General features: G+C 62.6%; 52 protein-coding genes (2 of these 52 cut by a window edge). 15 read left to right on the top strand and 37 right to left on the bottom strand.

Annotated elements, in window-relative coordinates:
* Nucleotides 1-1345, bottom strand: partial view of a UDP-N-acetylmuramate:L-alanyl-gamma-D-glutamyl-meso-diaminopimelate ligase gene (gene mpl, locus BLS60_RS18890; protein ID WP_092371111.1) — the 5' portion only. The gene continues 8 nt to the left of window position 1, outside the view; 1345 of the gene's 1353 nt are visible here — the first part of the coding sequence; it begins with the start codon at nucleotides 1343-1345; its stop codon lies beyond the left edge, outside the window.
* A 211-nt stretch (nucleotides 1346-1556) separates the two neighbouring features.
* On the opposite strand from mpl, the gene BLS60_RS18885 reads away from it, so the two are divergent.
* Together BLS60_RS18885 and ppa are read left to right on the top strand one after the other, a co-directional pair.
* Nucleotides 1557-2426 carry a M90 family metallopeptidase gene (locus BLS60_RS18885; RefSeq protein ID WP_092371108.1) on the top strand — a complete coding sequence of 290 codons (870 nt, stop codon included), beginning with the start codon at nucleotides 1557-1559 and terminating at the stop codon, nucleotides 2424-2426.
* 38 nt (nucleotides 2427-2464) lie between these two features.
* Entirely contained in the window at nucleotides 2465-2992 is a 528-nt protein-coding gene (ppa, locus tag BLS60_RS18880; protein WP_092371105.1) for an inorganic diphosphatase, read from the top strand.
* 55 nt (nucleotides 2993-3047) lie between these two features.
* Here the strand turns inward: ppa and BLS60_RS18875 are convergent, their stop codons facing one another.
* From BLS60_RS18875 to murJ, 8 genes are all read right to left on the bottom strand, one after another.
* Nucleotides 3048-3788 carry a dienelactone hydrolase family protein gene (locus BLS60_RS18875; RefSeq protein ID WP_092371102.1) on the bottom strand — a complete coding sequence of 247 codons (741 nt, stop codon included), beginning with the start codon at nucleotides 3786-3788 and terminating at the stop codon, nucleotides 3048-3050.
* A 222-nt stretch (nucleotides 3789-4010) separates the two neighbouring features.
* Nucleotides 4011-4889 carry a sensor domain-containing diguanylate cyclase gene (locus tag BLS60_RS18870; protein WP_092371099.1) on the bottom strand — a complete coding sequence of 293 codons (879 nt, stop codon included), beginning with the start codon at nucleotides 4887-4889 and terminating at the stop codon, nucleotides 4011-4013.
* Nucleotides 4890-5076: 187 nt separating this feature from the next.
* Nucleotides 5077-6021, bottom strand: coding sequence for a 4-hydroxy-3-methylbut-2-enyl diphosphate reductase (gene ispH, locus BLS60_RS18865; protein WP_092371096.1), 945 nt, complete (start codon nucleotides 6019-6021; stop codon nucleotides 5077-5079).
* Nucleotides 6022-6133: 112 nt separating this feature from the next.
* Nucleotides 6134-6571 (bottom strand): FKBP-type peptidyl-prolyl cis-trans isomerase, encoded by a 438-nt coding sequence (locus tag BLS60_RS18860; protein WP_070882697.1) that lies wholly within the window; start codon nucleotides 6569-6571, stop codon nucleotides 6134-6136.
* Entirely contained in the window at nucleotides 6564-7070 is a 507-nt protein-coding gene (lspA, locus tag BLS60_RS18855) for a signal peptidase II (protein ID WP_070882696.1), read from the bottom strand. Before lspA ends, BLS60_RS18860 begins: the two co-directional genes overlap by 8 nt.
* A gap of 30 nt (nucleotides 7071-7100) precedes the next feature.
* Nucleotides 7101-9935, bottom strand: coding sequence for an isoleucine--tRNA ligase (gene ileS / locus BLS60_RS18850; RefSeq protein WP_092371093.1), 2835 nt, complete (start codon nucleotides 9933-9935; stop codon nucleotides 7101-7103).
* Between the two features lie 9 nt (nucleotides 9936-9944).
* Complete coding sequence (gene ribF / locus BLS60_RS18845) at nucleotides 9945-10883, bottom strand: bifunctional riboflavin kinase/FAD synthetase (RefSeq protein WP_070882694.1); 939 nt, start codon at nucleotides 10881-10883, stop codon at nucleotides 9945-9947.
* Between the two features lie 112 nt (nucleotides 10884-10995).
* Nucleotides 10996-12540, bottom strand: a complete 1545-nt coding sequence (murJ, locus tag BLS60_RS18840) for a murein biosynthesis integral membrane protein MurJ (protein WP_092371090.1) — start codon at nucleotides 12538-12540, stop codon at nucleotides 10996-10998.
* 279 nt (nucleotides 12541-12819) lie between these two features.
* Between murJ and rpsT the strand changes: the two genes are divergently transcribed.
* A complete protein-coding gene (gene rpsT, locus BLS60_RS18830; RefSeq protein WP_070882692.1) occupies nucleotides 12820-13098 on the top strand; it encodes a 30S ribosomal protein S20 in 279 nt (92 codons plus the stop codon).
* Nucleotides 13099-13268: 170 nt separating this feature from the next.
* Nucleotides 13269-14894, top strand: a complete 1626-nt coding sequence (locus BLS60_RS18825) for a methyl-accepting chemotaxis protein (protein ID WP_092371087.1) — start codon at nucleotides 13269-13271, stop codon at nucleotides 14892-14894.
* Nucleotides 14895-14988: 94 nt separating this feature from the next.
* On the opposite strand, the gene BLS60_RS18820 is transcribed toward BLS60_RS18825, so the two are convergent.
* The 5 genes from BLS60_RS18820 to rplU form a co-directional block, all read right to left on the bottom strand.
* Nucleotides 14989-15453, bottom strand: a complete 465-nt coding sequence (locus BLS60_RS18820; protein ID WP_070882690.1) for a CreA family protein — start codon at nucleotides 15451-15453, stop codon at nucleotides 14989-14991.
* Nucleotides 15454-15470: 17 nt separating this feature from the next.
* The gene (gene proB, locus BLS60_RS18815) at nucleotides 15471-16589 is read right to left on the bottom strand and encodes a glutamate 5-kinase (RefSeq protein ID WP_070882689.1); all 1119 of its coding nucleotides are present in this window, start codon (nucleotides 16587-16589) and stop codon (nucleotides 15471-15473) included.
* Between the two features lie 101 nt (nucleotides 16590-16690).
* Nucleotides 16691-17914, bottom strand: a complete 1224-nt coding sequence (gene cgtA, locus BLS60_RS18810; RefSeq protein ID WP_092371084.1) for an Obg family GTPase CgtA — start codon at nucleotides 17912-17914, stop codon at nucleotides 16691-16693.
* A gap of 219 nt (nucleotides 17915-18133) precedes the next feature.
* Nucleotides 18134-18391: a 50S ribosomal protein L27 gene (gene rpmA, locus BLS60_RS18805; RefSeq protein ID WP_042556305.1), complete on the bottom strand. Its 258-nt coding sequence runs from the start codon at nucleotides 18389-18391 to the stop codon at nucleotides 18134-18136.
* A gap of 38 nt (nucleotides 18392-18429) precedes the next feature.
* Nucleotides 18430-18741 carry a 50S ribosomal protein L21 gene (rplU, locus tag BLS60_RS18800; protein ID WP_070882687.1) on the bottom strand — a complete coding sequence of 104 codons (312 nt, stop codon included), beginning with the start codon at nucleotides 18739-18741 and terminating at the stop codon, nucleotides 18430-18432.
* Nucleotides 18742-19052: 311 nt separating this feature from the next.
* Between rplU and BLS60_RS18795 the strand changes: the two genes are divergently transcribed.
* Nucleotides 19053-20021: a polyprenyl synthetase family protein gene (locus BLS60_RS18795; RefSeq protein ID WP_092371081.1), complete on the top strand. Its 969-nt coding sequence runs from the start codon at nucleotides 19053-19055 to the stop codon at nucleotides 20019-20021.
* A gap of 192 nt (nucleotides 20022-20213) precedes the next feature.
* Nucleotides 20214-20441: a PA4570 family protein gene (locus BLS60_RS18790; protein WP_070882825.1), complete on the top strand. Its 228-nt coding sequence runs from the start codon at nucleotides 20214-20216 to the stop codon at nucleotides 20439-20441.
* 73 nt (nucleotides 20442-20514) lie between these two features.
* Here BLS60_RS18790 and BLS60_RS18785 read toward each other — a convergent pair whose 3' ends face one another.
* The 8 genes from BLS60_RS18785 to BLS60_RS18750 form a co-directional block, all read right to left on the bottom strand.
* On the bottom strand, nucleotides 20515-21132 hold the full coding sequence (locus BLS60_RS18785) for a BamJ family beta-barrel-assembly machinery protein (protein WP_092371078.1): 618 nt from the start codon (nucleotides 21130-21132) through the stop codon (nucleotides 20515-20517).
* Nucleotides 21133-21198: 66 nt separating this feature from the next.
* On the bottom strand, nucleotides 21199-21504 hold the full coding sequence (locus tag BLS60_RS18780; protein ID WP_070882684.1) for a DUF6482 family protein: 306 nt from the start codon (nucleotides 21502-21504) through the stop codon (nucleotides 21199-21201).
* Between the two features lie 104 nt (nucleotides 21505-21608).
* Complete coding sequence (locus BLS60_RS18775; protein WP_070882683.1) at nucleotides 21609-22097, bottom strand: TIGR00645 family protein; 489 nt, start codon at nucleotides 22095-22097, stop codon at nucleotides 21609-21611.
* Between the two features lie 189 nt (nucleotides 22098-22286).
* Nucleotides 22287-22628 (bottom strand): PA4575 family protein, encoded by a 342-nt coding sequence (locus tag BLS60_RS18770; protein ID WP_092371075.1) that lies wholly within the window; start codon nucleotides 22626-22628, stop codon nucleotides 22287-22289.
* Between the two features lie 182 nt (nucleotides 22629-22810).
* The gene (locus BLS60_RS18765; protein ID WP_092371072.1) at nucleotides 22811-25282 is read right to left on the bottom strand and encodes a Lon protease family protein; all 2472 of its coding nucleotides are present in this window, start codon (nucleotides 25280-25282) and stop codon (nucleotides 22811-22813) included.
* Between the two features lie 148 nt (nucleotides 25283-25430).
* Nucleotides 25431-26594, bottom strand: coding sequence for a type III PLP-dependent enzyme (locus tag BLS60_RS18760; protein ID WP_070882680.1), 1164 nt, complete (start codon nucleotides 26592-26594; stop codon nucleotides 25431-25433).
* A gap of 621 nt (nucleotides 26595-27215) precedes the next feature.
* Entirely contained in the window at nucleotides 27216-29192 is a 1977-nt protein-coding gene (locus tag BLS60_RS22010) for a methyl-accepting chemotaxis protein (RefSeq protein ID WP_092371069.1), read from the bottom strand.
* A gap of 455 nt (nucleotides 29193-29647) precedes the next feature.
* Entirely contained in the window at nucleotides 29648-30568 is a 921-nt protein-coding gene (locus BLS60_RS18750) for a LysR substrate-binding domain-containing protein (protein WP_042553247.1), read from the bottom strand.
* Between the two features lie 139 nt (nucleotides 30569-30707).
* On the opposite strand from BLS60_RS18750, the gene BLS60_RS18745 reads away from it, so the two are divergent.
* Nucleotides 30708-32084 carry a NorM family multidrug efflux MATE transporter gene (locus BLS60_RS18745; protein WP_092371066.1) on the top strand — a complete coding sequence of 459 codons (1377 nt, stop codon included), beginning with the start codon at nucleotides 30708-30710 and terminating at the stop codon, nucleotides 32082-32084.
* Nucleotides 32085-32114: 30 nt separating this feature from the next.
* On the opposite strand, the gene BLS60_RS18740 is transcribed toward BLS60_RS18745, so the two are convergent.
* Nucleotides 32115-33782, bottom strand: a complete 1668-nt coding sequence (locus BLS60_RS18740) for a putative bifunctional diguanylate cyclase/phosphodiesterase (RefSeq protein ID WP_092371063.1) — start codon at nucleotides 33780-33782, stop codon at nucleotides 32115-32117.
* Nucleotides 33783-34066: 284 nt separating this feature from the next.
* On the opposite strand from BLS60_RS18740, the gene rep reads away from it, so the two are divergent.
* The 3 genes from rep (at nucleotide 34067) to BLS60_RS18725 (ending at nucleotide 37565) form a co-directional block, all read left to right on the top strand.
* The gene (gene rep, locus BLS60_RS18735; protein ID WP_070882675.1) at nucleotides 34067-36076 is read left to right on the top strand and encodes a DNA helicase Rep; all 2010 of its coding nucleotides are present in this window, start codon (nucleotides 34067-34069) and stop codon (nucleotides 36074-36076) included.
* A 268-nt stretch (nucleotides 36077-36344) separates the two neighbouring features.
* Nucleotides 36345-36827: a UPF0158 family protein gene (locus BLS60_RS18730; RefSeq protein ID WP_092371060.1), complete on the top strand. Its 483-nt coding sequence runs from the start codon at nucleotides 36345-36347 to the stop codon at nucleotides 36825-36827.
* Nucleotides 36828-36992: 165 nt separating this feature from the next.
* Nucleotides 36993-37565 (top strand): xanthine phosphoribosyltransferase, encoded by a 573-nt coding sequence (locus BLS60_RS18725; RefSeq protein ID WP_070882673.1) that lies wholly within the window; start codon nucleotides 36993-36995, stop codon nucleotides 37563-37565.
* Here BLS60_RS18725 and BLS60_RS18720 read toward each other — a convergent pair.
* The 6 genes from BLS60_RS18720 to dadA all read right to left on the bottom strand — a co-directional run bounded on the left by BLS60_RS18720 (nucleotide 37549) and on the right by dadA (nucleotide 43948).
* On the bottom strand, nucleotides 37549-39687 hold the full coding sequence (locus tag BLS60_RS18720; protein WP_092371058.1) for an acetyl-CoA hydrolase/transferase C-terminal domain-containing protein: 2139 nt from the start codon (nucleotides 39685-39687) through the stop codon (nucleotides 37549-37551). The two genes, BLS60_RS18725 and BLS60_RS18720, sit on opposite strands and share 17 nt — an antisense overlap.
* A 129-nt stretch (nucleotides 39688-39816) precedes the next feature.
* On the bottom strand, nucleotides 39817-40239 hold the full coding sequence (locus BLS60_RS18715) for a c-type cytochrome (protein ID WP_092371055.1): 423 nt from the start codon (nucleotides 40237-40239) through the stop codon (nucleotides 39817-39819).
* A 177-nt stretch (nucleotides 40240-40416) separates the two neighbouring features.
* Nucleotides 40417-40965, bottom strand: coding sequence for a cupin domain-containing protein (locus tag BLS60_RS18710; RefSeq protein ID WP_092371052.1), 549 nt, complete (start codon nucleotides 40963-40965; stop codon nucleotides 40417-40419).
* 96 nt (nucleotides 40966-41061) lie between these two features.
* Complete coding sequence (gene alr / locus BLS60_RS18705) at nucleotides 41062-42135, bottom strand: alanine racemase (RefSeq protein ID WP_092371049.1); 1074 nt, start codon at nucleotides 42133-42135, stop codon at nucleotides 41062-41064.
* 189 nt (nucleotides 42136-42324) lie between these two features.
* Nucleotides 42325-42675 (bottom strand): RidA family protein, encoded by a 351-nt coding sequence (locus BLS60_RS18700; protein WP_092371046.1) that lies wholly within the window; start codon nucleotides 42673-42675, stop codon nucleotides 42325-42327.
* A complete protein-coding gene (gene dadA / locus BLS60_RS18695; RefSeq protein WP_092371043.1) occupies nucleotides 42650-43948 on the bottom strand; it encodes a D-amino acid dehydrogenase in 1299 nt (432 codons plus the stop codon). Before dadA ends, BLS60_RS18700 begins: the two co-directional genes overlap by 26 nt.
* A 154-nt stretch (nucleotides 43949-44102) precedes the next feature.
* Here dadA and BLS60_RS18690 point away from each other — a divergent pair, with 154 nt between their 5' ends.
* Nucleotides 44103-44591 carry a winged helix-turn-helix transcriptional regulator gene (locus BLS60_RS18690; protein ID WP_070882667.1) on the top strand — a complete coding sequence of 163 codons (489 nt, stop codon included), beginning with the start codon at nucleotides 44103-44105 and terminating at the stop codon, nucleotides 44589-44591.
* Between the two features lie 18 nt (nucleotides 44592-44609).
* On the opposite strand, the gene BLS60_RS18685 is transcribed toward BLS60_RS18690, so the two are convergent.
* Nucleotides 44610-44963 (bottom strand): YkgJ family cysteine cluster protein, encoded by a 354-nt coding sequence (locus tag BLS60_RS18685; RefSeq protein ID WP_070882666.1) that lies wholly within the window; start codon nucleotides 44961-44963, stop codon nucleotides 44610-44612.
* 163 nt (nucleotides 44964-45126) lie between these two features.
* On the opposite strand from BLS60_RS18685, the gene BLS60_RS18680 reads away from it, so the two are divergent.
* On the top strand, nucleotides 45127-46440 hold the full coding sequence (locus BLS60_RS18680) for an NAD(P)/FAD-dependent oxidoreductase (protein WP_092371040.1): 1314 nt from the start codon (nucleotides 45127-45129) through the stop codon (nucleotides 46438-46440).
* A 72-nt stretch (nucleotides 46441-46512) separates the two neighbouring features.
* On the opposite strand, the gene BLS60_RS18675 is transcribed toward BLS60_RS18680, so the two are convergent.
* Nucleotides 46513-46755, bottom strand: coding sequence for a YjiS-like domain-containing protein (locus tag BLS60_RS18675; protein WP_092371037.1), 243 nt, complete (start codon nucleotides 46753-46755; stop codon nucleotides 46513-46515).
* Nucleotides 46756-46933: 178 nt separating this feature from the next.
* On the opposite strand from BLS60_RS18675, the gene BLS60_RS18670 reads away from it, so the two are divergent.
* Nucleotides 46934-48367 carry an aminotransferase-like domain-containing protein gene (locus BLS60_RS18670; RefSeq protein ID WP_092371034.1) on the top strand — a complete coding sequence of 478 codons (1434 nt, stop codon included), beginning with the start codon at nucleotides 46934-46936 and terminating at the stop codon, nucleotides 48365-48367.
* A gap of 47 nt (nucleotides 48368-48414) precedes the next feature.
* Nucleotides 48415-49980 (top strand): phospholipase D family protein, encoded by a 1566-nt coding sequence (locus BLS60_RS18665; RefSeq protein WP_092371031.1) that lies wholly within the window; start codon nucleotides 48415-48417, stop codon nucleotides 49978-49980.
* Between the two features lie 152 nt (nucleotides 49981-50132).
* Here BLS60_RS18665 and BLS60_RS18660 read toward each other — a convergent pair whose 3' ends face one another.
* Nucleotides 50133-51275 (bottom strand): MFS transporter, encoded by a 1143-nt coding sequence (locus BLS60_RS18660; RefSeq protein WP_092371028.1) that lies wholly within the window; start codon nucleotides 51273-51275, stop codon nucleotides 50133-50135.
* A gap of 96 nt (nucleotides 51276-51371) precedes the next feature.
* Complete coding sequence (locus BLS60_RS18655; protein ID WP_092371025.1) at nucleotides 51372-52865, bottom strand: aldehyde dehydrogenase; 1494 nt, start codon at nucleotides 52863-52865, stop codon at nucleotides 51372-51374.
* 250 nt (nucleotides 52866-53115) lie between these two features.
* On the opposite strand from BLS60_RS18655, the gene BLS60_RS18650 reads away from it, so the two are divergent.
* Complete coding sequence (locus tag BLS60_RS18650; protein ID WP_070882659.1) at nucleotides 53116-53475, top strand: cupin domain-containing protein; 360 nt, start codon at nucleotides 53116-53118, stop codon at nucleotides 53473-53475.
* A gap of 41 nt (nucleotides 53476-53516) precedes the next feature.
* On the opposite strand, the gene BLS60_RS18645 is transcribed toward BLS60_RS18650, so the two are convergent.
* The 4 genes in view from BLS60_RS18645 to BLS60_RS18630 are tightly spaced (at most 47 nt apart) and all read right to left on the bottom strand, a layout consistent with a single transcriptional unit that may run on beyond the window.
* A complete protein-coding gene (locus BLS60_RS18645) occupies nucleotides 53517-54284 on the bottom strand; it encodes an ABC transporter ATP-binding protein (protein WP_092371022.1) in 768 nt (255 codons plus the stop codon).
* The gene (locus BLS60_RS18640; RefSeq protein ID WP_083328716.1) at nucleotides 54281-55279 is read right to left on the bottom strand and encodes a FecCD family ABC transporter permease; all 999 of its coding nucleotides are present in this window, start codon (nucleotides 55277-55279) and stop codon (nucleotides 54281-54283) included. Before BLS60_RS18640 ends, BLS60_RS18645 begins: the two co-directional genes overlap by 4 nt.
* 47 nt (nucleotides 55280-55326) lie before the next feature.
* Complete coding sequence (locus BLS60_RS18635; protein WP_244153439.1) at nucleotides 55327-56457, bottom strand: ABC transporter substrate-binding protein; 1131 nt, start codon at nucleotides 56455-56457, stop codon at nucleotides 55327-55329.
* Nucleotides 56457-57063: the 3' portion of a TonB-dependent receptor domain-containing protein gene (locus tag BLS60_RS18630; protein WP_092371019.1), read on the bottom strand. The gene runs 1349 nt beyond the window's last position; 607 of the gene's 1956 nt are visible here — the last part of the coding sequence; the start codon falls outside the window, past its right edge; it ends in the stop codon at nucleotides 56457-56459. Before BLS60_RS18630 ends, BLS60_RS18635 begins: the two co-directional genes overlap by 1 nt.

Raw genomic sequence — 57063 nt, 5'->3', positions numbered from 1 at the left:
CCAACGCCACGGCCAGCTTGCCGTGCAGGCCGCCGAAGCCGCCATTGCTCATGATTACCACCTGGGTGCCAGGCCGCACCCGCGCCTTGACCCCGGCAATGATTGCCTCCAGCGAATCGCATACTTGGGTCGGGTTGGTCGCCCCGGCAACGGTGGCGGCCAGGTCCCAGCCGAGGTTCGGCGGCGCGTACCAGAAAACCGCATCCGCCTGCTGGGCGGACTCGGCCAGCCCGTCACGGTGAGCACCAAGCTTCATGGAGTTGGAGCGCGGCTCGATGACCGCGATGATCTGCTCGTCGCCAACGCGCTTGCGCAGGCCGTCGAGGGTGGTGGCGATAGCCGTTGGGTGGTGGGCGAAATCATCGTAGATGGTCACGCCGTCTACCTCGGCGACCTTTTCCATGCGCCGCTTGGCGTTGATGAATTGGCCTAGCGCCTCGATGCCGAGCGCAGGCACCACACCAACATGGCGCGCCGCCGCCAGCACCGCCAGGGCATTGGCCACGTTGTGCTGGCCGGTCAGGCCCCAGTCGACCACGCCTTCGACCTTGCCATCGAAACTCACCTCGAAACGCGAGCCATCGCCGGCGAGCAGGCGTGCCTGCCACTGGCCGCCTGCGCCGGTGGTCTGCACCGGCGTCCAGCAGCCCATCTCGATAACCCGTGCAAGCGCCGTTTCGCTGGCCGGGTGAATGACCAGACCCTCGCTGGGAATGATCCGCACCAGGTGGTGGAACTGCCGCTCGATGGCCGCCAGATCCGGGAAAATGTCCGCGTGATCGAACTCGAGGTTGTTGAGGATCGCCGTGCGCGGGCGGTAGTGGACGAACTTGCTGCGCTTGTCGAAGAACGCGCTGTCGTATTCGTCGGCCTCGACCACGAAGAACGGCGTGTCGCCGAGGCGCGCGGAAATACCAAAGTTCTGCGGCACACCGCCGATCAGGAACCCCGGCGCCATGCCGGCGTGCTCCAGCACCCAGGCGAGCATGCTCGAACTGCTGGTTTTGCCATGAGTGCCAGCCACGGCCATCACCCAGCGGCCCTGCAGCACGTGATCGGCCAGCCATTGCGGGCCGGATACATACGGCAGGCCCTTGTTGAGCATATATTCCACCGCCGGGTTGCCGCGGCTCATGGCATTGCCCACCACAACGAGATCAGGCGCGGGTTGCAGGTGAGCGGGATCGTAGCCCTGCATCAACTCGATGCCCTGCGCCTCAAGCTGCGTGCTCATCGGCGGATAGACGTTGGCATCGGAGCCGGTAACGCGGTGGCCCAGGTCCTTGGCCAACACGGCGAGCGAACCCATAAAGGTGCCGCAAATGCCGAGAATGTGGATATGCATGAAAACCTCGAAAACAGGCGCGCCGAAGGTCGGGCGGGCCGGGCGAAAACATCGCCGCAGATTAGCACAGCAACGCCCTTGCCCCGAGCGCTAGCGGCTGCGCCAGCGCCCCGGCCGCCGCAACATCACTCAACAGCGAGTAACGCCTGTGCCCTTGCGATAAGCAGATGGCCTGCTTAAGGTGACGCCACCCTGCAACCGAGCTCTTGTCATGTGGTCGTTTAACGCCTGGCGCCGCAAGCGCATCCTCTCCCGCCATCCTGTCAGCGACGACAGCTGGGCCGTGGTGCGCCAAAGACTGCCGATTCTCGACGGGCTCAGCAACGAGGAACAGCAGCGGCTGCGCGAGCGTGCCGTGCTGTTTTTGCACAACAAGCACCTGACCACCCTGCCCGGCCTGGAGCTGGATCACGATGACCGTCTCGCCCTGGCCACACTCGCCGAATTGCCGCTGCTCGGGCTGGCTGACCTGAACTGGTACCAGGGTTTCCATGAGGTGATCCTCTACCCGGACGATTTCGTCAGCCCGCAGCGGCACCGCGACTCGGGCGGCGTCGAACACGAGTGGGACGGCGAGCACAGCGGCGAAGCCTGGCAGCAAGGCCCGGTGATCCTCGCCTGGCCCGGCGTACAGGCCAGCGGTGGCTGGGAAGGCTACAACTTGGTGATCCACGAACTGGCGCACAAACTGGACATGCTCGGCGGCGACGCCAACGGCCTGCCGCCGCTGCATCGCGACATGTCCACCCCGGATTGGGCCGCCGCGATGCAGCAGGCCTTCGACGGCATGAATGCCACGCTGGATGCCGACCCGGACGCGCAGACCGCTATCGACCCGTACGCCGCGGAAAACCCCGCCGAGTTCTTTGCGGTGACCAGCGAGTATTTCTTCAACGCCCCCGACCTGCTCGACGAGGCCTTTCCGGCTGTCTATGCGCAGTTGCGCCTGTTCTATCGGCAAGACCCGTTGGCACGTTTACGCCGCCTGCAGGTCGAACACCCGGACTATCAGGACACCGGCCCCGCCGAGCCTATTACGACCAATGGCTGTAATGGCAACGACGCGGGAATCCACCTATAATCCGGCCACTTTTTTTGGCCCACATCAGGGAGTCACCCATGAGCTACAGCAAGGTTCCGGCCGGTAAAGACCTGCCGAATGACATCTACGTCGCTATCGAGATCCCGGCCAACCACGCGCCGATCAAGTACGAAATCGATCACGACACCGACTGCCTGTTCGTCGACCGCTTCATGGCGACCCCGATGTTCTACCCGGCCAACTACGGTTTCATCCCGCACACCCTGGCCGACGATGGCGACCCCCTCGACGTGCTGGTCGTGACTCCGTACCCGGTCGCGCCAGGCTCGGTGATCCGCGCCCGTCCGGTCGGCGTGCTGTTGATGAGTGACGAAGCCGGCGGCGACGCCAAGCTGGTTGCCGTACCGCACGACAAATTGAGCGTGCTGTACCAAAACGTACAGGAATACACCGACCTGCCCCCGCTGCTGATCGAGCAGATCAAGCACTTCTTCGAGAACTATAAGGATCTGGAGAAGGGCAAGTGGGTCAAGGTCGATGGTTGGGCTGGCGCCGACGAGGCTCGCAACCTGATCAACAAGGCGGTCGCTGCTTACCAAAAATAAGTAGTTACCACCCCCTAAAAGCCGGCCACAAGCCGGCTTTTTTATTGCCTGCGATTCAACCGCGCACCAAGGTGCGAGCGAAGAACGCGAGCATCTGCTGCCAGCCGTGCTCGGCAGCTTTTTCGTCATACACGGGGAAGTCCGGCTTCATCCAGCCGTGCTTGGCCGGGTAGGTTTCCGAGCGGAAGGTCACACCAGCATCGCTCATGGCCTTCTCGAAGCGCTCGGCCATTTCCGCTGGGTAGCTGCCGTCGTGCTCGGCCGCTGCGATGTAGAGTTCAGCCTCCAGCGCGCCAGCGCAGCGGTGCGGGCTGTCGTCGGCATCGGTCGCCAAGTTGCCGCCGTGGAAACTGGCAATCGCTGCGAAGCGCTCGGGCCGAGAACCGCCTGCAGCGATCGCCATGCCGCCGCCCATGCAGAAGCCTACTGCACCAATCCGCTCGCCTTGCACGTCGCTTCGCTGATCGAGGTAGGCGAGATAAGCATCGGTGTCGGCCGCCACCTTGGCATTGCCTGTCGTCGCCATCAGCGGCCCGAGGACTGCACGGAAGTCACCCTTGAACACCTCTTTGGGATTGAACGGCCCGTAGGCGCCGTAGCGGTAATACAGATCAGGCAGCAGCACCACATAGCCTGCATCGGCCAGCCGCTGCGCCATGGCGAATTCCGCAGGGCGGATGCCGCCAGCGTCCATATAGAAGATGAGCGCCGGGCCGCCCTGCCCATCAGTTGGTGTGAACACGTGGGCCGGGCACTGGCCGTCGGGTGTGGTGATGGTGGTCTGCTCGTGAGCCATGTTGATTCTCCTGTTGGATGCCTTGCACCGTCGCCTGGCAACGGCGGGGCATAAATGAACGGGACAAGGCATTGGTCAACAGCAGGGCAGCCGAGTGCCCATGGATTTCAAGCACGACCACCCGGTACGGGCCAGAGACGCGACAGATAGACGTCAGCGGGCTGACCCGCCAAGGCCAAACGAGCAGCGAGCCTTGTGCCCGCTAATTGATGGTCGCAGCAGCTAGCCGGTCAGGTTCTCGCGAAATGTTACGCGTTGCCTTTTTATCCGGTACATGTGCTCGTCTGCGTGGCCGAGTAGCGCATCGGCGTCCTCGCCATCTGCGGGATAACAGGCCACGCCAATGCTGCAGCTCGGCATGCGCAGTGCCGCGAGCTCAGTGCTTAGCGGTTCGCCCAACGCCGCGAGTATCTGTTCCACCTTCTCGGCAACAGCCTGCGGCCCGTGCAGCTCGGTCAACAACACGGTGAACTCGTCGCCGCCCATCCGGCCCACGGTATCGGTTTCGCGTACGCAGCCTTGCAGGCGTTTGGCAATCTCGCAGAGCACCTGATCGCCTGCGGTGTGCCCATGGGTATCGTTGATTTCCTTGAAGTCGTTGATATCCAGGAACAGCAAAGCGAGCGTACTGGTATGACGATGCGCGGCGCGCAGAGCCGTCTCCAGTCGATCACGGAACAGTGCGCGGTTGGTCAGCTTGGTGAGGGGGTCATGGTGGGCGAGGAAGCGCAGTTCCTCTTCGGCATGGGCCAGGGCCGTCACATCCCGGGCAACGCCGATGCGCGCGCCGACCTCTTCGGACCAGAAGGCGGCCCAGAGGATAGAGACCACGCCGCCGTCCTTGCGGATATAGCGATTGCGGAAGTCGAAGTGAGGCTGACCGTTCATCACGCGGACAATCGACGCCTTGGTGGCGACGAGGTCCTCCGGGTGCATGTAGCCGGTGATCAGGGTGCCGGTCAGTTCATCGGCGCGGTATCCAAGCAATGCCTCGCAGGCATCGCTGACGAATACGATGCGGTTGTCCGGATCGACCACAAACACCGTGTCCAGCATCAGATGAATCAGTTTGGGATAAAGCGCTTGCAGGTCGACGGGCATAGATCGGTAGTCCGGTTCTGGTGGCTGATCATAGCCTGAACCCAGTGACGGGCGGCGAGGAAATCACGTGCATACCGGTGCGTTTCGCTTGCGCCACGGCGCCCTTGCCCATCAGCGCGAATCGACGCCACCGCGCATATGAAAAAGCCAGGGCAAGGCCCTGGCTTCGTTCACACGTCGCGTCACATCACACCGCTTTGAGGCGCAGCTCCTTGGGCATGGAGAAGGTCACGTTCTCCGGGCGGCCATCGAGTTCCTGTACGTTGCTGGCGCCCCACTCGCCAAGCTGGTCGATCACGCCACGCACCAGCACCTCGGGCGCCGAAGCGCCAGCGGTGATGCCGATACCTTTGGCACCGTCGAACCACTCGCGTTTGAGGTCGTCGGCACCGTCGATCAGATACGCCGGGGTGCCCATGCGCTCAGCCAGCTCACGCAGGCGATTGGAGTTGGAACTGTTGGGGCTGCCCACCACCAGCAGCACATCGCACTCGTTGGCCAGCTGTTTGACGGCGTCCTGACGGTTCTGCGTGGCGTAGCAGATGTCGTCCTTGCGCGGCCCGCCAATGTTGGGGAAGCGCGTGCGCAGGGCATCAATGACCTTACTGGTGTCGTCCATCGACAAGGTTGTCTGGGTCACGAAGGCCAGGGACTCGGGATCACGCACCTGCAGCTTGGCGACGTCCTCTTCATCTTCGACCAGGTAGATGGCCCCGCCATTGCTGGCGTCGTACTGGCCCATGGTGCCTTCGACTTCCGGGTGACCGGCGTGGCCGATGAGGATGCATTCGCGGCCGTCGCGGCTGTAGCGCACCACTTCCAGGTGCACCTTGGTGACTAGCGGGCAGGTGGCGTCGAACACCTTCAAGCCACGGTTGGTGGCTTCGTTGCGCACGGCCTGGGATACGCCATGGGCGCTGAAGATGACGATGACGTCATCAGGCACCTGATCCAGTTCTTCGACGAAAATCGCGCCGCGGGCACGCAGGTCCTCGACCACGAACTTGTTGTGCACCACTTCGTGACGCACGTAAATCGGCGCGCCGAACACCTCGAGGGCGCGGTTGACGATTTCGATGGCGCGGTCGACACCGGCGCAGAAACCGCGGGGATTGGCGAGTTTGATATACATGGCACGCTCGGCAAAGAAACTTGAGTGATGAGTGTATCGCGTAAGCGCCGGAGAACTTACCCGATAGACAGCGCGTTCGTGCGGAATGTCCGGCGGGATCGATGGCGCCGCTTCAGATCGCCTGGACGTCGATGATTTCGACATCGAACGTTAGCGTCTTGCCCGCCAACGGGTGGTTGAAGTCGATGGTCACCTGGGCGTCATCGAAGGCTTTGACCACACCGGGCAGCTCGGTATTGGCTGCATCGTTAAAGATCACCAGCAGCCCTTCGGACAGCTCCATATCCTGGAACTGCGAGCGCGGCATGATCTGCACGTTCTGCGGGTTGGGCTGACCGAAGCCCTGCTCCGGCAGCACGGTCACACTGCGCTTGTCGCCGGCCTTGAAGCCGTACAGCGCGGACTCGAAACCCGGCAGCAGGTTGCCGTCGCCGACCTTGAAGGTGGCCGGCTGCTTGTCGAAAGTGCTGTCAACGACATCGCCGTTGTCCAGCTTCAGCGCGAAATGCAGGGTGACCTGCCGGTCCGGGCCGATACGTACGTCAGTCACGTGCCACCTCTTCTTGCGATTTGTTACTTCTGAACATATCCAGTGCCAACAGCACGGCACCGACGGTAATTGCGCTGTCGGCGATGTTGAACGCCGGGAAATACCAGCGGTTCTGCCAGTGCACCAGAATGAAGTCGACCACATGACCGAATATCACGCGATCAACTAGATTACCCAGCGCGCCGCCGAGTACCAGTGCCAGGCCAACGGCCAGCCAGGTTTCCTCGGGTTTCAGGCGTTTCAGCCAGACCACCAGCACTGCACTGACCACGGTCGCGATCAAGGCGAACAGCCAACGCTGCCAGCCGGACTCATCGGCGAGGAAGCTGAAGGCCGCGCCGGTGTTGTAGGCCAGCGTCCAGCTGAAGAAGTCCGGAATGACCGCGATGCGCTCGTACATCGACAGGTTGTTGTCGAACCAGTATTTGGTGATCTGATCGACCACGAACACCACCACGCTCAACCATACCCAGCCAAGCTTGCCGAAGCGCGCGCTCATGAGCGGCGCTCCGCACTGCACACCAGAGCGTTACGCATGGTGGCGCACCTCGCCCTGGCCATCGATGTTGCTTACGCAACGGCCGCAGATTTCCGGGTGTTCGGCATGGCTGCCGACGTCGGCGCAGAAGTGCCAGCAACGGGCGCACTTGGTCAGCCCGGACTTGACGATCTTCAGCTTCAGCCCGGCAACTTCGGTTTGCACCGCTTCGGCTGGTGCAGCGGCCAAAGGCGCCAGAGTGGCACCTGAGGTGATCAGCACGAAACGCAATTCGTCGCCCAGACGAGCCAGGTCGCCGACCAGCGTTTCCTCGCCATACAGGGTCACTTCGGCCTGTAGATTGCCACCGATCAGCTTGGCGCTGCGCTGGTTTTCCAGTTCCTTGTTGACCGCGGTCTTGACGGCCATGACGCGATCCCAGAAGACGCGGTCCAGCTCGAAACCGGCCGGCAGTTCGCTCAGCCCCTGGTACCAGGTGTTGAGCATTACCGACTCGTTGCGTTCGCCCGGCAGGTACTGCCAGATCTCGTCCGCAGTGAACGAAAGGATCGGCGCGATCCAGCGCACCAGCGCTTCACCGATGTGGTACATGGCGGTCTGGCAGGAGCGTCGCGCCACGCTGTCAGCAGCGGTGGTGTACTGACGGTCCTTGATGATGTCGAGGTAGAAGCCACCCAGTTCCTGCACGCAGAAGTTGTGCACCTTCTGGTACACGTTCCAGAAACGGTAGCTGGTGTAGGCCTCTTCGATCTCGCGCTGCAGCAGCAGGGCGCGGTCTACCGCCCAACGGTCCAGCGCCAGCATGTCTTCCGGGGCCAGCAGGTGCTGCGCTGGATCGAAACCGCTGAGGTTGGAGAGCAGGAAGCGCGCCGTGTTGCGGATACGCCGGTAGGCGTCGGCGCTGCGCTGCAGGATCTGGTCGGAAACGGCCATCTCGCCCGAGTAATCGGTGGAGGCGACCCACAGGCGCATGATGTCGGCGCCCAGGCTGTCGATGACCTTCTGCGGGGCGACCACGTTGCCCAGCGACTTGGACTGCTTGCGGCCCTGCTCATCGACAGTGAAGCCGTGGGTCAGCAGTTCCTTGTACGGCGCGTGGCCGTCGATAGCGCAGCCGGTCAGCAAGGACGAATGGAACCAGCCACGGTGCTGGTCGGAGCCTTCCAGGTACAGATCCGCAGCCGGGCCAGTCGGGTGCGCCAGCTCGGCATGGGAGCCGCGCAGCACATGCCAGTGAGTGGTACCGGAATCGAACCAGACGTCCAGGGTGTCACGGCTCTTGTCGTACTGCCCGGCTTCGTCACCCAGCAGCTCGGCGGTGTCGAGCTTGAACCAGGCTTCGATGCCTTCCTGCTCGACGCGCTGCGCCACCTGCTCCATCAGCTCGGCGGTACGCGGGTGCAGCTCGCCGCTTTCCTTGTGCGTGAAGAACGGGATCGGTACGCCCCAGTTGCGCTGACGCGAGATGCACCAGTCAGGGCGGCCGGCGATCATGCTGTGCAGGCGCGCCTGGCCCCAGGCCGGTACGAATTGGGTTTCTTCGATGGCTGCCAGCGAGCGCTCACGCAGGGTGGAACCCTCGTTCGGCTGCTTGTCCATGCCAATGAACCACTGCGCGGTGGCGCGGTAGATCAGCGGCGTCTTGTGGCGCCAGCAGTGCATGTAGCTATGGTTGATCGCTTCGTGCTTGAGCAGCGCGCCGACTTCTTCGAGCTTGGCGACGATGGCCGGGTTGGCCTTCCAGATGAACTGGCCACCGAAGAACGGCAGCGACTCGACGTAGACGCCGTTGCTCTGCACCGGGTTGAGGATGTCGTCATTGCTCATGCCGTAGCGTTTGCAGCTGTAGAAGTCGTCCTCACCGTAGGCAGGCGCCGAGTGCACGATACCGGTGCCGGCGCCGAGCTCGACGTAATCGGCCAGATAAACCGGCGACAGGCGCTCGTAGAACGGGTGACGGAAGTTGATCAGTTCCAGCTTGGCGCCCGGCGCTGTGGCGATGACTTCGCCTTGCAGGCCGTAACGCTGCAGGCTGCCCTCGACCATTTCTTCGGCCAGCAGCAGCAGGCGATCACCGACGTCCACCAGGGCGTAGTTGAACTCCGGATGCACGTTCAGCGCCTGGTTGGCCGGGATGGTCCACGGCGTGGTGGTCCAGATGACGATGCTGGTCGGCTTGCTCAGGCTGGCCAGGCCGAACGCGGCGGCCAACTTGTCGGCGTCTTCGACCGGGAAGGCGACGTCGATAGCATCGGACTTCTTGTCTTGGTACTCGACCTCGGCCTCGGCGAGTGCCGAACCGCAATCGAAGCAGAAGTTGACCGGCTTCAGGCCCTTGAACACGAAGCCCTTCTTGACGATCTCCGCCAGGGCGCGGATTTCCCCGGCCTCGTTGGCGAAGTTCATGGTCAGGTAGGGGTTGTTCCACTCGCCCAGCACGCCGAGGCGGATGAAGTTGCCCTTCTGCTCTTCGACTTGCTCGCCGGCATAGGTGCGGCAGCGTTCGCGGGTCAGGTCTGCCGGCTGGTTCTTGCCGAAGGTGGTTTCCACCTTGTGCTCGATCGGCAGGCCATGGCAATCCCAGCCCGGCACGTAAGGGGCGTCGAAGCCGGCAATGGTCTTGGAGCGGGTGATGATGTCCTTGAGGATCTTGTTCAGCGCATGACCGATGTGAATGCTGCCGTTCGCGTAGGGCGGGCCATCGTGCAGGACGAACTTCGGCCGGTCGGCGCCAATCTCACGCAGCTTCTGATACAGACCAATGTCGTCCCAGCGCTGCAGGATTTGCGGCTCGCGCTGCGGCAGGCCGGCCTTCATCGGGAACTGGGTATCAGGAAGATTCAACGTGGCTTTATAGTCGGTCATCTCGGCTCTTCACTTAAGCGGTTGGCCGTGCCAATGGGCGCGGGCGGCGGCAATATCGGCAGCAATTGCCGTCTTCAGTGCCTCGAGTGAGGCGAAACGCTGCTCATCGCGCAGCTTGTGGTGGAATGCCACCGTCAAACGCCGGCCATACAGGTCGCCGGCAAAATCCAGCAGGTGCACCTCGAGGTGGGCGCTCCCGTCACCGGCGACGCTGGGGCGAACGCCAATGTTGGCGACGCCGGGCCATGGCCGGCCATCTATCTCGGCGCTGACCAGGTAGACCCCAGTCAACGGTGCGCGCTTGCGCTTGAGTTGCACGTTGGCGGTCGGCGCATTCAGCTGACGGCCAAGCTTCTGCCCATGCAGCACCCGCCCGACGATCCGGAACGGCCGCCCGAGCATGCGCTCGGCCAGTACGAAATCGCCACTGGCCAGAGCCTGGCGAACCCGCGTACTGCTGACCCGCTCAGCGTCGATTTCAACGGTCTTGGCGGCCTCGACGGTAAAGCCTTCGCGGCGCGCAGCCTCGGCCAGAAAGGCAAAATCGCCGGCACGGTCACAGCCGAAGCGAAAATCATCGCCCACTTCCAGGTGGCGAACCTCAAGACCGTCCAGCAAGACACGTTGCACGAATTCAGCGGCGCTCAACTCCCGCAAACGCGGGTTGAAGGCCAGGCACAGTACCCGGTCGACACCTTCGGCGGCCAACAGGGCAAGCTTGTCACGCAAGCGACTCAGACGCGCGGGCGCGCCCTTGGGATCGAAGTATTCGCGCGGCTGGGGCTCGAACAGCACCACACAGCTCGGTACGCCAAGCTCCGCCGCACGCTCACGCAGACGCGCCAGAATCGCCTGGTGGCCACGATGAACGCCGTCGAAATTACCGATGGTGGCGACACAGCCCCGATGCTGGGGCCGCAGATTATGAAGGCCTCGAACCAGCTGCATAACGCGCTTCTTGCTCACAAAGTGGGCAATTATACGCACAGCGGCTGGCGCCGGGTAGGCTGATACGGCGTTCTGTTGTCGGCGCCGCCCAGCCAAGAGGCAGCTTTATTTTTCAGCCGACCGAACGGCGGGCGAAATCGCGCAGGCGAAAACCGAGTATCCCCAATACCGCGAAGTAGCTCAGCGCCCCGGCCGCGACCAGCGCGCCGAGTCGCAACAGGCGCTGCAGCATGTTGCCGTCGCTCCAGGCCGGCATCAGCCACAGCATCCCGACCAGCACCACGACCATCACCAGCAACGCCGCCAACAGCTTGCTGGCGAACATGCCCCAGCCGGGTTGCGGCTGATAGAAGCCGCGGGCGCGCAGCTTCCAGAACAGTAGCCCGGCATTCAGGCAGGCCGCCAGACCGATCGCCAACGCCAGGCCGGCATGCGCCAGCGGAATCACGAACACGAACAGTACGTTCATCACCTGCGTCATCAGCAGGGTGAACATGGCGATGCGTACCGGCGTGCGAATGTCCTGGCGGGCGTAGAACGCGGGGGCCAGCACCTTGACCAACAGCATGCCGAGCAGCCCCACCGAATAGGCGAGCAAGGCGCGCTGAGTCATGTCGGCATCGACGGCGGTGAACTTGCCGTACTGGAACAGCGCCACCACCAGCGGCTCGGCCAGCAGCGCCAGCGCCAGGGCGCACGGCAGCGCCAGCAGCACGCACAGGCGCAGACCCCAATCGAGCAGTTTCGAATAGGCGGCGGGATCTTCAGCAGCGTGGGTCTTGGCCAGTGACGGCAGAAGGATCGTGCCCAGCGCGACGCCCAGCACACCGGCCGGCAACTCCATCAGGCGGTCGGCGTAATACATCCACGACACAGAACCCGCGACCAGAAAGGAGGCAAAGATGGTGTTGATGATCAGCGAAATCTGCGCCACCGATACACCTAGGATCGCCGGCCCCATCTGCCGCAGCACCCGCCACACGCCACTGTCGCGCAGGTTAAGACGCGGCAGCACCAGCAGGCCGATCTTGCGCAGATGCGGCAGCTGATAGAGCAACTGCAACAACCCGCCGACCAGCACCGCCCAGCCCATCGCCATGATCGGCGGGTCGAAATATGGCGTCAGGAACAGGGCAAAGAAAATCATGCTGACGTTGAGCAGCGTCGGTACGAATGCCGGCACCGCAAAGCGGTTCCAGGTGTTGAGCAGCGCGCCGACGAAGGAGGACAGCGAAATCAGCAATATATAAGGAAAGGTCACCCGCAGCAGATCGCTGGTCAGCTCAAACCGCTCGGGATTGTCGCTGAAGCCCGGCGCCGACGCCCAGACGATCCACGGCGCGGCCAGCACACCAAGCAGCGTGACCAACGCCAGCACCAGGGTCAGCTGGCCGGCTACATAGGCGACGAAGGTGCGTGTCGCCTCCTCGCCCTTCTGGGTTTTGTACTCGGCCAGAATCGGCACGAAGGCTTGGGAAAAAGCCCCTTCGGCAAAAATGCGCCGCAAAAGATTGGGCAACTTGAAGGCCACCACGAAGGCATCCGAGGCAATACCGGCGCCGAAAATCCTGGCCATTATGGTGTCGCGTACAAAACCCAGCACACGAGACAGCATGGTGATCGAGCTGACTGCGGCCAGCGACTTGAGTAGATTCATTCAGCGAAGCGCCCTGATTCAGGTTCGAAGCGTTGGTTTACGTCCTGCACGCCAACCCGGGGCGGTTGCTGCATTGCGCCAGACACAGACCACAAAAATTCCTGCGCGTGCGGCATTCACCGACACGGGCCGCGAGTGTAGAATCACCACGCCGAGAAAGCACCCTTCCCGTCCGGCAGTTCATAGTGACCGCGCAGCGATCCGCCTTGACAAGCGCATGACTCGCCTGCATGATTCGCGGCCTTATTTGTTTGCAACCCATTTTCGAGGAGCTTGACGGTGGCCAATACACCTTCTGCCAAAAAACGCGCAAAACAGGCTGAGAAGCGTCGTAGCCATAACGCCAGCCTGCGCTCCATGGTTCGTACCTACATCAAGAACGTAGTCAAGGCTATCGACGCCAAAGACCACGAGAAAGCACAAGCTGCTTACGTTCTGGCTGTGCCTGTTATCGACCGTATGGCCGACAAGGGCATCATCCACAAGAACAAGGCCGCTCGTCACAAGAGCCGCCTGAACGGTCACGTTAAAGCACTCAGCCAAGCCGCTGCTGCCTAAACGACCCGCTTCATGAAAAACCGACCCCAGGGTCGGTTTTTTATTGTCTGCAGAAAAGCCCGCCTATATTTCCACCAGAGGGCAGCTAGGCTATCAAGCACTGAACTTACCTGCCGATATTGAGGGCATTGTCGAACGCATGATGCGTGGACGAAGAATGGAATCCTGCCATGAACCTGAGAAACGTCAATATTGGAAAACGCGCAGGCCTGGCCTTTGCCATTCTCGCCACACTGATTCTAGGGCTTGGCCTGTTTGCCTTGAGCCAGATGAACCGCATGGATGCGGCCTCGGCGGAGATCCGCGAGAACTGGCTGCCATCACTTGCCACCGCCGAAGGTATTTCCACCACCCTGGGCCGCATCCGAGCCCTGACGCTGCGCAGCGTATTGCTCACCGACGAGTCCGAACGCCGTAACACCATCAGCGTGATCGACGGCTTGGTACAGAGCATTCCTGGACGATTCGACGCTTATAGCAAGCTTGTCAGCTCCGCGCAGGAGCAGGAGTTGCTCGACCAACTGCGTAAAGCCTATGACCAATACATCGGCCTGCAGCAACAGGTCGTGACAGCATCTCGGAACGGTCGCATCGACGAAGCCACGCGACTGGCCAATGGGCCGCTGACGGGTTACGCCGACGGGCTGGCCAAAGCGCTGAACAATATTTCCCAGTTCAACAACGATGGTGCACGGGACTCGACGAACGCCAGCCAGGCAGCATTCATTGCTTCAGAACGGATGGTCGTCATCACCCTCGTGATCAGCCTGGTCGTGACCATCCTGCTGGCGGTGCTACTGACCCGCAGCATTGTCGCCCCACTGCGCGAGTCGCTGAGCGTCGCCGAAGTCATTGCCGGCGGCGACTTGACTCAAACCATACGCGTGACAGGCACCGATGAGCCAGCCCGCCTGATGAGCGCCCTACAGACCATGCAGAAGAACCTGCACGCTGCCATCCAGAGCATCGCGGACTCGTCCAACCAGCTGGCATCGGCGTCGGAAGAACTGCATGCAGTCACCGAGGACTCTACTCGCGGGCTGCATCAACAGAACACCGAGATCGAACAAGCCGCCACTGCCGTCAACGAGATGACCGCTGCCGTGGAAGAAGTCGCACGCAACGCGGTAAGCACGTCCGAAGCATCACAACAGTCCACCGTCACCGCGCAGCGCGGCAGCCAGCAGGTCCGCGAAACGGTTGCCTCGATCAACCAACTCACCCAGGACGTGACCACCACCTCCAGCGAAGTGGAACAGCTGGCCGAGCGCATTCGCGAGATCAGCAAGGTGCTGGATGTGATCCGCTCGATTGCCGAGCAGACCAACCTGCTGGCGCTTAACGCCGCCATCGAAGCGGCTCGCGCCGGCGATGCGGGCCGCGGCTTTGCCGTGGTGGCCGACGAGGTACGCGCCCTGGCACATCGCACGCAACAATCGACGCAGGAAATCGAGGGCATGATTGGCGGCATCCAGAGCGGGACCGAAAAAACTGTTATCGCCATGCAGAACAGCAATGATCGGGCACGCACCACGCTGGAAGTCGCCAAGGGCGCCGGAACGGCGCTGGAGCAGATCACTGAAGCCATCGCAATGATCAACGAGCGTAACCTGGTTATCGCCAGCGCCTCGGAAGAGCAGGCGCAGGTCGCCCGGGAAGTCGATCGCAACCTTGTAAACATCCGCGACCTGTCACTGCAGACATCCGCCGGTGCCAACCAGACCAGCGCCGCCAGCCAGGAGCTGTCGCGCCTGGCCGTGGACCTCAACACGCTGGTCGCACGCTTCCGGATCTGAGCACCGGTCATGATGGGAGAGGGTGCGCGGGCACACGCCCTCGCACCCGAGCGCAATGTAACGGGCACTGAAAGCCTGTCGCATGCCGGAGGATTTAGCGCGCTTGCGCCCAGGGCAGAATCGGGATGGCAGTTACCGCATTCTGCGGGCTGCCTTCGATGATGCGGTCACTGTAGACCAGATACACCAGGGTGTTGCGTTTCTCATCGAAAAAGCGCACGACCTGCATGGTCTTGAACACCAGCGACGTGCGCTCGCGGAACACCTCTTCGCCGTCCTTGAGTTCGCCCGAGAAGCTGATGGCTCCGACCTGGCGGCAGGCAATCGACGCCTCGGCGCGATCCTCGGCCAAACCGAGACCGCCCTTCACGCCGCCGGTCTTGGCGCGCGACAGGTAGCAGGTCACACCCGCCACCTTGGGGTCATCGAATGCCTCGACCACTATCTTGTCGTTCGGCCCCACCCACTTGAACACGGTGGAGACCTGCCCGATCTCTTCGGCCGCAGCACCGAGCGGCAACGCCATCATCGCCGCGGCAATCAAAAGAAGCCTACGCATCGCCACCTTCCTCACAGTCAGACCAGAATCAGATTGTCGCGATGCACCAACTCGGGCTCGTCGACGTAGCCCAGCAGCCGCTCGATTTCATCCGAAGGGCGGCCGATGATTTTCTGCGCTTCCAACGCACTGTAGTTGGCCAGGCCGCGAGCGACCTCACGACCATCCGCAGCCACGCAGACCACCATCTCACCGCGACGGAAACTGCCTTGCACGGCTTTCACACCCACCGGCAGCAGGCTCTTGCGATCCGAAGCCAGCGCATTGACCGCACCGGCGTCGAGCACCAGCGTGCCGCGGGTTTGCAAATGCCCGGCCAGCCACTGCTTGCGCGCAGCGAGCATGCCGCGCTCGGGAATCAGCAAGGTGCCCAGCAGCTCGCCCGCCTTAAGCCGGGCCAGCACCTGCTCGATGGCGCCGCCAACAATCACAGTGTGCGCGCCGGAGCGTGCTGCCAGTCGCGCAGCACGCAGCTTGGTCTGCATGCCGCCACGCCCCAGCGCACCACCCACCCCACCGGCCACGGCATCAAGCGCCGGATCATCGGCACGCGCTTCATGAATCAACTGGGCATTGGGATTGTTGCGCGGGTCGGCGTCGAACATGCCGTCGCGGTCGGTGAGGATCACCAGCAGATCGGCTTCCACCAGGTTGGCAACCAGCGCCGCCAGGGTGTCGTTGTCACCGAAACGGATGCCGTCGGTCACCACGGTGTCGTTCTCGTTGATCACTGGCACCACATCGAGATCGACCAGCGTACGCAGCGTGCTGCGTGCGTTCAGGTAGCGCTTGCGATCGGACAGGTCGTCGTGCGTCAGCAGCACCTGCGCAGTGCGCCGGCCGTGCTCGGCAAAGCTCGACTCCCAGGCCTGCACCAATCCCATCTGACCGATGGCAGCGGCCGCCTGCAATTCGTGAATGGCGCTCGGGCGGACGGTCCAGCCGAGGCGACTCATACCGGCCGCAACCGCGCCGGACGACACCAACACCAACTCCACGCCCTGCGCTCGCAGCGCAACCATCTGCTCGACCCACACCGCCATGGCGGCGCGGTCCAACCCTTTGCCATCGGCGGTCAGCAAAGCACTGCCGATCTTCACCACCCAGCGCTGCGCACCACTTACCTTGTCACGCATGTTTTCCAACCCTAGCCAGAAGCACACTATCGCCAGCCGTCGCCGGCGGCCACGCTCAGAACCTACAAAAACGCCGCTATAAAGCGGCGTCTGTCGTCCAATCAATCCCGGACGTAAATGATTTCCGGGCCGTCCTCTTCATCTTCCTGATCCCAGAAGCTGTCGTCTTCATCGACATCAGCAACAGCCCGCACGCCGGTGCGGCGCAAGGCGCGCTTGTCATCCAGCGCCTGCAACTGGGCACGCGCCTCATCTTCGATACGCGTATCGAGCTCGGCCAGCTCAGCGGCATATTCCGGGTTTTCCTGAATGCGCTCAGCGCGCGCTTCGAGGAAGTCCATGATGTCGTAGCACAGCTGCTCGGTACCTTCGCGCGCCAGCGCAGAGACTACGTACACGGGGCCCGTCCACTCGATCCGCGCGACAATCTCAGCGACCCGTGCCTGTTGCTCCTCATCGAGCATCTGGTCGGCCTTGTTGAGCACCAGCCAACGCTCGCGCTCAGCCAGCGACGGGCTGAACTTGGTCAGTTCGGCAACGATGGTAGCCGCGGCCTCAGCGGGATCGGTCAGATCCAGCGGCGCCATGTCGACGAGGTGCAGCAGCAAGCGAGTACGTGACAAATGCTTAAGGAAGCGAATACCCAGGCCCGCACCGTCGGAAGCCCCCTCGATCAGCCCTGGAATGTCGGCGACCACGAAACTCTTGTAGCGATCAACACTGACCACACCCAGGTTCGGGATCAACGTGGTAAAGGGATAGTCGGCAACCTTCGGCTTGGCAGCCGAAACCGCACGGATAAAGGTACTCTTGCCCGCATTCGGCAGGCCAAGCAGGCCGACGTCCGCCAGCACTTTCAGCTCCAGCTTGAGGTCACGCGCATCGCCTGGCTTACCTGGCGTGGTCTGCCGCGGCGCACGGTTGGTGCTGGATTTGAAGCGCGTATTGCCGAGACCATGCCAGCCACCTTGCGCGACCAACAGGCGCTGCCCGGCCCTGGTCAGGTCGCCAATCACTTCCTGGGTACCGGCATCGATCACCGTGGTACCAATCGGCACCGGCAAGATCAGGTCCTCGCCTTTCGCCCCGGTGCAATCGGTGCTGCCACCCTTATCACCATTCGGCGCCTGGAAGCGACGGGTATAACGGTAGTCCACCAACGTATTGAGGTTGGCGGCAGCCTCGATATAAATCGAGCCGCCGTCACCACCATCACCGCCGTTGGGGCCACCGTTCTCGATGAACTTCTCACGACGGAAGCTCATCATGCCGTTGCCACCATCACCAGCTTTTACAGAAATCGATACTTCATCGACGAATTTCATGGGTACGCCTCCCGCCTAAAACGCGGGTCACTGAAACAAGGAACACCGGGTGCTTGCAAAATTGCCCTGAAACCGCCCGCAATTACCCCAGGACAGTTTGGCAAGAACCCACGCACGCGCAACCTGATGCTTTTCGGATAGAAAAGCAAAAACACCACGCTAGGATACAGAAACAAAAAAGCCCCGTCGCAGGACGGGGCTTTTCCAGCAACTTCGCGATTAGGCCGCGACGACGCTCACGTAACGACGACCGAAGGCGCCTTTTACTTCAAACTTGATCACGCCTTCGATTTTCGCGAAGAGGGTGTGATCCTTACCCATGCCAACGCCATAACCGGCGTGGAACTGGGTGCCGCGCTGACGCACGATGATGTTGCCAGGAATGATTTTCTGGCCGCCATACATCTTCACGCCAAGGCGTTTGGCTTCTGAGTCGCGACCGTTGCGGGTACTACCGCCAGCTTTTTTGTGTGCCATGAGTTCAATACTCCTATAAAGGGCTCAGACGAGACGAATCAGGCCTGAATACCGGTGATTTTGATCTCAGTGAACCACTGACGGTGGCCCTGACGCTTCATGTGGTGCTTACGACGGCGGAACTTGATGATGGTGACTTTATCGTGACGACCTTGCGAAACGACTTCAGCCGACACCGTGGCGCCCTCGATGACCGGACCACCGATGGTCACGTCGTCACCGTTGCCGATCAGCAACACGCGGTCGAAAGTAACGGCTTCGCCAGTGGCGATTTCCAGTTTCTCGACCTTGAGGTATTCGCCTTCGGTGACTTTGTATTGCTTGCCACCGGTTACAATTACTGCGTACATGGTAAATCTCCGTTAATCCTGCTCACCCAGCGCTTTATAGGGATAAGTGTCGGCTGGCATGGCTGCTTGGGGCCTAAAGGACACCCTTGCAATTGCGTAAGGCAGGGAAATACCCAGGGGGAAGTTCAGGGTGCGCGATTGTACGCAAGCACCCGAAGTGGCGCAAGCGCCGCGAGCAACCGCCTCGACAGCCTGCCCCATGCGCAGCGAGCCAGTCGCATTCTGCAAAGCCCGGGGCGGCCCTTCGGCTTGCGCTGAAACGCCAACAGCCCCTAACATGCCGCGCAATCTAGAAGGAGCACGTGTCGCTGATGCAACCCCAGGCTTTTTACAGTGTGGTAGCGGATGATTTCACCGCCGTGGACGGCATTATTCGTCAACAGCTGGTTTCCCGCGTCCCGCTGGTCGAGAAGATCGGCGACTACATCATTTCCGCCGGCGGCAAGCGCCTGCGCCCGCTGCTGGTGCTGCTCAGTGGCAAGGCTCTGGGCCTGAACGATGACCGGCTGCGCCTTTTGGCCGCCACCATCGAATTCCTGCACACCGCCACCCTGCTGCATGACGACGTGGTCGACATGTCCGACATGCGCCGTGGCCGCACTACCGCCAACGCCCAATGGGGCAATGCGCCAAGCGTCCTGGTGGGCGACTTCCTGTATTCCCGCTCGTTCGAAATGATGGTCGAGCTCGGCTGCATGCCGGTGATGAAGATTCTCGCCAAGGCCACCCGAGTGATCGCCGAAGGCGAAGTGCTGCAGTTGACCAAGATCCGCGACGCCAGCACCAGCGAAGAAACCTACATGGAAGTCATCCGCGGCAAGACCGCCATGTTGTTCGAAGCGTCGACCCAGAGCGCTGCCGCACTGGCCAACGCCACCCCCGAACAGAACGAAGCGCTGCGCACCTTCGGTGATCATCTGGGCGTTGCCTTTCAACTGGTCGATGACCTGCTCGACTATAAAGGCGACGCCGCCACCCTGGGCAAGAACGTCGGCGACGACCTGGCTGAAGGCAAACCCACCCTGCCGCTGATCTACACCATGCGCGAGGGCAAGCCCGAGCAAGCCGCGCTGGTGCGCCAGGCGATTCAGAAAGGCGGCCTGGAAGACCTAGAAAGCATCCGCAACGCGGTGGAAGCCGCCGGTGCGCTGGATTACACCGCCAACCTGGCACGTGACTACGCGGAGCGTGCCATCGCCTGCCTGGAGGTCCTGCCCGCCAGCCAATACCGCGACGCTCTGGTGGAGCTCAGCCACTTCGCTGTTGCACGCACTCACTAAGCTCCGCAGGCTGCGAAAAGCCCGTCCCCGTGACGGGCTTTTTTGTGCCTGCGATTTTTTATGGGCAGACGTTCCGTCAGCTAAAGGCTGAACCGTACCTGCTGCCGGATCGACGAAAGGGACCGATTAATCCTTGCTATTAACGTAATAAGAATTATTCTCATATCAACCACTAAGCAGGGAGATATGAGCATGACTTACTTGATAGACGCCTGGCTGGATCGCCCTCACCCGTATCTGCGCATCCTCCACCGGGAAACAGGCGAAGTGTGCGCTGTGCTCGAGGAAGACGCATTGGATGAGCTGCGCAAACAGGGTGATCTGGACTTGCATGAGCTGAATTCCAGCGAGCCGCTGGTGCTCAAGGAGCTGGTCCGCAGCCTGTTCCTGTACTGCTATTCACGAGCCTTGCGCCCGTGACAGGTAACGGCCGCCTCGCCATGAAGAGCAAGGCGGCGCAGCGACCTGATAACAGGCGCTGCGCAGTTGATACTTACAGGATGTCCAGCAGCTCTACATCAAACACCAGCACGCTGTGCGGTGGGATGCTGCCAACGCCCTGAGCGCCGTAAGCCAGCTCGCTCGGTACGTACAGGCGCCATTTGCTGCCAGTGCCCATCAGCTGCAGAGCCTCGGTCCAGCCAGCGATTACGCCACCAACCGGAAACTCGGCTGGCTGGCCACGCTCGTAGGAGCTGTCGAAAACGCTGCCGTCGATCAGGGTGCCATGGTAGTGAGTGCGCACGCTGTCTTCGCGCGATGGCTTGGCGCCCTCGCCTGCGGTCAGCACTTCGTACTGCAACCCGGACGCCAGCACGGTGATGCCGTCACGTTTGGCGTTTTCCGCCAGGAAGGCCAGGCCAGCCCCGGCAGCCGCGTCGGCTTTGGCCTTGGCTTCGGCCTGCATGACATCACGGATCACCTGGAAGCTGGCCGACAGTTCGGCTTCGCCGACACGGCTTTGCTGACCGGCGAAGGCATCGGCCAGACCAGCCAGAACGGCGTCGAGGCTAACGCCGGGCGGCGGGTTGTCGCGCAGCTGGCCACCGAGTTGACGGCCGATGCCGTAGCTGACGCGTGCTTCGTCAGTAGAAAGGTTGAGTTCGGACATATCGCCGCTCCGCAAGCTGGAAAAAAGGCCGGCTAGCCTATCACGGTTCCAGCCACGGCCTGCGGCTCACCAGCGGCTGCGCAGGCCGACCGGCACTCGCAGTGCGTCACGGGAGCCCGCGGGCAGGCCGCACATTTCGTCGTAGGCCGACGCGTGCACCAGAAACAGTGGCACTTCCGGCAGCTCCTGCAGCAGATCACGGGCATGCTCGACCGAACGCAGGTGCTGGTTGCGCCCTGTGCTGTCCACCAGGTAGCTACGTTGCTCAGCACCGAGAATCTGCAGCAGGTAGATGCCGCCTTCCAGGGAAATCAGTTCGAGCTCGCTTACCGCGCCTTCACGCGCGGAGCGCAGCAATTCGGGCAACGTCATGGCATGTCCTCGGTGTTTGGAAACGTCACTATACGACCGCCACCACGCAGATAACAAAACGCCCGGCCTCTCGCGAGGGCCGGGCGTCAACAGTCCAGGGCAGATCAGTGCTTGGTCAGCTTATCCAGATAGCCCATGGCGAAGGCAGACACCACGAACGTCATGTGGATGATCACGTACCACATGAGGTGATCGGCCTCATGGTTGCGGGCATCCATGAACACCCGCAACAGATGGATCGAGGAGATCGCCACGATGGAGGCGGCGACTTTCATCTTCAGCGAGCTGGAATCCATCTTGCCCAGCCAGCTGAGCTTCTCCTTGCCCTCGTCGATGTCCAGCTGCGAGACGAAGTTCTCATAGCCGGACATCATCACCATCACCAGCAACCCGCCAACCAGGGCCATGTCGACCAGCGACAGCAACACCAGAATCAGGTCGGCCTCGGCCATGGCGAACACGTTGGGCAGGACATGGAACACTTCCTGGAAGAACTTCAGCCCCAATGCCAGCAGGCCAAGCGACAGGCCCAGGTAAATCGGCGCCAGCAACCAGCGCGATGCATACATCGCGTTTTCGATAAAGCGTTCCATGGACTCTCACAGATGATTGAACAGCAGGCGAGTATACCCAGCAGAAGAGCCACAGCAAGCCGCGCCAGCCGCTCCTATAGCGAGCATGAAGGCAAATCTCGGCGATCACGCCAATTGTGGATAAGAACTGCGGCACAGCGCCGCAGCCTGGATGGCTTCGCCGTTAAACACGCCGAGCGCGCCGGGTGTTCAACTATCGGGCAAGGACAGTTCAACACCGGCCCAATGAGCGCCGCTAGCATTGAGTCGACGTAACTCGGCCTGGGCATGCAGGCGCCAGATAGGCGGCTCGTCGCAGGCGGCATAGCCCTGGCTGGCCAGGCTTTCGGCGATTTCCTCAAGCAGCGTTTCAACGACCGAAGGCCCGTGGAATGGGCCCTGCGCCTTGACTGCAGACGGTTGCCGGGCAGACATACCGGCAACGCAGATCAATGTCCACAAGCCCCGATCACCAGCCAGCGGCAACACCGCGCATTCGATGCGGGTGGTCATGCCCAGGTAATCACGGGTCAGGCAGAGGCTACGCGACATGGCGGCGATCCTCGCGATAACAGGCATTCAGGCTACACCCGTCACCGGCAACGGCCAAGGCTGACTTATGCACAAAAGCTGTGGATAACTCTGTGCACGACAAGTGAGCAAGCGCGCTCACCTGCCTTGCTGGATGGTCGCGGTGGCCGCGCTCATGAATTGAGCAAATCCCCCGTCGTCGGTTACTCGACCGGCGGTTTCTTTTCCCGCGGTTTCTTCGGCGTTTTCGCGGGCAGCGCCGCGGTGAGGGCTTCCTTGGCCTGCTCGGGCTTATCCTCTTCGCCCATACCGATCTCGGCGATTTCGCGCAGACGCTCAACCACTCGGGCATTGATGCTGCCTTTCGGGAAGCTGCCCTTGTCATCTGGCGTACCGGCGTCTTCACCGACCAGCAGGCTCAGCGCCTCGTCGACATGGCGCACGGCGTACACGTGGAACTGCCCAGCACGCACGGCCTGCAGCACGCGCTCGTCGAGCATCAGCGTGGATACATTGGAATGCGGGATGATTGCGCCTTGCTCACCGGTCAGACCACGCGCTTCGCAAAGCCGGAAGAAGCCCTCGATCTTCTCGTTGACCCCGCCGACCGCCTGCACTTCGCCAAACTGGTTGATCGAGCCGGTGATCGCGAAACACTGCTTGAGCGGAGTGCGCGACAGGGCGGAAATCAGCGTACAAACCTCGCCCAGCGAGGCGCTGTCGCCGTCCACATACCCGTAGGACTGCTCCAGGGCGATACTCGCGGATATCTCTAGAGGGAATTCCTGAGCGTAACGGCTACCAAGGAAGCCGGTGAGGATCATCACGCCCTTGGAGTGGATCGGCTGGCCAAGGTTGACCTCGCGCTCGATATCGACGATGCCCGAGCCGCCCGGATAGACGGTCGCGGAAATACGCGCGGGAACCCCAAAGGCCGAATCGCCGACTTCCAGCACGGTCAGGCCGTTGCACTTGCCGATAGCCGCTCCAGCGGTGTCGATAAGGATGATACCGGCCAGCATGTCGTCGATGATCCGCGCCGAGACGCGCCCGGTGCGTGTGGCCTTGGCCTTGAGGGCGCGCTCGATGTGATCGGCGTCGGTAACCGCTTCACCGGCCAGGTTGCGGATGAAGTCAGCCTCGCTGACCAACTGGAACAGATCCCCGATGCGCGCCGACAAACGCCCCTGATGTTCGGCCAGGCGTGCGCTGTGGGTCGCCAGGCGTGCAACGGCGGCAGCGCTCAACGGCGCCATGCCCTCTTCGGTGGTGCGGGTTTTCATCAACTGAGCGAACTGCTCCAGGCTTTCATCGGCAAGGGGAATGTCCTCGTCGAAGTCGACCAGCACACGGAACATCTCCTGGAAGTCCGGATCGGCGTCCTGCAGGGCGTAATACAGCTGACGCGAGCCGATGATCACCACCTTGAGCTGCAGCGGGATGGTTTCCGGGTTGAGGGTAACGGTGGTAATCCGCCCGAGATCGGCCAGCGGCGATTCCATTTTCAGCTTGCGCGACTGCAGGGCGCGCTTCAGCGCCTCCCACACGAACGGCTCACTGAGGAATTTCTCCGCTTCGAGAATCAGAAAGCCGCCGTTGGCGCGGTGCAGTGCGCCGGGGCGCAACTGGCGATAGCTGGTGTACAGGGCGCCCTGGTCGGTGTTGTATTCAATACGGCCGAACAAATTGTCGTAGGTCGGGTGCGGCTCGAACACCACCGGCGCGCCGCCGTCGGCATGGTGGCCGACGATCAGGCTGGGCGCGTAAATTTCCTCGAGCATCTTGCGGGTCTGGGCATCGGCCTTTTCCACTTCGATGAGCAGATCGACCACACTTTTCAGCAGATCCACCTGCATCGCCTGCAAGTAGGCACACACCTCAGCGTTCTCGGCGTACTTCTCCGAGAGCGGCGCCAGCAGTGGCTGCAGGGCGACGGTGATGGTTTCTTCGTTGAGCTGACGCAGCTGGTTGCTGGACTCGCGCTTCCACTGCGGCAGGCTGGCCAGCTCCTCGTTGAGGCGCTCCTCCAGCGCAGCGATATCGGCGTGGAAGCGCTCGCGCTCGGCTTCCGGCAGCTGAGCGAATTCGGTTTCGTCCACCGACTTGCCTTCGAGCATCGGCGTGAAGGCAATATTGGTGCTGTCGCGGTACAGCGCGATGCCGCGCTCCAGCGAAAGCTTTTCGATCACGTCCAGCGCCCGGTCGTAGCGCTTGTTGAAGGCGCGGTCGATGGCGCTCTTTTTCTGCTGGAACGACGGGTGCTCGAACACTGCCGGAAAGGTTGCCAGCAGGTTGTCGATCAACGCATTGATATCAGCGATGAACTCACCCGCGGTACCAGGCGCCAGCTCGACGGCGCGGGGCTCGCGGGGCTCATCGAAGTGGTTGACGTAGACGCGATCCGGCGGCGTTTCCAGGCGTTTGCCCTCGGCCCGCAGGTAACGCTTGACGAAGGAAAAGCGCCCGGTGCCCGGCTCGCCCATGACGAATACGTTGTAACCGGGACGCGGCATCGCCACGCCGAACTGCAGCGCCTGCACGGCGCGTTCCTGGCCAAGCACGCCACGGAACGGTTCCAGATCATCGGTGGTGGTGAAGGCGAACTGCTGAGGCGAGAAGGGACGGGTGAGTGCATCGGGCGCCAGGCGCAGGCCGGCTGCAACGGGATCGAGCATCGGAGATCCTTAAATACCGCAGAGAAGTGCCTGCATTCTCGCGCTGCCCCCTTTCCGCTGCAAGGCGCCGATGGCGATGTATGCCGAACCAAGCCGCAGAAACGAAAACGCCCGCAACGGGTGCGGGCGCCTGGGTCAGCCGGAAGGCTTACAGGTAGAACGACTTCAGCGGCGGGAAGCCGTTGAATTCCACGGCGCTGTAGCTGGTGGTGTAGGCACCCGTGGACAGCCAGTACAGGCGGTCACCGCTGGCCAGGTTCAGCGGCAGGCCGTACTTGTAGTGTTCGTACATGATGTCAGCGCTGTCGCAGGTCGGCCCGGCGATGACCACTTCTTCCATCTCGCCCTTCTTTTCGGTCCAGATGGGGAACTTGATGGCTTCGTCCATGGTTTCGATCAGGCCGCTGAACTTGCCCACATCGGTGTAAACCCAGCGCTCGACGGCTGTGCGCGACTTGCGCGCGACCAGCACCACTTCGCTGACCAGGATGCCGGCGTTGGCGATTAGCGACCGGCCTGGCTCGAGGATGATTTCCGGCAGCTCGTCGCCGAAGTCGTCCTTGAGGAAACGGATGATTTCCTCGGCGTAGGTTTCCAGGCTGTTGGTGCGGGTGATGTAGTTGGCCGGGAAGCCGCCACCCATGTTGATCATCTGCAGAACGATGCCGTCTTCTTCCTTGAGGCGCTCGAAGATCACCTTGACCTTGGCGATGGCGGCGTCCCATACGTCGATGTCGCGCTGCTGCGAACCCACGTGGAAGGAAATGCCGTACGGCACCAGGCCCAGCTGCTTGGCGAGGATCAACAGATCCATGGCCATGTCGGTCTGGCAGCCGAACTTGCGGCTCAGCGGCCAGTCGGCCGAGGTCGAGCCTTCGGTAAGGATGCGCACGTAGATCTTCGAGCCCGGCGCGGCCTTGGCGATATTGCGCAGGTCGGCTTCGGAGTCAGTGGCGAACAGGCGCACGCCCTTCTCATAGAAGTAACGAACGTCACGGGCTTTCTTGATGGTGTTGCCGTAGCTGATGCGCTCTGGGCCAACGCCGCAGCTCATCACCTTGTCGAGCTCGTAGATCGAAGCGATATCGAAGCTGGAGCCCTTGTCCTTGAGCAGCTCGATGATTTCCACGGCAGGGTTGGCCTTGACGGCGTAGTACACCTTGGCGAAATCGAAGCCGGCGCGCAGGTCATCGTAAGCCTGGCTGATGATCGCGGTGTCGATCACCACGAACGGGGTTTCATGTTGGTCAGCGAACGCCTTCATCTTATTGAAGGTTTCGCGCGGGTAGTAATCTTCGACCTTGATCGACATGCAGGACTCCAGATGGCTAAACCATGAACACTAGGTTTCGGGCAGTTGAACCGGGCACAGGTTCAACTATGGGGGCGGCCAATCGTGCAATTGGCCGATAAGCCTGTCGCCAGGCTTGGAACGTCTGATCAGTTTCCCCACTTTGGTTCGCCTACTTCCCAAGGCATGTCGCCGAGAATTGCCGTGCCTGAAAAGCAGGCGGCGCAACCTCTCGTCGTCAGTACTTGAGCCGGATGGATCGTTGCCAGCATGGACGTTCGGCGCGGACTTTAAGACCATGCCCCGCTCAGATCAATCAAAAATTGCCCTGATCGCGCAGTCATTTCCCAAGCGTTTTGGATTCCACACAATGCACCGCGAAATGCTGCACAAATGCCGACACCCCATAACGAAAAACCCCGTGCCCGGCGATAAGCCTGACACGGGGTAATTGCACGACGGTGACAGCGGCCGATGCGCCGCCGAAGGTCAGCGACGCCTTAGTGCCCGCTCAAAGCCTCGCGAGCTGGAGCAATGCAAGGCGAAAACAGACGAGGAGGCGGAGTTTACTGGTGTAAATAAGCATTCCGAGTCTGTTTTTAACGCCGCAGAGCCGACGCGCAGCAGGCTTCAACAAGGTTCTTAGCGGAAACGCTCGACCTCGCGGTGCAGATCGCTGGCCAGGGTCTCCAACTCCTTGGACGTGTGAGCCAGATTGGCGATCACTTCACGCTGCTCGCCGTTGGCCTGGGCGATGCTCTGCAGGTTGCTGCTGAGCACCGTGGCGGTGCTGCTCTGCTCGCTGGTCGCGGTGGTGATGGCGGCGAACTGCTCGCCGGCGTCGTTGGTCTGCTCGGCGATCTGAGCCAGCGCAGCAGCCACCTTGGCGTTCAGCTCCAGGCCGTTCTGCATCAACTGCCGGCCTTGCTCCATGGTGCTGATGGCGCTGCTGGTTTCACCCTGAATGCTGCCGATCATGCTGGAGATCTCGGTGGTTGCCTCACGGGTACGACCGGCCAGGCTACGCACTTCATCAGCAACCACCGCGAAGCCGCGGCCCTGCTCACCGGCACGTGCCGCTTCGATGGCGGCGTTGAGCGCCAGCAGGTTGGTCTGGTCGGCAATCGAGGTGATGACGCTGAGAATGCCGCCGATCTCCTGGGAACGCTGACCGAGACTATCGATCACCTTGGCCGCGCTGTTCAGCGAGGTGGAGATCTGCTCCAGCGCGTTGGACGCCTCTTCCATCGAGGTGCGGCCGATGCGCGTCTGGCTGGCGTTTTCGCTGGCCATGCGCTCGGTGCTGCGCATGTTGTCGGCGATGTTCAGCGAGGTGGCGCTGAATTCTTCCACCGCGCCCGCCATGCTGCTGATTTCACCGGACTGCTGCTCGATGCCTTCATAGGCGCCGCGCGACAAACCAGACAGCGCTTCTGCACGCTGATTGACGTTGCCGGCAGCAGCGCGCACGCGCTCGACCATGGTCGACAGGGCTGCGCCCATCTGGTTGAAGTTGCGCGACAGCTCGCCGATCTCGTCATTACTGGTGACATCCAGGCGTACGCTCAAGTCGCCCGCGCCCAGTGCCTGGGCCTGACGAACCAGATCGCCGAGTGGACGCAGCTTGCGACGCAGCAGCCAGATGACCGCCAGCACCGCCAGCACCAGAGTGACCAGACTGCCGATTGCCAGCTGGCTGCCGACTCGCCAGGTCACCGCCTGGATTTCCTCTTCCGGCATGCTCGCCACGACCGTCCACGGACCGCCGGCGAAGGGTACGGCAACGCTGTAGAACTGCTGCTCGCCGTCGTTCCAGAAGCCACCTTCACCCGGCTTACCGAGGACCTTGGACATGTTGGCGCTCAATTGCTCAGGACGCTGCGCGGCGAAAGGCGGCACCAGCCACTTGCCCTGATCGTCGAGCAGTGCCAACGAGCCGGTTTTACCAATACGGAAACGCTGCAGATCCGCGAACTGGGCGTTCTGTGCATCGGTGTAATCGAAGCCGACGAACAGTACAGCGATAACCCGCCCCGCACTGTCACGCACCGGGGTGTACTGGGTCATGTAGAAACGCTCGAACAGCAGCGCACGGCCCACATAGTTGTTGCCGGCCAGCAGCCGTGCATAGGCCGGATGGTTGCGGTCGAGTACCGTGCCAATCGCGCGGCTGCCGTCCTGCTTGGCCACCGAGGTGGTCACACGCACGAAGTCATCGCCGTCACGCACGAAGATGGTCGCCACGCCGGCGGTGAGCTGCTTGAACTCGTCAACCTCGGTGAAGTTGTTGTTCAGCTGCGTGCTGCCCAGGTACAGAGCGGGCGCTTGCAGGGAGCCGACCGTAACCCGTTCGTCCGGGCTGACACGCAAGCCGCTGCTGAAACGACGCTCGAACAGACCGGCAAGGCGTTGGGTGCTCTCGCGCAGGCTGCTGTGGAAGGTCGTCAGTTGGTCAGCCAGCAGGCGTGCTTCGCTGCCGAGGTGCTCTTCTCGGGTGACGAGGTTGGCGCTGCTCAATGAACGCAGGGCGAATACGGTGCTGACGCTGATCAGCAGCACCAACATGGCAGCAAGGGCCGTCGCCAGTTGCCAGGCGATACGGGAACGAGGTTGAGTCATGAAGCATCTCCGAGCCCTCTTATCATCCATGACGAGGGCAATTGAATAGACAGTTGTACAGCCAGGAATCGGCGAGCGCGGAGAATACTTGAGTACTTTAGTGCGTCAATGGCCGTCATGACGCAATGACATCATTTTTTACGTCGAGTAAATAAAAACCTCTCGTCGATGAACGGTTTCAGCAATTACTAGGGTCTGTTGCCGTTTCACCCACGGCCGCGACGCAGCCAGCTTTGCCGCGAGGCAAGGCACGAGCCGCGAAGTTCAGTGAGCTAAATGAGCCGGCGAGAAACGCTGCGTCGCGGCAAAACTGGCCCGGCCCTGCAGGTCGCGCGTTACATCTCACCATGCGTCGTTGAGGACTTGAAAAGGGAACGCCATTCCCTACGTCCTCCGCCTTGCCTGGCAAGATTTAACGCGGCAAACGCGGCTCGCGTTGAAACGGCAACAGCCCCTTAGCGGCGCAACTCGACCTCGGGCAACTGCATGGCCGCCACTTCGGCGAGCAAGAATTCGGCCAACCGCCCGAAACGCTCCTGCCCACGGCGGGCCTTGGGCCACACCAGATAATAGCTTTCGCCGCTGGACACGGCGGTCGACCAGGGTAGTGCCAGGTGGCCCAGCAGCACATCCTCGGCGACCATGGCCAGGTCGCCGATCGACACGCCGTAACCACGGGCGGCGGCGACGATGCCCAGTTCCAGGGTGTCGAACACCTGGCCGCCCTTGAGCGACACCTGGTCGGTCAGGCCCATGGCCTGCAGCCAGCGGCGCCAGTCACGCCGATCGGGCGTCGGATGCACCAGTTCGGCCTGCTGCAGGCGGCTGACGTCCCACGGCTGCTCGCCGAGCACAGCAGGCGCGCACACCGGGATCAGCCATTCCTCGAACAGCCGCACGCTATGCCATTCGTTGCTGAAGGTGCCTGCGCTGAGTAACACGGCGCAGTCAAAAGGCTCATGGAGAAAATCCACACGATCGAGATCCATCCATGCACTGGTGAGCTGCACCTCCAGGCCAGCATGCCGGGCGCGAAACAGCGACAGGCGCGCCAGCAGCCAGCGCATGGTCAGGGTCGAAGGCGCCTTCAGACGCAAGGTGCCGTCCTCCACGAGCAGGGTCGCGCAGGCCCGCTCCAGGGACTCGAAACCTTCGTGCACGCCCGGCAGCAGCAGACTCGCCGGCTCGGTCAGGTGCACCGCCCGGCCGCGGCGTTCGAACAGCCGGCAGGCGAAGTAATCCTCCAGGCTGCGAATGTGCCGGCTCACTGCGCTCTGGGTGATCGCCAGCTCATCAGCGGCACGGGTGAAGGAGCAATGCCGCGCGGCGGCCTCGAAGGCGCGCAGGGCATAGAGAGGTGGCAAGCGCCGCGTCACTGCACTGAACCATGAGTTTTAATCATGCCTGGCATCGCTATTTTCCTTTTGTGGGCACTGGCTACAAACCGGAGAATAGCCGTCATTGCTCATCTCCCGACAGTCTGGGGATGGTTACCCTACCGAAGTTTTACTCATCATGAAAAATCCCCTTGTTCACGAGCTGCGTGCGCTGCTGCGCCTGGCAGGCCCGCTGATCTCCGCGCAGCTGGCTCATGCGCTGATGATCTTCACCGACACATTGATGATGGCCATGCTCGGCCCCGGGCAGTTGGCCGGCGGCGCGCTGGGCGCGACCTGCTACTTCATTTTCTCGATCTTCTGCACGGGGGTGATCGCCGCCGTGGGCAGCATGATCGCCATTCGCCACGGCGCTGGCGACCCGGAGGGCGTCACTCGCCTGCTGCGCAACGGCCTGTGGCTGGCCCTGCTGCTGGGCGTCATCAGCGCGCTGTGCCTCAATGGCCTTGGCCCGCTGCTGCCGCACCTGGGTCAGGACCCCGACGCCGCCAGCCAGGCCATGAATTTCCTGCGCCCGCTGTCGCTGGGCCTGCCCGCTTACCTGTGCTTTATGGCCCTGCGCGGCTTCACCAGCGCCATCGGCCGTCCCGGCCCGGTGATGACCATCAGCATCGTCGGCACCCTTGCCAACTTTGTCATCAACTATGCGTTGATCAAAGGCTGGTTGGGCGTAGACCTGGGCCTGAGCGGTATCGGTCTGACCACCGCGCTGGTCAGCAGCGCCATGGCGCTGGCCCTGGGGCTGTACATCCTGATGTCGCCGAGCTACCAGCGTTACAAGCTGCGCGGCGGCCTGGGTCGCCCGCAGCGCGCCGAAATCCGCGCCCTGCTGCGCCTTGGCCTGCCGATTGGCGGCACCTACGCGGCCGAGCAAGGCCTGTTTACCTTCGCCACCCTGTGCATGGGCGCCCTGGGCAGCGTGCAGCTGGCGGCGCACCAGATTGCCATGCAGTCGGTCGCCCTGGCCTTTATCGTGCCCCATGGTCTTTCTTATGCGGTGACCTTTCGGGTCGGCATGCATTACGGCGCCGACCGCCTGCACCTGTCGCGACTGGCTGGCCACCTGGGCATGGGTATGGGCGCCGTGCTGATGCTGCTGTTCGCTCTGGCGTTCTGGTTGCTGCCGGAATGGATCATCGGCCTGTATCTCGACCGCCACGATCCGGCGTTCGCCGATATCGTCACCCTGGCGGTGAGCCTGCTGGCGATTGCCGCCTGGTTCGAGCTGTTCGACGGCCTGCAGAGCATCGCCATGGGCGCGATCCGTGGCCTTAACGACGGTCGCCTGACTCTGGTGATCGGGCTGACCGGCTACTGGTGCATTGGCGCGCCGCTGGCCTGGCTGCTGGCCTTCCCCGCCGGCTGGGGCGCCCACGGCGTTTGGTGGGGCTTGGCTGCGGGCCTGGCGGTAACGGCGAGCGGCCTGGTGCTGGGCTTTCGCTGGAAGACTGCGCGCCTGCAGCGGCCGAAAGCCATGCAGGCCTACCTGTCATAAGCGGCTGCCTGCGAATCCGGATTGCAGCGGTTAGGATCGACCGCAGCGCAGCGACTGGTGCACGCCCGCCGACAGAAAGCGCGCCAGCTCGGCCAACGACATCGCCTTACTGACCAGATAGCCCTGCACCTGATCGCAACCGAACTCGCGCAACAGCTGCAACTGCTCGGCGTTTTCCACGCCCTCGGCGACCACTTCCAGTTCCAGGTTGTGGGCGAGGTTGATCATCGCCTGCACCAGCCGTTGGCTCTGCGGGTTGAGCTCCATACCGGTGACGAAGCTGCGGTCGATCTTCAGCAAGGCGATCGGCAGGTTGCTCAGGTGCTCGAACGACGAAAAACCGGTGCCGAAATCGTCCAGCGAGAAACGTACGCCGAGATGACCGAGACGGCCCATGGTCTGCTGCACATAGTCGCAGCGGCGCATTACCGCGGTTTCGGTGAGTTCGAATTCCAGCCAGCGACCATCGATGCCGCAGCTGCCGATCAGGCGCTCGAGAGTCGGCAGCAGCTGGCTGTCCTGAAACTGGCGGAACGACAGGTTGACCGCCATGTGCAATTGGGGGTGACCGCACTCGCTGAGCCACTGCATGTCGCGCAGCGCGCGGTCGATCACCCAGTAGCCAAGCGGCACGATCAGCCCGCATTCCTCGGCCAGCGGCACGAACGAGCCTGGCATCAGGAGGCCGAGGCGGTCGTGCTTCCAGCGCACCAGTGCTTCCAGACCGACGATGCGGCCCGTGTGCAAACACAGCCGTGGCTGGTAATGCAGCTGCAATTCTTCGCGGCGCAGGGCGCGACGCAATTCGCGTTGCAGGTCGACCTGGCTGCGCATGTCGCGATCCAGGCGCTCGTCATAAAGGTGGAAGGTGCAGCCTTCGCGGCTCTTGGCCTGCTGCATGGCCACATGGGCATGCCACATCAGCGTGTCGGCGTTGCTGACCGGCTTGGCCCGGGCGACACCGAGGCTGCAGCCCAGCAGCAGGCTTTCGCCCTCGACCCAGTAAGGCTCGCCGAGCGCGTCCGCCACGCGCTGCACCCACGTGCTAACGGCAACGGGATCGTCGCGATCAAGAAGCAGTGCGAACTCGTCGCCGCCTAAACGCGCCAAGTGGTCGTCGCGCCCCAGGTGCAACTTGAGGCGGGCTACCACCTGTTGAATCAAGTGATCACCGGCACGGTGCCCGAGGGTGTCGTTGGCCTGGTGAAAGTGGTCGAGGTCCAGGTGCACCAGCGCCAAACCGCGGCGACTGTGATCACCGAGCCGCGCCGCCAGCAGCGTCTGAAAGCCCTGACGATTGGCGATACCGGTCAGCGCATCCTGCTCGGTCAGGTCATGCAACGTGGCGCGCAGGCGACTTTGGCCGCGCACATAGCGCAGGCAGCGGCGCACTACGTCATCGCTCAACTGGTCGCGTACCAGCCAGTCGCAGGCCGGGTCCGGCGCTACGTCAGGCTCGTTTTCCAGCAGCAGGATGATCGGTGCGCTGCAGTGTTCGGAGGTAGGGAGATAGGCCGGCGTGGTCAGCAACACCCCATCCGGATGGTGCTCCAGCAGCGCCTCGACGGTCGGCCAGTCAGGTGCGCAGGTCAACGGTGCCGGGTCGCCAAGGGCTTCCAGACGTTCGTGCAGCAACTCGCCCCATAGCGACGTTTCCGCCAGCAGGATCAGGCGTAATGGCTCGACGAATGCGCTCAAGAAGCTCCCCCCGATGCACGAAAATACGGGCGAAAAACCGCCCCTGAGTGCGCCAATCCGGCGTCAAATCAAGTACTTCCGTGTTAACCGCGGGACATCCTGCGATAAACCAGCACAGCCGACAAGCCCAGCGATGAAACTCCCCGCCAATCGGCATTGTCGTGGCGTGTCAGCGAACTTGGCGCAGGATGACCACGCGCGGCTGTCGGTCGCGCCATCAAAGCCACGAACGCACGGCAACTTTCAGCTAAAATGCGCGGCCATTTCCCTTCGCGATAGACACGATGTCCCGACTCAATCCCCGGCAACAAGAAGCCGTGAACTACGTCGGCGGCCCTCTTCTGGTGCTCGCTGGCGCAGGCTCCGGCAAGACCAGCGTGATCACCCGCAAGATCGCCCACCTGGTGCAGAACTGCGGCATCCGCGCCCAGCACATCGTCGCCATGACCTTCACCAACAAGGCCGCGCGCGAGATGAAGGAGCGCGTCGGCACGCTGCTCAAGGGGCCCGAAGCCCGCGGCCTGACGGTGTCGACGTTCCACAACCTGGGCATGAACATCATCCGCAAGGAGTACGCGCGCCTGGGCTACAAGCCCGGTTTCTCGATTTTCGACGACGGCGATATCAAGGCGCTGCTCACCGATATCATGCAGAAGGAGTACGCGGGTGACGACGGCGCCGATGAGATCAAGAGCACCATCGACAGCTGGAAGAATGACCTGATTCTGCCCGACGAGGCACTGGCCAATGCCCGCGGGCCGAAGGAGCAGACCGCCGCCATCGTTTACCTGCACTACCAGCGCACGCTCAAGGCCTACAACGCGGTGGACTTCAACGACCTGATCCTGTTGCCGGTGAAGCTGTTTCAGGAGCACCAGGACATTCTCGAAAAGTGGCAGAACCGCATCCGCTACCTGCTCGTCGACGAATACCAAGACACCAACTCCAGCCAGTACCTGCTGGTGAAACTGCTGGTGGGCATGCGCAACCAGATCACCGTGGTCGGCGACGACGACCAGTCGATCTACGCCTGGCGCGGCGCGCGGCCGGAGAACCTCAACCTGCTCAAGGAAGACTACCCGTCGCTCAAGGTGGTGATGCTCGAGCAGAACTACCGCTCCACCAGCCGTATCCTCAAGTGCGCCAACGTGCTGATCGCCAATAACCCGCACGCGTTCGAGAAACAGCTGTGGAGCGAGATGGGCATGGGCGACGAGATCCGTGTGATCCGCACGCGCAACGAAGACGCCGAGTGCGAGCGCGTGGCCCTGGAAATTCTCACTGAGCACCTACGCACACAGCGGCCCTACAGCGACTTTGCCATTCTCTATCGCGGCAACTACCAGGCCAAGCTGATGGAGCTCAAGCTGCAGCACCACCAGATTCCCTATCGCCTGTCCGGTGGCACCAGCTTCTTCGCCCGTCAGGAAGTGAAGGACCTGATGAGCTACTTCCGCCTGCTGGTCAACCCGGACGACGACAACGCCTTCCTGCGGGTGATCAACGTGCCGCGCCGCGAGATCGGCTCCACGACCCTGGAAAAGCTCGGTAACTACGCCAACGAACGCAAGATCAGTATGTACGCCGCCAGCGACGAAATTGGCCTGGGTGCGCATCTGGACAGCCGCTACACGGACCGCCTGGCGCGCTTCAAACGCTGGATGGACGGCGTGCGCGAGCAGTGCGTGGTCAACGAGCCGATTGCCGCCATCCGCAGCATGGTGATGGACATCGACTACGAGAACTGGCTGCGCCAGAACGCCTCCAGCGACAAGGTCGCCGATGCGCGCATGGGCAACGTCTGGTTCCTCGTCGACGCGTTGAAGAACACCCTCGACAAGGATGAAGAGGGTGACATGACCATCGAGGACGCCATCGGCAAGCTGGTGTTGCGCGACATGCTCGAGCGCCAGCAGGAAGAGGAAGAAGGTGCCGACGGCGTGCAGATGATGACCATGCACGCTTCCAAGGGCCTGGAATTCCCTTCGGTGTACATCATCGGTTTCGAAGAAGAAATCCTCCCCCACCGCTCCAGCATCGAAGCCGACACCATCGAGGAAGAACGGCGCCTGGCCTACGTGGGCATCACCCGCGCCAAACGCAACCTGGCGCTGACCTTCGCCGCCAAGCGCAAGCAGTACGGCGAAATCATCGACTGCTCGCCGAGCCGCTTCCTCAACGAACTGCCGCCCGAGGATCTGGTGTGGGAAGGCATGGAGGAAGCACCCGTGGAAGTCAAAGCCGCCCGTGGCAACGATGCCCTGGCCAACATGCGCGCGATGCTCAAGCGCTGACCGTTTGCGCGTTGTATACCCGGGATAAACAACCGCACATCATCCGGATATCGCAGTGTTCAGCCCAGGCTACTGATCACCCGTAGCCTGGGTCGAGCGAAGCGACACCCGGGAAAACGCGTCTCTGACGGACACGAGCGCAACGCTCGCGCTACCAGCTTTCACCCTTGCCCCGGCACCTGAATAGGATTTCGTAGTCAGAGTGAGAAGCCGGCCCCCGCCGCCAGCCCGTTATTTGTGAAGCTCCTTCTGCAAGAGGCATAGCACCATGCGCACGCTCACTCTCGACCTCGATACCCTGACCCTTTTGATCAATGGTCGCGAGACCCTGGAGCACTGGCTGGACATAGAAGCTGGCAGCGTGCTGACGCTGTCGCCGGAAGACCAAGGCAGTGACGAGCGCCAGCAGATCGAATTGCACCCCGACCGCTACGCGGCCGTGCCCAACCTCGACGTAGCGCAGCGCGTGGCCATGCGCGAATCCTTTCTGTTCACTCTCAACGACGTCAACGCGCACCCGCTGCTCAGCGCAGCGCTGACCGGGCGAAAGCCGCTGCGGGCCTTCGATTACGAGATCGACCAGTTTCCCGCCCTGCGCCAACAATGGCAGGCCTATGAACAGAAACAGCTGTGCGAATACGCCCTCAACTGGCTGTTCGAGCTAGGCCTAGAACCGGCGCCGGACAAACTGCCAATGGACACCCGCGGCATTCCCAAGGACATTCTGCGCCGGCTGACCAAGAGCGCCTGAGCCTGGGCTCACGCGGGCCGGCATAGGGCAATGCGTTGAGCAGTTACCAGGCCACATGCGCGTCAGCCGTCGGACACGCGGCAATCTTGTATGCGGTTTTGCTACAAATGCGCGGCAAATTGAGCGAAAATCCGCCGCTTTGCTCTTGAGCCCAGAGGATCGATTGTGGAGTCGTTGAAACAGAAGATATGCAGTGAAGGTACCGTCCTGTCCGAGCAGGTGCTCAAGGTCGACGCCTTTCTCAATCACCAGATCGACCCACAGTTGATGCAGCAGATCGGCCACGAGTTTGCCGAGCGCTTCAAAAATCAGGGCATCACCAAGATCGTCACCATCGAGGCCTCGGGTATTGCGCCGGCGGTAATGGCCGGCCTGGAACTCGGCGTGCCGGTGATCTTCGCCCGCAAATACCAGTCGCTGACGCTCACCGACAACCTGTACATCTCCAAGGTGTTCTCGTTCACCAAGCAGACCGAGAGCACCCTGGCGATTTCCTCTAAGCACTTGAACGCCGACGATCACGTACTGCTGGTCGATGACTTCCTCGCCAACGGCCACGCTGCCAAGGCGCTGATCGACCTGGTCGGCCAGGCTGGCGCCAGCATCGCTGGCATTGGTGTGGTGATCGAGAAGTCGTTCCAGAGTGGCCGCGCCGCGCTGGATGCAGAGGGTTATCGCATCGAATCCCTGGCGCGCATCCAATCTCTGGCTGGCGGCAAGGTCACCTTTCTCGAATAGCGGTCGCCTGCAATCCGGCCAGCAGCAAGCGCTGGTAGAGTTCCTCGCGCAAACCATCGGGCTGCTGCAGGCCCATGCGCTGCAGGTGTTCCGGATAGCTTTCGGCAGGCGGCGCATCCAGCGCCGCCTTGCCCAGCTCCAACACTTCGCTCAGGCGGAACTTGCTCTTCAGCCAGGTCAGGGCACGCAACAAGTCCTGCTCCTCAGCGCTGAAATCGCTGCCCAGCGGGTATTCGGCGAACGACTCGACATGCCGATCAGCCACAGCCTGCAAACCCTCCGGCGTGTTGTCGGTGAAGCGCGGGTTGAGCTGAAAGCCCTTCGGTAATTTGCCCGCCTCGATGGCCTGGCCCATCAGCTGTTCCTGAAAACGTGAATCGCTGACGTTCAGCAGGGCTTCTATCACCTGGGCGTCGGTCTTGCCGCGCAGGTCGGCGATGCCGTATTCGGTGATCACCACGTCGCGCAGGTGCCGTGGGATGGTCACGTGGCCGTAGTCCCAGACGATATTCGAACTCACCTTGCCTTCCGATTCACGCCAGCTACGCAGCAGCAGAATCGAACGCGCATCAGGCAGGGCATGGCCTTGGGCAACGAAGTTGTATTGCCCGCCCACACCGCTAAGCACGCGGCCATCCTCGAGCTGATCGGCCACTGCGGCCCCGAGCAACGTGACGGTGAACACGCTGTTGATAAAGCGCGCCTCGACACGCTGCAGGCGCTTGAGCTCCTCCTGGCCGTACAGCTCGTTGATGAAGCCGATGCCGGTCATGCCGAATCGACCGCGTTGCTGCGCGTCCATCTCGCTCAGGCGCTGGTAGAAGGATTGCGGGCCGAGGAAGAACCCGCCATGCACGCACACGCCTGGCTTGGCCGGGGTCAGATAATCCTTGAGCGCAGCCTGGCTGAGCGGATCGGACAATTCAGTGGAGCACTGCTGGTCGGTCGGCAGCAGTAGGTTCTCGCCCTGCAACTTGAGGTTGGCGGCCAGCAGCCCGCTCTCCTGCAGCCAGGCGAGCCCGGCTTCGTCCAACCGCTCGGGCAGACCAGCGTCCAGCAAAGCCTGCACGCTGCGCGGTTGTCCGTGCTTATCCAAGGCCCCGGCACTGGCCAGGCGCTGCACCAGCAGGTCGGCATACACCACACGGCGTATCACGCCCGATTCGGCGAGCGCCAACAGGCCATTGACGAACATTTCGCTGCAACCGTAGAGGCCTTTGTTGAACGGCTGCTGATCACCCAGAGCTGCGACCAACGGGTTCGCTTGCCCCTCATGCAGATCGGCCAGCACCGCGCGGTAACGTGGGTTGTCGGCGTGGCGCATCAACAGCGCCGCGCTGACCGCATCGCCCATCGCCCCAATGCCGATCTGCAGGGTGCCGCCGTCGCGCACCAGCGCGCTGGCATGCAGGCCGATGCAGTGGTCCTGCACCGTCACCGGCATATTGGGCGTGGAGAACAGTGTGGTAATTTCGGGCTCTTGCAGTTGGATGTCGAAGATATCGCGCGGCAATTCCGCGTCGCCGGCCATATAGGGCAACCGTTCATGCACTTGGGCCAGGCAGAGGATGGTTTCGCCACGCTCACGGCGAGCCTGCAGCAGCGGCAACAGATCGAGGGTGATGTCGGGGTTGCAGCTCAGGCTGTAATGACCAGTGCGCTCGGCGTCCTCGGCGACCAGTTGTGCGACGACGTTGACGCCCTTGGCGTTGATGTCGCGAGCGGCGTGGCTGTAGTTGCTGCTGGTGTAATCCTGCTGTGCGGGCGCGCTGTCGAGCAGGCTGCCGGGCTGCAGGAAAAACTGCTCGATGCGCACATTGGTGGGCAACGTGTCGGCCTGCAGGTCGGCGAGAAAATCCAGTTCTGGGTAGTCGCCATATACGCGTTCGACGAAGGGTTCGAGAAAACGCCGCTGCAAATCCTGCCCCGCACGCGGCCGCCCGAGGCACAGGGCGGTGTAGATGGTCAGCTGGCGTTCGGGCAACTCACGCAAGCGCGCATAGAGTGCGTTCACCCAACGGTTGGGCTTGCCCAGGCCCAGTGGCAGGCCGAGGTGGATGGGCCCGTCGATCTCGTTCAGAACACGGTCGACAGCTTGCTCGATCGAACACACGTGCGGCATGCAGCTCTCCAGTCAATGGTCACGGCAGTGGTCGTTGGACTGCCGCTTCGTCGCTTTTGCTGCATGTTGTCATCGTGCTGACACAACAAAGCCGCCCGTGGGCGGCTCTATGCCTTGGAAAATCGGCAGTTACAGGCCGGACATTTTCTCGATGGCGGCGCGCAATTCGTCATCCGAGCAATCGCCACAGGTGCCTTTAGGAGGCATGGCATTGATGCCTTCGATGGCCTTGGCGAGGACGCCGTCCATACCGCCCTGCTCGTCCGCGCGCGCCTTCCAGGCAGCGCTGTCGCCGATCTTTGGCGCGCCCAGCAGCCCGGGGGTATGGCACGCGGTGCAATGCCTGGCGACGATATCATCGGCGCTGCGCGCGGCAGTCGCGGGCGCTGCGCTAACCGCCTCGACGCCTGTGCACTGCTGCCCGGCGATGCACACCTGACCAACCGGTTTGATTCGCTCGGCGATCGCCTCGTCGGTGGTCGCCTGGGCATTCACAGCCCATAGCGCGAGTGCCATTGCCGGTACCGCCAGCATGCTTCTGATTGGGTTCACGCAGTTGCCCTCATGGATGGCTAGTCACGCTCGCGACCACGGTTTCGCAAGCCGGCGCAGTATACCGGCTGGCCAAAATCGCGGAAATGACCCAACTTGTCTCAGGGTTATCCATCCGATGACACAGATCAATGGCAGCGCGAATTGCCACGCATGCAGCGCGTGGCACGTGCGGGTTTAGAAATTCGCCGGCGTGGTGGCGCTGATCAACCGGGCCGGTTGATCGAAGGGATTACGGAAACGGTGGGGCTTGCTGCTCTCGAAATAATAGCTGTCGCCGCTCTCAAGAACGAACACTTCGTCACCGACGGTCAGCTCCAGGCGGCCCTCGACCAGCATGCCGGTCTCCTCGCCTTCGTGGGCATACATTTCCAGACCCGTATCGCTGTGCGGCGGGTAGGTTTCATCGAGAAAGGAGATGGCCCGGCTCGGGTGTGCCTTGCCGATCAGCTTCATGGTGATCGCGCCGCTGTGGATGTCGGTCAACTCACTGGCGCGATAGACCACTTGCACCTGATTGTCCTGTTCCGCCTCCAACGAGAAAAACTCCACCAGCGACATGGGAATGCCCGCCAGCACCTTCTTCAGCGAGCTGATCGAGGGGCTTACGCTGTTTTTCTCGATCATCGAGATGGTGCTGTTGGTGACCCCCGCCCGTTTGGCGAGTTCACGTTGGGAGAGCCCTTTGAGCTTACGGATGGATTGCAGGCGAAAACCGACGTCCAATGCAGGATGCCCCCAGAGAAGACAAGGAAATTGGCCGTATCATGGCAACAGTGTTCAGTATTTACAACAGTCCGAACACCTTGAAACAAGCCTGGCCTAGTCGTCGCTGTAGATCAATGGCACACGGCGCACGTTGCAGAACAGCTGGTAGGGAATGGTTTCGGCAGCTGCCGCAATGTCACTGGCCAATACATTGCGCCCCCAGAACTCGACCCGACTGCCCAGGCTGGCGCCCGGCACGTCGCTGAGGTCGACGGTGAGCATGTCCATCGACACCCGGCCAATGATGCGCGAGGCCTGGCCATCGACCAGCACCGGGGTGCCGGTTGGCGCATGGCGCGGATAACCGTCGGCGTAGCCCATGGCGACCACGCCCACGCGGGTGGGCCGTTCGCTGATGAACCGCGCCCCGTAGCCAACTGGCTCGCCGGCAGGCAGGTCACGCACGCTGATCACTCGCGACTCCAGCGTCATTACCGGCTGCAGGCGAGACGCTGCCTCGTGGGGCTGCTCGAACGGAGTGGCGCCGTAGAGCATGATGCCGGGCCTCACCCAGTCACTGGGAATCGCCGGCCAGCCAAGCAGTGCCGGCGAATTGCGCAGACTGACTTCGGCGGCCAGCCCCTGGCGCGCCTCCTGAAACACCGCCAGTTGCTGCTCACTGCGCGGGCTGTCGAGTTCGTCGGCACGGGCGAAATGGCTCATCAACACGATCTTCGCCACCTTGCCACTGGCCAGCAAACGCTGGTAAGCAGCCTGGTAGTCGGCCGGGTGAAAGCCGACGCGGTGCATGCCGCTGTCGAGCTTCAGCCAGAGCGTCAGTGGACGCGCCAGCTTCGCCTGCTCGATCGCCTCGATCTGCCACTGCGCATGCACCACGCACCACAGGTCATGCCGGTCGATCAGCGCCAGCTCGACCGCCTCGAAGAAGCCTTCGAGCAGCAGAATCGGCCCGCTGATGCCCGCCTCGCGAAGTTGCAGTGCCTCTTCTATACACGCGACTGCAAAGCCATCGGCGTCACGCTGCAACGCCTTGGCACAACGAACCGCGCCGTGCCCGTAGGCATCCGCTTTGACCACCGCCAGCGCGCGAGCGCCGGACAGTTCACGGGCCAATTGGTAGTTGTGACGCAGGGCTTGCAGATCGATCAGGGCACGGGCGGGACGCATGGTTATCTCGAATAACGGAAGAAGACACTACTAAGGCGAAAGCAGACACTCCCCCGTAGGGTGGACAACGCTCTTTTTGTCCACCATTACGATCGCAGAGCGGCGGACGGATGAAGCGTCGTCCACCCTACAGTGTCTGCTGCTGCATTATTGCAGCCGGAACATCTCGGTAGATCGTAAGCCGGCCCCTTAGGGTAAAGCAGCAATCACGGTCATTTCGACCAGCACGTCCGGCGAGTACAGCTTCGCCTCGACGCACGCCCGAGCAGGTGAATGACCGGCCGGGACCCAAGCGTCCCAGACGATATTCATGCCATCGCGGTCATCGATGTCCTTCAAGAAGATAGTGATCGACAGGATGCGCGTCTTGTCGGTACCGGCTTCGGCAAGAAAGGCGTCGATGCTGTCCAGCGTCGCTTTGGTTTGCGCTTCGATGCCAGCACTGTGGTTTTCATCCAGCTGGCCGGCCAAATAGACGGTGCTGTTGTGGATGACAATTTCGCTCAGACGCGGTTCAGTTCGCAGGCGCTGTATGGACATGCGTGTTGGACTCCTTGGTTGTGCCGTAACGGGAAATATCCAGGCCTTCACTGCTGATCTGCGGGCGCTTCCTGGCGATGATATCGGCAAGGAAACGCCCGGAGCCACAGGCCATGGTCCAGCCTAGGGTACCGTGTCCGGTGTTCAGAAACAGGTTTCGGTACGGCGTTGCACCAACGATCGGCGTGCCATCCGGGGTGGCCGGGCGCAGGCCCGTCCAGAAGTCCGCCTGGCTCAGGTCGCCGCCCTGCGGGTACAGATCACCAACGATCATCTCCAGGGTCTCACGCCGACGCGGGTTGAGGCTGAGGTCGAAGCCGGCGATCTCGGCCATACCGCCGACACGGATGCGCTGATCAAAACGGGTGATGGCGACCTTGTAGGTCTCGTCCAGAATGGTCGAAGTTGGGGCCATGTCCGGGCTGGTGATTGGCACTGTCAGCGAGTAGCCCTTGAGCGGGTATACCGGCGCGCGTACGCCAAGCGGCTTGAGCAGCTGCGGGCTGTAGCTGCCGAGCGCCAGCACGTAGCGATCGGCGGTTTCCAGCTTGCCGTCGACCCACACACCATTGATGCGGTCACCTGCAAAGTCCAGGCGTTGGATGGTCTGGCCGAAGCGGAACTGCACACCCAGTGCGGCCGCCATCTCGGCCAGTTTGCGGGTGAATATCTGGCAATCGCCGGTCTGGTCATTGGGCAGGCGCAGCGCTCCGGCTAGCTTGTCGGTCACGCTGGCCAACGCCGGCTCGACCCTGGCGATACCAGCGCGGTCGAGCAGCTCGAACGGCACGCCTGAGCGTTCCAGCACGGCAATGTCCTTGGCGGCATTGTCCAACTGCGCCTGGGTGCGGAACAGCTGGGTGGTGCCAAGCTGGCGCCCCTCATAAGCCAGGCCGGTTTCTGCGCGTAGCTCGTCGAGGCAGTCGCGGCTGTACTCGGACAGCCGCACCATGCGCTCCTTGTTCACCGCGTAACGGCTGGCGGTGCAATTGCGCAGCATCTGCGCCATCCACAGGTACTGGTCAATATCGCCGGTGGCTTTGATGGCCAGCGGTGCATGCTTTTGCAGCAACCACTTGATGGCCTTCAGCGGCACGCCGGGCGCGGCCCACGGCGACGCATAACCGGGCGATACCTGACCGGCGTTAGCGAAACTGGTTTCCATGGCAGGGCCATTCTGGCGATCCACCACCACCACTTCATAGCCCTGACGCGCCAGGTAATACGCACTGGCCGTGCCGATCACACCGCTACCAAGAACCAGAACCCGCATGATTGCTCCTCGCCACGACGATGCACTGGCGTAATACGATTTGAGAAGTCGATGCGTACAGTATAGAAAGTGAATGGCAGTGCTTTTCACTGTATACGAGCCTATATTTGAATAGAACTCGGGGTTAAACAGCCTTTCATGGAGGGGTGCCAGCATGCGTACGCAACACCAGAGCCGTCGCGAATTGGACAAGATCGATCGCAACATCCTGCGCATCCTCCAGGAGGACGGTCGTATCTCCTTCACCGAACTGGGCGAGCGGGTTGGCCTGTCGACCACACCCTGTACCGAGCGGGTGCGCCGTCTGGAGCGCGAGGGCATCATCATGGGCTATCACGCCCGCCTCAACCCGCAGAACCTCAAGGCGAGCCTGCTGGTGTTCGTCGAGATCAGCCTCGACTATAAGTCGGGCGATACCTTCGACGACTTCCGCCGCGCCGTGCTCAAGCTGCCCCATGTACTGGAGTGCCACCTGGTATCAGGCGACTTCGACTACCTGGTGAAAGCGCGCATCAACGAGATGGCCAGCTACCGCAAGCTGCTCGGCGACATCCTCCTCAAGCTACCCCACGTGCGCGAGTCGAAGAGCTATATCGTGATGGAAGAGGTGAAGGAGAGTTTGGCGCTACCGGTGCCGGAATGATCGCCGGGTAACGCGACGCTAGACCAGCACCTGCCGCGTGCTGGCAATCAGCTGGTGCACCTGGCGCTCGATGCTGGGCTCGATCGGTTGCTCTGGCCCCCGGCCGTGAGGGCATGGCAGGCTGGCGGTGGTGCCGAACAGGCGGCAGATCAGCGGGCGCTGGTCGTACACCTGGCAGCCTTGGGGGCCGAGGTGCACGCAGTTGTACTCGGCCAGGGCGGCATCCTGCTCGGCGCGGGTCTTGCGCGGCAGGCGTGACATTTCTTCCGACGAGGCAGTGACTGGGCCGCAGCAATCGTGGCAGCCGGGCACGCAGTCGAAGCGTGGAATCTGGCGACGCAGAACATCGATCTTGCGGCTGGTGCAGCTCATGGTCACGGCTCGAAAAACGGATGGCGCGCATGGTACAGGCGAGTCCGCGCGGGGCATAGGATGCGACGACTGATCCTCCCGGCACCATCACGGGTTGGCGACAGGCGAAAGCTGCGCTTATGCTTCGTCAATTTTTATACACACAGAACTCAGGATTTCGCACATGACCGCCAGAGCCAACCCGCCGGTTCATAGCGCCGAGCATACTCCGTCCTACTACGCGGCGAGCGTCAATCAGCAGCTCGCCTTTCCGGCGCTGCAGGGTGAGCAGCGGGCGGACGTGTGCATCGTCGGCGGTGGATTCTCCGGTCTCAATACGGCAATCGAGCTGGCCCAGAAAGGCTTGTCGGTGGTGCTGCTCGAAGCGCACCGCGTCGGCTGGGGCGCCAGCGGGCGCAACGGCGGGCAATTGATTCGCGGCGTTGGCCATGGCGTCGAACAGTTCGAGTCAGTCATCGGCGCTAGCGGCGTGCAGGAACTGAAACTGATGGGCCTGGAGGCAGTAGAGATCGTCCGCCGTCGGGTCGAGCAGTTCGATATTGCCTGCGACCTGACCTGGGGCTACTGCGACCTGGCCAATAAGCCCCGTGACCTGGTCGGCTTCGCTGAAGACGCAGCCGAACTGAACAGCCTCGGCTATCGCCATGAGCTACGCCTGCTGCAACCGGAGCAGATGCACGAGGTGGTCGGTTCTAATCGCTACGTCGGCGGCATGATCGACATGGGCTCCGGCCACCTGCACCCGCTCAACCTGGCCCTTGGCGAAGCCGCCGCGGCACAGAGCCTGGGTGTCCGGGTATTCGAGCATTCGCCTGCGACTCGCATCGACTACGGCAACGAGGTGCGCGTGCACACCGCCCAGGGCGTGGTGCGCGCGGCGCAGCTGGTGCTCGGTTGCAACGCCTATATCCGCGACCTCAACCCGACATTGGGCGGCCAGGTATTAGCGGCCGGCAGCTACATTATCGCCACCGAGCCGCTGAGCGAGGAGCAGGCCAACGCGTTGATTCCGCAAAACATGGCGCTCTGTGATCAGCGGGTGACCGTCGACTACTACCGCCTCTCCGCCGACAGGCGCTTGCTGTTCGGCGGCGCCTGCCACTACTCGGGGCGAGATCCTTCCGACATCGCCGCTTATATGCGGCCGAAGATGCTTGCGGTGTTCCCCCAACTCGTTGACGTGCGCATCGACTACCAGTGGGGCGGCATGATCGGCATCGGTGCCAATCGCCTGCCGCAGATCGGCCAGCTGCAGGATCACCCCAACGTGTTCTACGCCCAGGCCTACGCGGGTCACGGGGTCAACGCCACGCATCTGGCCGGCAAGCTGCTCGGCGAAGCGATTGCTGGGCAAGCCGGCGGCGGTTTCGAGCTGTTCGCCAAGGTGCCGCACCTAACCTTCCCCGGCGGGCGTTACCTGCGCTCGCCACTCTTGGCCCTGGGCATGCTCTGGCACCGTCTCAAAGAGCTGGCCTGATACGGCCTGTAGCCTGCGGTTGAGCGCAGCGATACCTAGGGCCGCAGCTCCAGGTATCGCAATGCATGCGCCTCAGAGTTTCCAGAACGGCAACGTGGCTTCGCGTTTGGCCTGCTGGCGGCTCAGGCCGATATCACGCAACTGCGCGTCGCTCAATTCCAGCAAGGCACGTCGGGTCAGCAGGCGGCGCATGAACAGGTTCCAGCGATGGGCCAGCGCATTGTGAGCGGGCATCAGCGCCGCCACACGCTGGCGCGCGCTGCCGTCCAGTTCACTACGCTTCAGGGTCAGCCGCACATCGCTTAATCCGTTCATCTCGCTCTCCTGCACCGTTGGGTCATGGGAGCTCATGATGGCAAGCGCTGAAAAAGCATGACAGATCCAAAAAATGGGAATTAAATCCATACAGATGACGACCACGCTCAACTGAATGGCTGGAAGAACAGCCATCTGTACTGGTTAACGATTTACTCTGTTCATACAGGCGCTGTTCATGACGCTCTACACCAACCTGGCCGAGCTGCTCGGTGAACGCATCGAACAGGGGCTGTATCGCCCTGGTGACCGCCTGCCCTCGGTGCGCGCGTTGAGCCAGGAACACGGTGTCAGCCTGAGCACCGTGCAGCAGGCGTACCGGCACCTGGAAGATCGTGGCCTCGCGCAGCCGAAGCCGAAGTCGGGTTACTTCGTGCCGCAGGGCCGCAATAAACCGGCGCTGCCGAAAATCAGCCGGGCGCCACAGCGGCCGGTGGATATCTCGCAGTGGGATCAGGTGTTGGAGCAGATCGCCTTTGCGCCGCGCAACGACTTCATCCAGCTGGGCCGCGGCCGGCCGGACATCGACAGCCCTACCCTCAAGCCGCTGCTGCGCTCGCTGTCGCGGCTGAGCCGCAAGCAGGATCTGCAGACGCTCACCTATGGCAGCATCCACGGCGACCAGCGCCTGCGCGAGCAGGTCGCTCGCCTGGCGGTGGGCTCTGGCTGCCAATTGTCCTTTGAGGACATCGTCATCACCACCGGCTGCCATGAGGCACTGTCTGCAGCGATTCGCGCGATCTGTGCGCCTGGCGATATCGTCGCCGTCGATTCACCGAGCTTTCATGGCGTGATGCAGGCGCTCAAGGGCTTCGGCATGAAGGCCCTCGAGCTGCCCACCGACCCGATCACCGGAATCAACCTGAAAGCCTTGGAATTGGCGCTGGAACAGTGGCCGATCAAGGCCATTCAGCTCACCCCGACCTGCAACAACCCACTGGGCTACATCATGCCGGACGCCAACAAGCGCGCCCTACTCGCCCTCGCCCAACGCCACGACGTGGCAATCATCGAAGACGACGTGTACGGCGAGCTGGCGTACCACTACCCGCGCCCGCGCACCATCAAGTCCTATGATGACGACGGCCGCGTACTGCTCTGCAGTTCGTTCTCCAAGACCCTGGCACCGGGCTTCCGGGTCGGCTGGATAGCGCCCGGCCGCTATCTCGATCAGGTACTGCACATGAAGTACATGAGTACCGGCGCCACAGCGCAACTGCCCCAGCTGGCGCTCGCCGAGTACCTCGAGGGTGGCCATTACGAGCCGCACCTGCGGCGCATGCGAGCCCAATATGCGCGCGGCCTGGATCAGATGAACGATTGGGTGAGCCGTTACTTCCCTGCCTCGGTACGGGTCAGCCGGCCCCAGGGCGGTTTCATGCTCTGGGTGGAGATGCCGGAAGGGTTCGACAGCCAGCGGCTGAACCGCGAACTGGCTGCGTACAAGGTGCAGATCGCGCCCGGCAGCATCTTCTCGGCGGCGGGCAAATACCGCAATTGCCTGCGTATGAATTACGCCTCGCGGCACAGCGCCGAGGTTGAAGCAGCGGTGCGCAAGGTCGGTGAAACCGTAGCGGCCATGCTGCAGGAGCCTGGCGGCGCTAGAGACTGAATTTTTTCCAGCGCAGCGGCGTCCTATCAGCAATCCCCTGACAGCCGATGGAGGCTGCAACTGTGCTTGTGCGCGCGCTCTTTGTCATTTTGCTGGGCCTCGGCGGCTGCTCCAATCAGGTGCCTATCGTTCCCAGCCAGGCGCTTCCCGCCGCCGAATCTTCGTTTGGCGCCGCCCTTCAAGCGCGCGCAGCCGAGCACCAGGGCCAGTCGGGGTTTCGTCTGCTGCCGGCCAGCAACGAAGCCTTCGCCGCGCGCGCCGAGCTGATTCGCGCGGCAAAGCACAGCCTCGACCTGCAGTACTACATCGTCCACGACGGCTTGAGCACCCGCGCGCTGATCAAGGAATTGCTGCAGGCAGCCGACCGCGGTGTACGGGTTCGCTTTCTACTCGACGACACCAGCAGCGATGGCAAGGACTACCAGATCGCGCTGCTGGCAGCGCACCCGAATATCCAGATCCGCGTGTTCAATCCGCTGCACCTGGGGCGCATGACGGGCGTCACGCGGGTGCTCGGCCGCGGTCTCAACCTCTCACAGCAGCATCGGCGCATGCACAACAAGCTATGGCTGGCCGACAGCGCGGCAGCCATCGTTGGCGGCCGCAACCTGGGCGACGAGTACTTCGACGCCGAGCCCAACATGAATTTCACCGACATCGACATGCTCGCCGTCGGCCCGGTTGCCCATGACCTGTCGCAGAGTTTCGACCAGTACTGGAACAGCTCGCTGAGCAAACCGATCAAGCAATTCGTCTGGCGCCAGCCTGACGAGAAGGCCCTCGACAAAGCCCGCGGCAACCTCAAGGAGTACCTGGAAACTGCCCGTGTCGAACAGCCAAAACTGTACGAGCGCCTGCTCGCCTATCAACAGACACCCAAGCTGCAGACCTGGCTCGATGAGTTGATCTGGGCGCCCGGCATCGCCCTGTGGGATGCGCCAAGCAAGGTATTGGCCAGCGGCGAACCCGACCCGCACCTGTTGCTGACCACTCAGCTGGGGCCGTATCTTCAAGCTACGGAAAATGACTTGGTGATGGTATCGGCCTACTTCGTCCCGGCGCCGGACGGCCTGGAGTACTTGGTCGGCATGGCCGACAAGGGCGTGGATATCCGCCTGCTGACCAATGCGCTGGAGGCCACTGACGTGCCAGCCGTGCATGGCGGTTACGCGCCCTATCGCCAGGAAATGCTCGAACACGGCATGCGCCTGTTCGAATTGCGTCGGCAACCAGGTGCCGACTCACCGCCCGCCTACAGCTTCAGCGGCAGTTCCGACTCCAGCCTGCACAGCAAGGCGCTGGTCATCGACAAGCAGAAATCTTTCGTCGGCTCCTTCAATGTCGACCCGCGCTCGGTGCTGTGGAACACCGAAGTGGGCGTATTGGTAGACAGCCCGGAGCTCGCGGCCTACCTGCGCGAGCTGGCGCTGCAGGGCATGCAGCCGGCCGTCAGCTATGAAGTGCGCCTGCAGCCCGACGGCGATGGCACGCGCATGGTCTGGGTCGGTGAGCAGGACGGCGAGGCCTTCGTACTGGACGAGGAGCCCGGCAACCGCTGGCGGCGCTTCAATGCTTGGTTTGCGCGCGTGATCGGGCTGGAGAAGATGCTCTAACCAGCCCCGGCCGACAGGTCATTTACGCGGCAAGAGCGCTGGGTTACGCAACGATTGATGGCCAAGTCAGCCATGTGCCAAGCCCATCGATACACGCCAGGCCTGGCCCCGCGCTGCGGCGGGGCATCTGACTTGAATTACCGGCCTTGCGATCAGATCGTCACTCGGTCGTCGAAGGCAGCAGGTCGCCGCGCCAGCCAGACGAACACTGCTGCACCGAGCGCCATCAGCACCGGCAGCGCATGGCCGCTGACCCACTGGCTGACCGCGCCTGTAGCCAGCGGCCCGATCAGACAGCCGATGCCCCACAGCTGGGCCACGTGAGCATTGGCGCGCACCAGTTGATCATCACGAAAGCGCTCGCCAATCAGAATCAGCGACAAGGTAAACAGCCCGCCGGCACTGGCGCCGAACAGCACCAGCACCGGCCAGATCAACGGTGTGTGCAGCGACAGTGGAATGCCCAGGCTGGAAAACAGCAGCACCACGCCGCAGCCGCGAAACAGCGTGACCCGCGAGATGCGGTCGGCGAGCAGGCCGATCGGTAGCTGTAACGCGGCATCGCCGACCACCACCACGCTGGCCATGAACAGCGCCACTTCCTGTGTAAAACCCTGGCGCAGCCCGTAGATCGGCAACAGCGTGAGCATCATCGCCTCGAAGGCGGCGAACAGCATCACCGCCCAGGCAATCGCCGGCATGCGCTGGCAGAACACCAACAACCCTCGCCCCGAGGCGCTGTGTGCACTCACCACTGGCGCGCCGGTGCGGCCGATCAGCAACAGCGAACCGCCAATCAACAGCGTCACGCCGAACCAGAAACCCAGGTCCGTCTCGGTGCCCAGGAAGCTGAGCAATAAAGGCCCACACAGCTGGCTCAGCGCATAGCCGGTGCCGTACAGCGCCACCAGGCGGCCGCGCCACTTTTCCACTGCCAGCTGGTTGATCCAGCTTTCGCCGAGGATGAACACCACCGTCAAGGTCACGCCCAGCATCAGGCGCAGCAGCAACCACACCGCGTAGTGCTGCATCAGCGCCAAGCCGATCACCGACAACGCGCCGACCAGCAGGCATAGCTGCATCAGCCGCGGCGTCGGGCAGCGCGAAGCCAGCCGGCCGGCCAACGAGGCGCCGAGCAGCACGCCGATCGCCGGCGTAGCTGCCATGATGCCAATGGCGAACGAGCCGTAGCCCCAACTCTCCAGCCGTAACGACACCAGCGGCATGGTGGTGCCCATGGCCAGGCCGATACTGATCACCGCCGCGCACACGGCGAAATAGGTACCCCAACGCATCACTGACTCCACAGCTAAAGCACAGCGGCCGGGCTCCATGGAGCCCGGCCGCTGGGTTACTCAGACCAGCCCGCAGGCAGGCCTACTCAGGCAGGATCAGAGTTTGATCCAGGTCGATTTCAGCTCAGTGTACTTGTCGAACGCATGCAGCGACTTGTCACGGCCGTTGCCCGACTGCTTGAAACCACCGAATGGCGAGGTCATGTCGCCGCCGTCGTATTGGTTGACCCACACGCTGCCAGCACGCAGTGCGCGGGCAGTCAGGTGCGCCTTGGAGATGTCCGCCGTCCACACCGCTGCAGCCAGGCCGTAGACGGTATCGTTGGCGATCTGCACGGCCTGCTCGGCGCTGTCGAAACCGATTACCGAGAGCACCGGCCCGAAGATTTCCTCGCGGGCGATGGTCATCGCATTGGTCACGCCGTCGAAGATGGTCGGCTCGACATAGGTGCCGCCGCTTTCCTGCAGAGTGCGCTTGCCGCCAATTACCAGCTTGGCGCCATCCTTGTGGCCGGCTTCGATATAGCCGAGCACGGTGTTCATCTGCTGGGTATCGACCAGGGCGCCGACGTTGGTGTCCGGGTCCAGCGGGTTGCCGGCCTTCCAGCCTTGCAGCGCCTCGACCACCATCGGCAGGAAGCGCTCCTTGATGGAGTTCTCCACCAGCAGGCGCGAACCCGCGGTGCACACTTCACCCTGGTTGAAGGCGATGGCACTGGCTGCGGATTCGGCCGCGGCCTGCAGATCCGGTGCGTCGGCGAAAACGATGTTGGGGCTCTTGCCGCCCGCCTCCAGCCACACGCGTTTCATGTTCGACTCGCCTGCGTAGATCATCAGTTGCTTGGCAATCTTGGTGGAGCCGGTAAACACCAGGGTATCGACGTCCATGTGCAGCGCCAATGCCTTGCCCACCGTGTGCCCATAACCGGGCAACACGTTGAACACGCCAGCCGGAATACCGGCTTCGATGGCCAGGGCAGCGATGCGAATTGCAGTCAGCGGGGACTTTTCGGACGGCTTGAGAATTACCGAGTTACCGGTGGCCAGCGCCGGGCCAAGTTTCCAGGAAGCCATCATCAGCGGGAAGTTCCACGGCACGATGGCAGCCACGACGCCGACCGGCTCACGAGTCACCAGACCCAATTGGTCATGCGGCGTCGGCGCGACTTCGTCGTAAACCTTGTCGATCGCCTCGGCGCTCCAGCGAATGGCGTTGGCGGCCCCGGGCACGTCGATGTTCAGCGAGTCGCTGATCGGCTTGCCCATGTCGAGGGTTTCCAGCAGCGCCAGCTCCTCGGCATTGGCCAGCAACAGCTCGGAGAAACGGATCATCGTCTGCTTGCGCTTGGCCGGCGCGATACGCGACCACACGCCGGAATCGAAGGCAGCGCGCGCCGACTTCACCGCCAGCTCGGCATCGGCCAGGTCGCAACTGGCGACCTGGCCCAGCACTCGGCCATCGACCGGGCTGAGGCACTCGAAGGTTGCGCCACCTTGGGCAGGCTGATAGTCGCCCTGCACAAAGGCGCGGGTTTCGATCTTCAGATCCTTGGCACGCTGTTCCCAGTCGGCACGAGTCAAACGCGTCATCTGATCATCCTCTTAGTCGGTGAAGGTGCCTGGCACCTTGATAGGCCCTGAACAGGCCGAAAAACTGTGGCTCACACTAAACCACTGCCCGTTGGATTTTCAATATTCTTGACACTTCGTCTCGAAATCGCCTCGTGGCGTTCATTTTATTAAACATGACCTCGAGCAAATCGTTACGTCGCGTTGCCCCGGCCTGCGGTCAGGCATGGGATCATCACTGCTGGCTCTTGGACTGACCACGGAAACGATCATGACTATCCACACCATCGTTGATTTCAACCAGGGTAACGGCAGCCCCGAAAGCTACCGCCCGGCCCCGGAAAAAATTCTCAAGGGCGACCCGCAGCAGCAGGTACGCAACCACTACGCCAGCCCCTGCAACCAGTTCAATGCCGGCGTTTGGGAAGGCGATATCGGCCAGTGGACGGTGAGCTACAGCGAACACGAATACTGCGAAATTCTCCAGGGCGTTTCCGTGCTGCGCGACGGCGATGGCAACGCCAAGACCGTGCGCGCCGGCGACCGCTTCGTGATCCCGGCCGGCTTCGTCGGCACCTGGGAGGTGCTGGAGCATTGCCGCAAGGTGTACGTGATCTTCGAGCAGGCCTGAGCTTCGCCGCTGACTGCAGCGCAGAACCCGCGGCCGTTCCGCTAACCGGTTACGGCTCGATCCGCCAGCACCAGCGGCCAGCCGGCGGAGCAAAGCTCGATACGCGCCTCGACGCCATAGGCCAGCCGTAGCCAGTCGGCATCCAGCACCTGATCTGCCGTGCCCAGCCGATAGTGGCCGCCGGGCGCCAGCAACAGCAGGCGATCACAATGGCGCAGCGCCAGGTTGAGGTCATGGCAGGCGACTATGGCGATGCCGCCTTGCTCCTGAGTGAGTTCACGCACCACCTGCAGCACCCGCAACTGCCAGCGCAGATCCAGGGCGCTAGTAGGCTCGTCGAGCAATAACAGACGTGGCTCGCTGACCAGCACCTGGGCCAGCCCAACCAACTGGCGCTGCCCGCCGGACAGCTCACTGAGGCGCCGCAACGCCAGCGACTCGATACCCAGCCGTGACAGCACGGCGGAAATGCGAGCGTCCGTATCCCCTGCTGCGCCGCGGGCCCGGCAAGCGCCCTGCAGCAACTCATACGCCAGCAGCGAGGTCGCCTGGGGCAGGTGTTGCGGCAGATAGCCGACCCGCGCGCGCTGTCGCCAGGGCGCAATGCCAAGCAGCGCCTGGTCGCCCAATCGCGCCTCCCCTGTTGCCTTCTGCATACCCGCCAGGGCGCGGATCAGGGTCGACTTGCCTACCCCGTTCGGGCCCAACACCGCCACCATGGCGCCGGGTTCGATAGGTTCCAGGCTGAGGTTATCAAGCACCAACCGTTTGCCGTGAGCCAGGCGCAGGTTACGAATCAGCAGGCTCATCCACTCACGCTCCGCCCACGGGCCAGGATCAACGCCACGAACAGCGGCACACCGACCACTGCGGTCACCAGGCCGACCGGCAAGATGACACCGGGCAGCAAGGCGCGGCTGGCCAGCGATGCCAATGACAACAGCAAGGCGCCGGCCAGGGCGCTGCCGGGCAGGAAGAAGCGGTGATCCTCCCCGAGCAGCAGGCGCGCCACATGAGGCCCGACCAAGCCGACAAAGCCCACCTCACCAACGAACGCCGTCGCCACCCCGGTCAGCAGGCTGACCCGCAGCAGCGCCAATGCGCGCAGGCGTTCGACACGAATGCCCAGGCTGCGCGCCTGCTCCTCCCCTGCTCGCAAGGTGGTCATCGCCCAGGCCTGGCTCATGGCCCACAGCAGGCAAAGCGACAGCACCCCGGCGACCAGCGCGACTCGCTGCAGATCAGCACGCGCCAGGCTGCCCAGCGTCCAGAAGACGATCTGCTGCAAGGCGTCGGCGCTGGCCAGAAACTGCAACATGCCGACCAGCGCGTTGAGCCCGAACAACAGGGCAATCCCAAACAGCACCAGGGTGTGCAGCGCCGGGCCGAGCAGGCGCGCCATCAGTAGCAGCAACAGGCAGGCGAGCAAGGCACAGACGAACGCCGCCAGCGGTAGCAGCACCTGCTGTCCCAGGCTGCCAAGCGACGGGCTGAACACGATGACCAGCGATGCGCCCAGTGTTGCGGCGGCGCCAACGCCCAGGGTGAATGGGCTGGCCAGGGAGTTGTTCAAGGCGGTCTGCATTTCCGCACCGGCCAGCCCCAGGCTGGCGCCGACTACCAGCGCCATCAATGCGTACGGCACGCGCACTTCGTGAATGATCACCCACTGCGCTGGTGCCAGGGTTTCCGGCTGCAGCAGCCCCTGCAGCACCTGCCACCAGCCGAGGCCCGCCGGCCCCGTGGCCAGGTCGCTGACGAAGGACGCGCCGAGCAGCATCGTCAGAATTCCCAGGCAGAGCATCCGGCGCCAGGCCAATCGCCGATAACGAAGGCGCAGTTCGCTGGCACTCACAGGCTGATCCAGTAGGTGCCCTGCAGCGGCACCGGCTGAAACTCGGCGTACAACTGCGCGAGCGTGGCTTGAGGGTCGAGGTCGGCGAATACGTCGGGATACAGCCAGCGGGCGAATACCTGCACCGCCACCACATTGAAGGGGCTGTTGTAGAAACCGTGCCAGATGGCATGGGTCTGTCCATTGCGGATCGCCGCCAGGTGGCGGATGCCGCCCTTGCTGACCAATCGCTGCAACGACTCGCGGGCCGGCTCGGCTTGCACGCCAGGCCCCAGAGCAATGTAAGGCGCGCCCTCGGCCAGGCTGTTCGCCGAGCCCACCGCGCTGGCCACGTAATGATCCACCGGCTGGCTGAGCAGCAATTCGAGACTCAACACACCGGCATGCCCCGGCAGATAGTCCGTTGCCAGGCTACGACCACCAGCAGCTTCCAGCAGGCCGGCGAGCATGCCGCGCGCCATGCTTTCGCAGCAGCCATCGCCCAGCCCGGCTCGGCTATGCAGGAACACCAGAGCGCCGGGCAGGCCGGGCAACGCATCGCTGACAGCGGCGAGCGCCCTGGCGTGGGCGGCGACGAATGCCTCTGCACGCGCTTCGCGCCCCAGGGCCTGACCGAGCAGGCGGATGCTCAACGGGGTATTCACAAGCGGCTGCTCGCGGAAATCGACGAACAACACCGCGACACCAGCACGCTGCAACTGCTCGGTAAGACGCTGCTGGTGGCTGCCGGGGCCATGGCCGGACAGGCTGAAGATCGCCAGATCCGGCGCCAGGCTCAGCACCTGTTCCAGGCTGAAGGTATCGGCCGAGCCCTGGCCAATGCGCGGCACCTGCTGCAACGCCGGAAAGGCTTCGCGGTACTGCCGGTCAGTGCCGGGATCAATCAGCGCCAGGTCAGCCGGCATACCCACCAGACGGTCGAGCACCTGCTGGCCCTCGAGAATTCCCAGCACCGGCAACAGGCGCCCCTCGCCGAGGACGATACGCTGCACCTGCGCGGGCACCTCGACTTGACGCCCGGCGATATCGGTGAGCACCTGCCCGGCGTTAGCCAAGGTGGACTGCAGTGCCAGCAAGATGAGCAAAACGCCCGACATCACACCGGTCGCACGGATCGACCAACCCATCAGATGCGCAGCGCCACACCGAGGCGCACTTCACGACCTGGCTCATAGGAACCACGTACACCCTCGAAGTCGGGAATGTGAGTGAAGTCTTCGTTGCTGGCGTGATCCAAGTACTGCTTGTCGAACAGGTTCTTCAGGGTCAGAGTCAAGGTCAGGCGGTCGGCCGCCAACGGCAACCACTCCGCGTACAGGTCATGCACGCCATACCCCGGTTTGCTCACCGTCCCCTCCCCGGTGTGCAACGAGTCGATGCTCTCCACGAAACGGCCCTGCCAGCCAACCGTGAGGTCCTCGGTGGCGCGGTAATCGGCGAAGGTCGTCCAAGTGTCGCCAAGGCTGGTGCCCTGGCCGTTGTGTTCGTAGACGTTCAGGCGACGCCCATCGAGCCGGGCATTGTTGTGGTGATAGCTCAAGCCGGCACTTACGCGCTGCCAGTGATAGGTGGTCTGCAGCAGCACGCCATCGCTCTTCAGGTCACCGATGTTGCCGTAGACGTTGGGCGCGCCGATGGGGTCGGCGACGGCGTCCTTGATGCGGGTCTCGTAGAGTTTGCCGGACAGCTCCCAACTGGCCAGCCGATACTCGAAACCGACCTCGCTGGTGCGA

It is taken from the genome of Phytopseudomonas seleniipraecipitans, from assembly GCF_900102335.1.
GTDB classification, from domain to species: domain Bacteria; phylum Pseudomonadota; class Gammaproteobacteria; order Pseudomonadales; family Pseudomonadaceae; genus Aquipseudomonas; species Aquipseudomonas seleniipraecipitans.
The sequence above is the reverse complement of the archived record's forward strand: the minus strand, read 5'-3'. Positions and strand labels throughout refer to the sequence as shown.

What these genes read in the sequence shown, in the direction of transcription:
- BLS60_RS18745 (WP_092371066.1), top strand. Translation starts at nt 30,708, where the DNA reads ATGAAAAATCCCCTTGTTCACGAGCTGCGTGCGCTGCTGCGCCTGGCA.
- BLS60_RS18720 (WP_092371058.1), bottom strand. Translation starts at nt 39,687, where the DNA reads ATGCCGCACGTGTGTTCGATCGAGCAAGCTGTCGACCGTGTTCTGAAC.
- BLS60_RS18730 (WP_092371060.1), top strand. Translation starts at nt 36,345, where the DNA reads ATGCGCACGCTCACTCTCGACCTCGATACCCTGACCCTTTTGATCAAT.
- BLS60_RS18650 (WP_070882659.1), top strand. Translation starts at nt 53,116, where the DNA reads ATGACTATCCACACCATCGTTGATTTCAACCAGGGTAACGGCAGCCCC.
- BLS60_RS18770 (WP_092371075.1), bottom strand. Translation starts at nt 22,628, where the DNA reads ATGTCGCGTAGCCTCTGCCTGACCCGTGATTACCTGGGCATGACCACC.
- BLS60_RS18785 (WP_092371078.1), bottom strand. Translation starts at nt 21,132, where the DNA reads ATGTCCGAACTCAACCTTTCTACTGACGAAGCACGCGTCAGCTACGGC.
- lspA (WP_070882696.1), bottom strand. Translation starts at nt 7,070, where the DNA reads ATGAGCGCGCGCTTCGGCAAGCTTGGCTGGGTATGGTTGAGCGTGGTG.
- BLS60_RS18645 (WP_092371022.1), bottom strand. Translation starts at nt 54,284, where the DNA reads ATGAGCCTGCTGATTCGTAACCTGCGCCTGGCTCACGGCAAACGGTTG.
- BLS60_RS18685 (WP_070882666.1), bottom strand. Translation starts at nt 44,963, where the DNA reads ATGAGCTGCACCAGCCGCAAGATCGATGTTCTGCGTCGCCAGATTCCA.
- BLS60_RS18825 (WP_092371087.1), top strand. Translation starts at nt 13,269, where the DNA reads ATGAACCTGAGAAACGTCAATATTGGAAAACGCGCAGGCCTGGCCTTT.
- rplU (WP_070882687.1), bottom strand. Translation starts at nt 18,741, where the DNA reads ATGTACGCAGTAATTGTAACCGGTGGCAAGCAATACAAAGTCACCGAA.
- proB (WP_070882689.1), bottom strand. Translation starts at nt 16,589, where the DNA reads ATGCGTGACAAGGTAAGTGGTGCGCAGCGCTGGGTGGTGAAGATCGGC.
- BLS60_RS18760 (WP_070882680.1), bottom strand. Translation starts at nt 26,594, where the DNA reads ATGTCGATCAAGGTCGAAGATTACTACCCGCGCGAAACCTTCAATAAG.
- BLS60_RS18700 (WP_092371046.1), bottom strand. Translation starts at nt 42,675, where the DNA reads ATGTCCATACAGCGCCTGCGAACTGAACCGCGTCTGAGCGAAATTGTC.
- BLS60_RS22010 (WP_092371069.1), bottom strand. Translation starts at nt 29,192, where the DNA reads ATGACTCAACCTCGTTCCCGTATCGCCTGGCAACTGGCGACGGCCCTT.
- murJ (WP_092371090.1), bottom strand. Translation starts at nt 12,540, where the DNA reads ATGAATCTACTCAAGTCGCTGGCCGCAGTCAGCTCGATCACCATGCTG.
- alr (WP_092371049.1), bottom strand. Translation starts at nt 42,135, where the DNA reads ATGCGTCCCGCCCGTGCCCTGATCGATCTGCAAGCCCTGCGTCACAAC.
- rpmA (WP_042556305.1), bottom strand. Translation starts at nt 18,391, where the DNA reads ATGGCACACAAAAAAGCTGGCGGTAGTACCCGCAACGGTCGCGACTCA.
- ribF (WP_070882694.1), bottom strand. Translation starts at nt 10,883, where the DNA reads ATGCAGCTGGTTCGAGGCCTTCATAATCTGCGGCCCCAGCATCGGGGC.
- BLS60_RS18655 (WP_092371025.1), bottom strand. Translation starts at nt 52,865, where the DNA reads ATGACGCGTTTGACTCGTGCCGACTGGGAACAGCGTGCCAAGGATCTG.
- BLS60_RS18640 (WP_083328716.1), bottom strand. Translation starts at nt 55,279, where the DNA reads ATGCTCTGCCTGGGAATTCTGACGATGCTGCTCGGCGCGTCCTTCGTC.
- BLS60_RS18885 (WP_092371108.1), top strand. Translation starts at nt 1,557, where the DNA reads ATGTGGTCGTTTAACGCCTGGCGCCGCAAGCGCATCCTCTCCCGCCAT.
- BLS60_RS18820 (WP_070882690.1), bottom strand. Translation starts at nt 15,453, where the DNA reads ATGCGTAGGCTTCTTTTGATTGCCGCGGCGATGATGGCGTTGCCGCTC.
- cgtA (WP_092371084.1), bottom strand. Translation starts at nt 17,914, where the DNA reads ATGAAATTCGTCGATGAAGTATCGATTTCTGTAAAAGCTGGTGATGGT.
- BLS60_RS18675 (WP_092371037.1), bottom strand. Translation starts at nt 46,755, where the DNA reads ATGAACGGATTAAGCGATGTGCGGCTGACCCTGAAGCGTAGTGAACTG.
- BLS60_RS18665 (WP_092371031.1), top strand. Translation starts at nt 48,415, where the DNA reads ATGGAGGCTGCAACTGTGCTTGTGCGCGCGCTCTTTGTCATTTTGCTG.
- BLS60_RS18690 (WP_070882667.1), top strand. Translation starts at nt 44,103, where the DNA reads ATGCGTACGCAACACCAGAGCCGTCGCGAATTGGACAAGATCGATCGC.
- rep (WP_070882675.1), top strand. Translation starts at nt 34,067, where the DNA reads ATGTCCCGACTCAATCCCCGGCAACAAGAAGCCGTGAACTACGTCGGC.
- BLS60_RS18875 (WP_092371102.1), bottom strand. Translation starts at nt 3,788, where the DNA reads ATGGCTCACGAGCAGACCACCATCACCACACCCGACGGCCAGTGCCCG.
- dadA (WP_092371043.1), bottom strand. Translation starts at nt 43,948, where the DNA reads ATGCGGGTTCTGGTTCTTGGTAGCGGTGTGATCGGCACGGCCAGTGCG.
- BLS60_RS18660 (WP_092371028.1), bottom strand. Translation starts at nt 51,275, where the DNA reads ATGCGTTGGGGTACCTATTTCGCCGTGTGCGCGGCGGTGATCAGTATC.
- BLS60_RS18795 (WP_092371081.1), top strand. Translation starts at nt 19,053, where the DNA reads ATGCAACCCCAGGCTTTTTACAGTGTGGTAGCGGATGATTTCACCGCC.
- BLS60_RS18780 (WP_070882684.1), bottom strand. Translation starts at nt 21,504, where the DNA reads ATGACGTTGCCCGAATTGCTGCGCTCCGCGCGTGAAGGCGCGGTAAGC.
- BLS60_RS18775 (WP_070882683.1), bottom strand. Translation starts at nt 22,097, where the DNA reads ATGGAACGCTTTATCGAAAACGCGATGTATGCATCGCGCTGGTTGCTG.
- ispH (WP_092371096.1), bottom strand. Translation starts at nt 6,021, where the DNA reads ATGTATATCAAACTCGCCAATCCCCGCGGTTTCTGCGCCGGTGTCGAC.
- BLS60_RS18790 (WP_070882825.1), top strand. Translation starts at nt 20,214, where the DNA reads ATGACTTACTTGATAGACGCCTGGCTGGATCGCCCTCACCCGTATCTG.
- BLS60_RS18870 (WP_092371099.1), bottom strand. Translation starts at nt 4,889, where the DNA reads ATGCCCGTCGACCTGCAAGCGCTTTATCCCAAACTGATTCATCTGATG.
- ppa (WP_092371105.1), top strand. Translation starts at nt 2,465, where the DNA reads ATGAGCTACAGCAAGGTTCCGGCCGGTAAAGACCTGCCGAATGACATC.
- BLS60_RS18635 (WP_244153439.1), bottom strand. Translation starts at nt 56,457, where the DNA reads ATGGGTTGGTCGATCCGTGCGACCGGTGTGATGTCGGGCGTTTTGCTC.
- ileS (WP_092371093.1), bottom strand. Translation starts at nt 9,935, where the DNA reads ATGACCGACTATAAAGCCACGTTGAATCTTCCTGATACCCAGTTCCCG.
- BLS60_RS18670 (WP_092371034.1), top strand. Translation starts at nt 46,934, where the DNA reads ATGACGCTCTACACCAACCTGGCCGAGCTGCTCGGTGAACGCATCGAA.
- BLS60_RS18680 (WP_092371040.1), top strand. Translation starts at nt 45,127, where the DNA reads ATGACCGCCAGAGCCAACCCGCCGGTTCATAGCGCCGAGCATACTCCG.
- BLS60_RS18765 (WP_092371072.1), bottom strand. Translation starts at nt 25,282, where the DNA reads ATGCTCGATCCCGTTGCAGCCGGCCTGCGCCTGGCGCCCGATGCACTC.